The organism is Geodermatophilus sp. SYSU D00697 (assembly GCF_054050175.1).
In genome coordinates this window covers 1-55,299 of record NZ_JBJGYV010000002.1, presented here as the reverse complement: position 1 = coordinate 55,299, position 55,299 = coordinate 1, and the positions used below count along the sequence as shown (strand labels likewise).

Here is a 55,299-nt window from a genome sequence, read left to right as displayed (position 1 = left end):
TCCTCCACCAGCGGCTCGGCCACCTCGCCCGGGGCGGCGGCGTCCCACGAGGGACGGCGGCCCTTGCGGGTGTCGGCGTAGAGGGTGAACTGGCTGACGACGAGCACCGGCAGGCCCAGGTCGCCCACCGACCGGGCGCCGTCGTCGGTCGGGAACACCCGCAGCTCGTGCACCTTGCGGGCCAGCGCGCGCGCCCGGTCGGCGTCGTCGTCGCGGCCCACTCCCACCAGGGCCAGCAGCCCGGGGCCGATCGCGCCGACGACCTCGCCGTCCACCTCGACAGCGGCTGTACCGACCCTGCTCACCACGGCACGCACCGCGCCATCCTCCGTCATGGCGGGTGCGCACCCCGCCCGGACGTCGACCGGCCACCCCCACCCGGGACGCCCGGCGCGGGCGACGCCGGGGACGCCCGCGGCGACGCCGGCGCGTCCTACGATCCCGCCTGTGACCAGCGGCCCCGTCCTGGAGCACCACCTGGAGAACCTCGTGTGGTTGCGGCGCGTGCGCGACCGGATCGACCGGGAGTACGCGCAGCCGCTGGACGTCGAGGCGCTCGCCCGCGAGGTGCACATGTCGGCCGGGCACCTCAGCCGGGCGTTCCGCCGGGCCTACGGCGAGTCGCCGTACGCGTACCTCATGACGCGGCGCATCGAGCGCGCGATGACGTTGCTCCGGCGGGGCGACCTCAGCGTCACCGACATCTGCTTCGCGGTCGGCTACGGATCGCTGGGGACCTTCAGCACCCGTTTCACCGAGCTGGTCGGCATGCCCCCGAGCACCTACCGGGAGCGGTCCGCCCAGGCCACCGCGGGGATCCCACCGTGCCTGGCCAAGCAGGTGACCAGACCGGTCAGGAATCGAGAAGCCCAGGTCGCGGCGCCGTCACTACCGTGACCGGCATGAAGTTGATCATCCACTACACCTTCCTCCCGCACACCGATCCGGAGGCCTCGCTGGCCTTCTACCGGGACGTCCTCGGGTTCGAGGTCCGCAACGACGTCGGCTACGGGGACATGCGCTGGATCACGGTGGGTCCGCCCGACCAGCCGGAGACGTCCATCGTCCTGCACCCGCCGGCTGCCGACCCGACCATCACCGACGAGGAGCGCCGGACCATCCTCGAGCTGATCGCCAAGGGCAACTACACCGCCGTCACGCTGGCCAGCGACGACCTCGACGGCGTCTTCGCCAGGCTCGAGGCGGGCGGTGCCGAGGTGCTGCAGGAGCCCATGGACCAGGACTACGGCGTGCGCGACTGCGCCTTCCGCGACCCCGCGGGCAACCTGGTCCGCATCAACCAGCTGACCTGAGCCGTCCGGCGAGCCCTGCTCGAGGGGATCCTCGTGCCCCGTCGTTGGCGTGCTGCCTGGGAGTCACCGGAGGACCGGTCCGGCGTGCGGCACGCAGCGCGCGGGACGGTCCTGTCGGTCATGGCGGCCGAGGCTCAGTGCAGGGCGGCGTCGGCCGGTCCGGTGGCCCACCGGTGGAAGCGGACGACCAGGCCCGCCCGCGTGGGGGCGCAGCAGTACGGGCCCGCCGCGACCGCGACGCCTGCCGGGAAGGGCGCGACGCGCACCAGGCGGAACGGCTCGTCGTCGACCCGCGCGCGCACGGTCACCGCGTCCCCGGTACGGCTCGCGCGGACGGTCACCCGGCGCCCGGCCCACTCCGGCACCGGCGCCACCGACCAGTCGGAGCGACCCAGGGTGACGACGGCGCCGACCTGGAGTGCACCGTCGGAGACCTCGACGCCGGCCTTGAGCCACGTCTCCGCGTCGGCCCGCAGCACGAGCCCCGCCTGGTCGAACTGCTCGCCGAAGGCCGCGGCGAAGGTGACCTCGACCGCGCCTGGTCCGGTCAAGGTGGCGAGCAGCGCGTGCGCGTCGTCGTGCACGAAGCCGTAGGCGGTGTGCCGCCAGGCGTCGCTGCCCTCAGCTGCGGTGACGAGCAGGTCCGGCCCCTGCTCCGACACCGCGACCGGCGGGACGGTCCACGTCCCGGCGGACCAGGGCATCGACTCCGTCGTCATGGCGCCACGCTAGGTCACGTTCATCGGGGCTCGCACCGACAGCCGTGCGGCCCCGCCGTGGTTGCCGTGCCGTTCATCCGCCCGCCATCGAGTTCGTCGGTGCGAGGTGGATCCGCTGTGGCTCCCGATGGCGTCAGCGACCGTGTCGACCCGGTCCGGGGTGATCTCGGGTCAGTCGCTGACGCCGCGTTCCTGGCCGGGGTGGGAGTCGAGATCGGCGATGCTCGCCGAGCACCTCGAGCGGTCCGAGCCGCCGCGCCGGTGTGCCGACCCTCCGCATCAGCCCGGCCCCCGCGGCCGACGACCTGCTCGGCTGCGACCTGCTGGCGCTGCTGCTCGACCAGCACATGCGTCGACGAAGCAGCTGGACACGGGAGCGACCACGTCCACATCCGGCGCCCATCGTGGGCTCCCGTGTCACTTGCGCCAGAACAGGTGGTGGGTCACGCCGCTCGGGCTGGGCACGACGTCGAGGTGGTAGCGGTCGAGCAGCTCCTCGGGTGAGGTCCAGAGCCGTACGCCGGAACCGAGCTCCACCGGTGAGACCGCCACGTGCAGGGTGTCGACGAGGTCGGCGTCGAGGAACTGCCGGATGACGGTGGCCCCGCCGCCGAGCCGGACGTCCCGACCCTGGGCCGCCTCCCGTGCCTGGTCGAGGACCGTGGCCGGGTCGGCGCCGACGAAGTGGAAGGTGGTGTCGGAGAGCGTGAACGACGGGCGCGGATGGTGGGTCATCACGAACACCGGGGTGTGGAACGGCGGCTCGGCGCCCCACCAGCCCTGCCACTGGTGGTCCTCCCAGGGTCCACGCTGGGGACCGAACTTGTTGCGGCCCATGATCTCGGCGCCGATGTTGTGGGCGAAGTCCCGGGTGAAGTAGTCGTCGAGCCCGCGGCTGCCGCCGGGATCGGTGCGATTGGGCCAGCTCGCCGTGGCGCCGGCCCAGGCGAACAGGGCCCCGGGGTCGGCGTGGCCGAACGGTCTCTCCAGGCTCTGGTGTTCACCCGCTCCGAATCCGTCACTCGAGACGGTGAAGTTCTGGACTCTGAGCAGTTGGTCCACGTGGCTCCTCCTCGCGCGGTCGATGACAGGTGGACCGTCGGTCAGCGGGGAACTCATCGCCGCGCGGGAGTGCGGGTGCGCAGGGGGCACCGGCCGGCGGCCGGCGATGCCCGAGCCGAGAGCTCAAGAGGCGGCCCCTGCGCGGCGGGAGAGACGCCGTGTCGGCCGCTGGAACCGTCCAGCCGTCCGGCCTGCACTGCTGAGCCGCGACCCGCTGGCACTGCTGCTCGGGATGCTGCTGGACCAGCGCATGCGTCGAGCAAGCAGTCGACCGCTCCCGCGGGCAGCGTCTCGACGTCGCCACGACGGCGGCATGGCCGTACGACGCCGCCGGGGTCGACACTGACGGAGTGGCCACCGCGAGGCCGGTGCTGGGCATCGCACGGGCGGCCTACCGGGCGGGTGACTGGCCCGCCGCCCGGGAGGCGTACACCCGTGCGGCCCGGGACGCCCCGCTGAGGGCTCCCGACGACCTCGTGGCCGCGGCGAAGGCCAGCTGGTGGTGCGGACGGGCCGGGGAGTCCGTCCGTCTCGCCGCCCGGGCCCACCGTCAGCTGCTCGACGACGGCCGCATCGAGGACGCGGCGCTGACGGCCCTGGACGTGGCGATGTACCACCTTCTCATCGGGCAGCTGCCGCTCGGCTCCGGATGGATGAACCGGGTGGAGCGGCTGCTGGGCGACGTGCCCGAGTCCCCGACGCACGGGTACGTCGCGTTCTACCGCGACGTGGAGTACAACCTCCCGCAGGCGTCCCCCGAGGGCGTACTGGCCGCGGCCCGCGATCTCGCAGCGCTCTCGCGCCGGCAGCCGGACCGGACGCTCGACGTGGTCGCCCTGGTCGCCGAGGGCTATGCCTTGGCCGGCACGGGGAGGGTCGCGCCGGGGATGAGGCTGCTCGACGAGGCAATGGTGGGGCTGGACGCCGCGTCGATGGCGCCCGAGTGGGTGGGCAACACGTTCTGCCTCGCCATGGAGGTGGCCGAGCAGGTCGGCGATGTCGCCCGGATGCGGCTTTGGCTCGCCGACGCCGAGGAGTGGCTGGACTCGCTGCCCGCGGCGGTGCTCTTCAGCGGAGCGTGCCGAGTGCACCGGGCCCGCATCTGGCAGCTCGCCGGCGAGTGGGAGCGCGTGGAACCTGCGCTGGACCGGGCCTGCCGGGAACTGCGCGAGCTGTGCCAGGAGACCGTCGGGGCGGCGTGGTCGCTGCGCGGGGAGTTGCGGTTGCTCACCGGGGACCGGACCGGGGCCGAGATGGCCTTCGCGGAGGCGCACCGGCGCGGCGTCGACCCGCACCCCGGTCTGGCTCTTGTCCAGCTGGACCGCGGGGATGTCGCCGCGGCCGGCGCCGCAGTGCGCACGGCGATGATGGCGCAGCCGGACGGGCACCTGCACCACCGCGCCCGGTTGCTGGTGGCGGCCGTGCGCATCGCCTGCGCCGCAGACGACCTCGACGAGGCGCGGCAACGCTCGGCGGAACTGCAGGAGCTGGGCCGCACCTGGCCCGAGTCCCTGGTCGTCCCGCTGGCGGGCACCGCGGCAGGGGCGGTCGCGCTCGCGCGCGGTGCCCCCGCCGAGGCCCTGGCGCCGCTGCGGGCGGCTGTCCACCGGTGGCGGGAGCTGGACACGCCCTACGAGGCGGCCTGCACCGGGCAGCTGCTCGCCCGCTGCTACCGCGCCCTGGGCGACCGGGCCAGCGCCGACCTGGAGGAGCGTGCGGCGGTCGAGGTGCTGGACCGGTTGCGCGCACGTCCCGCCTGGCCCGTCCCGGACGACGGGTCACGCTCCCCCGGCCGCACCAGGTTGACCACCCGGGAGGAGGAGGTGTTGCGCCTTCTCGCCGACGGTCTGCACAACGCCGACATCGCAGCAACCCTGACCATCAGCCCCCGGACGGTGGAGCGACACCTGTCCAACCTCTACCCCAAGCTCGGCGTCACTTGTCGGGCCGCCGCCACCCGGTACGCGGTCGAGCACAGCCTGGTCTGAGCGTGTGCGTGGGACCACCCATCCCGTGCGCGGAGGAATGGGTGGTCGCACGGAAGCGTCAGGCTGCTGGGCCCTCTTAGTGTCGGCCCCTGGAGGGCACGGCGGCACGGGTCTCGAGGGACGGGAGCACACCATGACCACCCAGACGGAGCAGCACCCGGTGGACGAGCAGCGTGCGGCGGCCTTCGCCGATCGGATGGTCGGTGCCGTCGATGCGGCCAGTTTGGTGCTGCAGTGCAGCATCGGCGACCAGCTCGGGCTGTTCGACGTGCTCGCGGAACTGGACGACGCCACGTCGGAGCAGGTCGCGCAGGCCGCCGGGATGCAGGAGCGCTACGTGCGCGAGTGGCTCGCCGCGCTGACCGTGGCCGGCGTCGTGGAGCACGACGCTTCGTCCCGCACCTACCGGCTGCCGGCCGAGCACGCCGCCGCGCTCACCCGAGCCGCCGGACCGGACAACCTGGCCCGGCTGTGCCGGTACATCCCGATGCTGGCCGAGGCGGAGCACCTGGTGGTGGGGGCGTTCCGCTCGGGCGGGGGAGTGCCCTACTCGGCATTCAGCCGGTTCCACGAGGTGATGGCCGAGGACAGCGCCGCCGTCAACGACGCCTCGCTGCTCGACACGATCCTGCCCCTCGTCCCGGGGCTGCCGGAGCGGCTCACCGCCGGCATCGACGTCGCCGACTTCGGCTGCGGCTCCGGCCACGCGATAAACCTCATGGCCCGGGCTTTCCCGGCGAGCAGGTTCGTCGGCTACGACTTCTCGACGGAGGCGATCGACCGGGCTCGGGCCGAGGCGGCCGACTGGAACCTGACCAACGCCCGCTTCGAGCTGCAGGACGTGGCCGACCTCGACCGTGCCCACGCCTTCGACCTGATCACCGCCTTCGACACCATCCACGACCAGGCGCAGCCGGCGCAGGTGCTGGCGGCGATCGCGCACGCGCTGCGGGCGGACGGGGTGTTCCTCATGGTGGACATCACCGGGTCGAGTGAGGTCGCCGACAACGTCGACATGCCGCTGGCGACCCTCCTCTACACCTGTTCGCTGCTGCACTGCATGCCGGTCTCACTGGGCCTCGGCGGGATGGGACTGGGCACGATGTGGGGGCGGCAGACCGCGCTGCGCATGCTCGGTGAGGCGGGCTTCGCCGACGTCGCGGTCCGCGAGATCAACACCGACCCGCAGAACGCCTACTACGTCTGCACTCTCGGGTGAGGCGCGGTTCCCGCATCTCCCCGGGATTGCGTCCGGTGCGCGTCCAGGCACGATACGAGCGTGCCGACCCTCCGCATCACGCAGGACGCCGCCGCCGACGAGTTGCTCGGCCGTGACTCGCTCGCACTACTTCTTGGCATGCTGCTCGACCAGCAGTTCCCGATGGAGCGGGCGTTCTCCGGCCCCCGGCTGCTCGCCGACCGCATGGGGGTCGACACCCTCTCCGCGGCCGACATCGCCGACGCCGACCCCGAGCAGCTGACCGCGTGGTTCCAGGGGCCGCCGGCCATCCACCGTTATCCGGGGTCGATGGCCGGTCGGGCGCAGGCGGTCTGCCGGCTGCTGGTCGAGCGCTACGACGGCCGGGCCGAGGCGGTCTGGACCGACGCGCCGGACGGCCGCACCCTGCTCGAGCGGATCGGGGAGCTGCCCGGGTTCGGCGCGCAGAAGGCGAAGATCTTCCTCGCCCTGCTCGGCAAGCAGTACGGCGTCACCCCGTCCGGCTGGCGGGAGGCCGCCGGCGAGTACGGCGAGGAGGGTTCTCACCGCTCGGTCGCCGACATCACCGGCCCCGAGTCACTGGCCGAGGTCCGCCAGTTCAAGCAGGCGAGGAAGCAGGCCGCCAAGGCCGCCGCGGGCTCCTGAGGACGGCGCGCCGGAGGCGCCTGCACCGCCCCGGATCCGGTGGCACGATGGGCGACGACCCGGGGCCGTGCCGGGCCCGGACGCCGTCGGGACGCCGGGCGGCACGGTCACCGGAGGGGATCTGCCGAACGCCGGTGCGCCGGTCGGCGGAGGGAAGGACACCCGTGGCCTCGAGCCAGCAGCACGCGCGTTCCCGCCGGCCCGAGCCGGTCCTCATCACCGAGGCCCAGCTCAGCCGGGAGGAGCAGCACGCGGCACGGAAGAAGCGGTACGTGCTGACGATGGCCGTCCGCGGCGTCAGCCTGGTGCTCGCCGCGGTCTTCTACCAGACGCTGTGGCTGGCGCTGATCTTCGCGTTCCTCGGCACGGTGCTGCCGTGGATCGCGGTGATGATGGCCAACGACGCGCCACCGAAGAAGAAGCTCGACGTCAACCGCTACGCCCCGCCGCGCCCCGACCGGATCCTCGAGAACCCCGCGCGCCCGGGCCGGGTCATCGAGCACTGAGGCCTCAGCGGGCTCCCGGCCGGCCGACCACCGTCGCCGCCCGCGCCAGGCCGGCGTCCAGTGCCCGCGCCGGGTTCCCGCCCGGGTCGGCGAGCCACGCTGCCAGCAGGCCGGCGGTGAAGGCGTCCCCGGCGCCGGTCGTGTCCACGACGGTGGCCGGGTGTGCCGGCCGGTGCACCAGCACGTCGCCGGAGGCCCACAGCGCACCCCCGGCGCCCAGCGTGACGACGGCCACGGGGTGGCGGGTGGCGAGCGCGCGGGCAGCGGTCGCTACATCGGCGCAGCCGGAGAGCAGGAGCGCCTCGTCCTCGTTGGGCAGCACGAGCGTGGCCGCGGCGGTGTCGGCCAGCCACCGGTCGACGCCGTAGCGGGCCAGCGGACCGGTCGAGGCCGGGTCCACCGACACCGTGCACCCGGCCTCCGCCGCCGCCGCGAGCGCCGCCAGCCCCGCCGGTCGCGGCCGCGGGTCGAGCAGCGTGTAGCCGGACAGGTGCAGGTGCCCGCCCCGGGCGGGTGGCGGCACGTCCCCGGGCTGCAGAGCGAGGTTGGCGCCGCGGTCGGCGAGCATGCTGCGCTGGCCGCCGGGCTCCACCAGGCACACGACCGTCCCGGTGGCGACGCCCGGCACGGTCCGCACGGCCGGGGTGACCCCCGCGGCGGCGAGCTCGTCGACCAGCCCGCGCCCGGCGGGGTCGTCGCCCACGCAGCCGGCGAACACGACCGGGGTGCCCAGCCCCGCCAGGTGGACGGCGACGTTGGCCCCGGCGCCGCCGCCGCGGCTGCTGATGGACGCCGACCGGTCCGACCCGGGGGCCGGTTCTCCGTCGAGCACCACGACCACGTCGGTGACCAGGTCACCGACGACCACGACCGGCACCGGGCGGCTCAGCGGGGGACGGCGGCCAGCGCCACCGCGATCCGGCCGGCCAGCTCGGCGTTGCGCAGCACCAGCCGCACGTTGACCGCCAGGGTGGCGCCCTCGCTGGCCCGGTGCAGGTGGTCGAGGACGAACGGGGTCACGGCCTTCCCGCGCACCCCCGCCGTCTCGGCCGCGGCCAGTGCCCCGGCGATCACCCGGTCGTGCAGGTCGGGGTCGAGCTGCTCGTCGGCGGGCAGCGGGTTGGCCACGACGACCGCGCCCGGGGCCAGGTCGCGGCGGGCGGCGAAGACCGCGGCGGCCTGCTCGGCGTCGTCCACCGACCAGTCGACGGTCGCGCCGGAGTCGGCGACGTAGAAGCCCGGGAAGGTCGTCGTCCGGTAGCCGACCACGGTCACCGACAGCGACTCCAGCCGCTCGAGCGTGGCCGGGACGTCGAGGATCGACTTGACCCCCGCGCACACCACGACCAGCGACGTGCGGGCCAGGGCGACCAGGTCGGCGGACTCGTCGAACGTGTCGGCCGACTGGCGGTGCACCCCGCCGAGCCCCCCGGTCGCGAACACGCCGATACCGGCCCGCTGCGCCAGCAGCGCGGTGCTCGACACCGTGGTGGCGCCGCTGAGACCCAGGGCGGCGGCCACCGGCAGGTCGCGGACCCCGAGCTTGGCCAGGCCGGGGTCGTCGCACACCCGGTCGACCTGGTCCGCCGTCAGCCCCACGTGCGGCACGCCGTCGAGGACGGCGATGGTGGCCGGCACCGCGCCACCGGTCCGGACGGCGGCCTCCACCCGGTCCGCGGCGTCGCGGTTGTCCGGCCGCGGCAGTCCGTGGGCGAGCAGGGTGCTCTCGAGGGCCACCACCGGGCGGCCTGCGCCGAGCGCGTCGGCCACCTCGGGGGAGAGCTGGACGGGAAGCGGCAGGGTCGGGGCGGGCACCCTGCCATCATGGTGGGCGGGGGAGTCGTGCCCGACCCCGCCTCGGCGGTGCGGGCGCGCCCCGGCAGCCGTCCCCAGATCCTCCAGGGAGCACCGCGTGAGCAACACCGACCTCCTCGAGAAGCCCGACGTCCGCGAGGGCGACACCGGCAACGCCAACGAGGTCTTCCACTACGTCCGGAAGAACAAGATCGCTGAGAGTGCGGTCATGGGCACGCTCGTCGAGGCGCTCTGCGGCGAGGTGTTCCCGGTGACCAAGAGCCCGAAGCCCGGCAGCCCGGTGTGCCCGGCCTGCAAGGAGATCTACGAGCAGCTCCGCAAGGAGTAGGACCCCGTCCCACCCGCCGCTCGCGAGGTCGCGGTGTCGGCCGGCAGGCCGACGATGTCAGAGCAGGTCGAGCCGCCGGGCGCGGTCGAGCTTGGCCGCCCGGCGCTCCTGCCGGCGCTTCTGGTGGCGGCGCAGCGGTGCCGGCCAGCGGGCCTGGATGGTCGCGTTCAGCTCGGCGCCGAGCAGCACGGCCATGCCGAAGAAGAAGCAGAACAGCAGCGCGGCGATCGGGGTGGCCAGCGCTCCGTAGGGCAGCGTGGCGGTGAGGATGTCGGCCACGTAGGCGCGGGTCAGCAGCGCGGTCACGATGAAGAAGGCGACGGCGAGCACGGTGCCCGGCAGGTGCCGACGCCAGGGCAGCCGCCGCGGCAGCACCACGTGGTAGAAGCTGGTCAGGGCCAGGAGCAGCCCGATCAGCACGACGGGCCAGTAGACGGCGTTGACCAGCACCGTGGCGGTGTCGCGCCAGTCGGCGGGGAGCAGGGACACCAGCACCTCGCGGCCCAGCACGAGCAGCGGCAGGGTGAGGACCGCGAGCACCATGCCCACGACGAACAGCCACAGCGCCATGAGCCGGGTGCGGATCGGTCCGCGGACGTCGCGCTGGTCGTAGGCGATGACGATGGTGTTCATGAACGTCGCGGTGCCCGACGACCCGGCCCACAGGGCGAGCAGGAAGCCGACGCTGACCACGTCGAGGCGTCCGGAGCCGAGGATGTCGTTGAGCGTCGGCTGCACCAGGGAGTCGACGACGTCGGGCGTGAGGGCGCGGGCCGACGCCTCGACCAGTTGGTCCTCGATCCGGGCGACGGTCTCCTCGCCGATGAAGGTGCCGAGGTAGCCCAGCGAGCCCAGCAGCCCGATCAGCAGCGGCGGCACCGACAGGATCTGCCAGAACGCCGCCTCCGCCGAGAGGCCGAGGATGCGGTCACCCCACGCCTTGGCCAGGGTCCGGCCCAGCACCTGCAGCGGGACGCGGACCGGTGCCGGCCAGCGGGCCAGCCGTCCGCGTGCGGGAGCCGCGGCCGCGGGGAGCGCGGCCGGAGTGCCGGATGGGTCGGCGTCGGCACCGTCCGGGGTGCTGCCGGCGGCGGCCGGCGATCCACCGGGGAGGACGGTGCTCATCGCCCCAGTGTGCACGCCGCGGCACCGGGCGACCGGCGGCTGGGCCGGTCACCCGGCGCGCGGGTCGCCCGATGGGAGGAGCGTCAGTCGCCCGAGTCGGGGGACTCGGCCGTCTCGCCCTCGGGAGCCGGCTCGGCGTCGGCCTCGGGCTCCGGCTCGGGGGCCACGCAGCGGATGACCGCCTCGGCGGCGTAGGTGGTGTCGAACGTCTCGCGCCGGATCTCCGCGCCGCTCTGCAGGTCGCGGAACACCCGGGTCACGGTGATGTCGAACCCCTGGACGCCGGACTGGGGGATGCAGTCGCCGTCGTCGACCTTCTCCTGCACCGCCGGCTGCCGGAAGTTGGTCCGGGCGCCCTCGATGGCCTCGACCTCGTACCGCTTGGTGCCGTAGAAGGTCACCGTGATCGAGCCCCCACCGCCGCCCCGGGGCTCCCACCGCGTGTCGACGAAGACCCCGGTGTCGCCGTCGTTGCGCCACTGCAGGTCGATCTGGCCCTCGTACACCGTGGCCTCGCGGCCGGCCGGGTAGCGGCTGATGTAGAAGCTGTGCGGCTTGTGGTAGACGTCCTCGAGGCCGGCGAAGAAGACCGCGTTGAACATCGTCGTGGCGAACTGGCTGATCCCCCCGCCGACCGCCGTCGACAGCTCCCCGCCGCTGATCACGTTGGCGGGCACGTAGCCCTGCGCGCGGCCCCGCGGGCCGGTGAAGGTGTTGAGGCTGAAGGTCTCGCCGGGCATGACCAGCGCGCCGTCCACCTCCTCGGCGACCACACGGATGTTGGTGCCGCTGGCGCTGTTGGTCGTCGTGGTGGTGAAGGAGCTGATCTCCTCCCGGATGCCCAGCGCCTGGGCCTCCTCGGTGGTGAGGTCGGCCGGGACCGGGCCCAGCTGGGCGGTCACCGTGCGCGGCGCCGGCTGCGGCAGCACCGCGAGCAGCTGGCCGGCCAGCTCGGCGGGGTCGACCCCCTGGCCGTCGATCGACGGGACCACGGTGACCGAGCCGCCGGAGATCTCGAAGCGCGCGTCCTGGGCGGGGGTGCCGAACTCGGCGAGGTCGTCGCCCGTGGCCTCCTGCAGGTGGGCCGGGTCGACGGCGACGGCCAGCACGCCGTCCTCCTGCGGGGTGAAGGTGAGCGAGGCGGCGATCGCCTCGACGGGGATCTCGGCCGACGTGGCGCCGTCCTGGCTGGTCACCGTGACCGGGGCGGCGAGGGCCGGGGTCACCGTCTCGTCGAGGACCCGCTGCGCCTCCGCGGCGTCCACCGACACCTCCGCGACCTCGACGGGCAGCTCGATGGGGGTCGCCGGGTCCCCGCCCGAGGCCAGGGCGGCGGTGATCGCCTCGGCGGCACCCGCGCGGTCGAGGCTGCGCCCCTCCTCGGGCGTCACGACGGTCGGCGTCGTCCCGTCGAGGGTGATCGTCGCGTCGACGGGGGCGCGGTCGACCTGGGCGGCGATGGCCTCGACCTGGGCGCCCAGCGCGTCGTCCTGCACCGCGAGGACCGGTTCGACGGCCCGCTCGCTGAACAGCGTCACCAGGCGGGTCCAGGGGTTCAGCGGCTGGTCGTCGACGGCGTCGACGGTGCGCTCGACGTCGAGGGTGACCCCCGCGGCGGCGGGGGAGAGGGGCAGCTCCACGTCGTCGGCGACCACGACGTGGTCGGCGCCCACGCGCGGGGCCAGCTCGTTCTCGAGCCGCTCGGAAGCGGCGGCCGGGGAGAGTCCGCCGACGTCCACCCCGGCGATGACGGTGTTGCGGGGCACGTCCCCGCCGGCGACCAGCAGGTCTGCGCCGTACGCCGCACCGAGCACGACGACGGCCGCAGCGGGGGCGAGGACGGCCGGACGCCGCCACCAGGGCCGGCCGGTCGCGACGTCGTCCCCGCGGGGAGGGCCACCGGGGCCGCCCGGACCGGGGCCCTGGTCGCCGGGGCCCTGGTCGCCGGGGCCCCGGTCACCCGTGCCCTGGTCACCCGGGCCCGGGTCGCCGGGAGGCGCCGCGCCCGCGGCCGCCGGCACGGTGTCGTCCGGGCCGGGGGCGTCGCTGGGCAGGGCGCCCGGTGGCAGCACCGTGGTCGAGGAGGCGTCGGCGGGCGCCGGGTGGTCGCCGGGCGCCTCCCCGGGCGCGAAGCGGATGTCCTGGGTCTCGTGGTCCTCGTCGTCCGGGGGAACGGGACCCGATCCAGGGGTGGCCGTGCCGGCTGCGACCGGCTCGGCGGCCGCGGGGTCGGCGTCGGCCTGCCGGTCCGCGTCGGTCCCGGGGGCGGCGGCGTGCGGGTCCTCGGCGGGCGGAGCGGGGACCGGCGCCGGCGGGCCTCCGGGAGCGGCGCTCTCCGGGGTGACCGGGCCGCGGTCGCGGGGCACCGGCCGCGTGTCGTCGGACAGCACCGGCTGCCCCAGGCGGACGGTCTCGTCCGGCTCGGCGTGCTCGTCCGGTGCGGCCGAGGGCTGCGGCGCGGAGGAGGTGGTCTGTGGGGGCATCGAGGGATCTCCGGGTGGCCGTCGACCGGGGGACCCCGGGAACGACGGAGCCGCCGGTGTCCCGTCCGCATCGAGCGGGGAGGGGACACCGGCGGCGGCGTCGGGTGAGGGCTTCATCGCTGTCTGCGACGATAGCGCCTCGTTCAGTGGCTGAGGCGCTGCTCGCCGTCGGTCTCGATGATGTCGACGGCGATGTCGCGGAGCTTGCCCTCGTACTCACGGGCATGGTGCCCGCAGAAGACGAGGTCGCTGCCGCTGGCGAGGACCACCCGCACCTTGGCCAGCGCGCCGCAGCGGTCACAGTGGAAGGGGACGACCAGGTCGTCGGCGGGCGGGGTCGTCGTCAGCGTCTGGGTCATCTGGGTCATCACTCGCTCTCTACCGCACGGACCCGCGGCTGCGGATCGGCCTCCTGCACAGCGCCAGGATGGATCCCCGTGTTCCCGATCCTGCCGATCGAACGGTGTGACTCGCCGTGTCCGGTGAGGCTGGTGCCGTCTGATGCGGGTGGGGCGGGTCAGCAGGGACGTCACTGGATGGTGCCGGTCTGTCGTCGTGGTGCCTGTGCTCGTCGTCGTCTCGTGCGCCGGTTCAGTGTCCGGCTGGTGGGTCCGCTGCTGTCTTGACGTCCCCCACGCTACGCCGCTTACCCGGACGGTGACGGCGTACACCGCACTGCCAGCTCATCCGGGTGAGATCGTGACCATCCCGAGATGCGGCCGTTCCCCCGCCGGGGCGGGGGGCACGCCCCGAACGGCGACGGCCCCGACCCGAGGGGGTCGGGGCCGTCCCGGCCACGGAGAGGGTGGCCCCGTCCCGAGCCTCACCCCGAGCGTGCGAGAGGTGAGGAGGACGGCGGCCCTGCTGCAGGGTCCCGCCGCGAGCCTGCGAGCGGTGGGGGGCAGCGGGGTCCTTGCTCAGTCCAGGTAGTCGCGCAGCACCTGGGAGCGGCTGGGGTGGCGCAGCTTCGACATCGTCTTCGACTCGATCTGCCGGATCCGCTCACGGGTCACGCCGTAGACCTGGCCGATCTCGTCCAGCGTGCGCGGCTGGCCGTCGGTGAGGCCGAAGCGCAGCCGGACGACGCCGGCCTCCCGCTCGGAGAGGGTCTGCAGCACGCTGGTCAGCTGGTCCTGCATCAGCGTGAAGCTCACCGCGTCGACGGCCACCACGGCCTCGGAGTCCTCGATGAAGTCACCGAGCTGGCTGTCGCCCTCGTCACCGATGGTCTGGTCGAGGCTGATCGGCTCCCGGGCGTACTGCTGGATCTCCAGCACCTTGTCCGGGGTGATGTCCATCTCCTTGGCCAGCTCCTCCGGGGTGGGCTCGCGGCCCAGGTCCTGGAGCAGCTCGCGCTGGATGCGGCCGAGCTTGTTGATGACCTCGACCATGTGCACCGGGATGCGGATGGTGCGGGCCTGGTCGGCCATGGCGCGGGTGATCGCCTGCCGGATCCACCAGGTGGCATAGGTCGAGAACTTGTAGCCCTTGGTGTAGTCGAACTTCTCGACGGCGCGGATCAGGCCGAGGTTGCCCTCCTGGATGAGGTCCAGGAACGCCATGCCGCGGCCGGTGTAGCGCTTGGCGAGGGAGACCACCAGGCGGAGGTTGGCCTCCAGCAGGTGGTTCTTGGCCCGCTCACCGTCGCGGACGATCCAGTTGAGGTCCCGGCGCATCTGCGGGGAGAGCTTCTGACCCTCCTCCTCGGCCTGGCGCAGCCGCTCGGCGGCGTAGAGACCGGCCTCGATCCGCTTGGCGAGGTCGACCTCCTCCTCGGCGTTGAGCAGCGCGACCTTGCCGATCTGCTTGAGGTAGGCGCGGACGGAGTCGGCCGAGGCGGTCAGCTCGGCGTCCTTGCGCGCCTGGCGGAGCGCCTCGGACTCCTCCTCGTCGTCCCACTCGAAGTCGGCGCCCTCGGCGGCGACCTCCTCGGCGGCCGGCTCGGCGTCGGCCACGCCGTCGGGGCCGGCGACCACGGTCTCGTCGATCTTGAGACCCTCGCCGCCGTCGACGACCGCGACCGCGGAGCCGTCGGTGGCGACGGCGGTCAGCACGGCGCCCTCACCGGTGCCCGGCGACGGCGTGATGCTCGGCTTGCGGGAGCCCTTGGCGGCGGTGGTCTTCGCCGGTGCCTTCTTGCGGGCCGGGGCCTTGGCCGGGACGGCCGTGGCGTCGCCCGCGGATACCGGAGCGCTGGTCCGGGTGGCCCGGGGGGCGGCGGCGACCGTCCTGGAGCGACTCGAGGTGCTCGCTGCGGCTGCTTCCGGTGCTGGCTGGTCGGCGGGCACTCAGGTTCCTTCCCGTGCTGGGTGCGTTCCCCGGGGGGCCGTCTGGCCCCCGGGCAGCGGCCTCGGCCGGCGTCCGGAGCGGAAGAGGTCCCGCCGAACCGACCGGCGTTTGGCCGGTGCGTGAGCGGGGGATGGCTCTCGGCTGGGGAGCGACGGGGCGGGGCTCTCCCATTGTAACGACGGACTGGGCCGAAACCACCGTTGCGGCCTCCTCGTGCTCGCCCGCAGGGGGTGAGGTGCCCGGTCCAGGAGCGTTCTCACCCTCCGTGGCGACGGTGGAGCCGCTCGGCAGCCCGTGCCGCGGTCACTGCCCGATGCGCTCGTGGGCGGCGAGCGCCGCACCGACGATGCCGGCGTCGTTGAGCAGCTGCGCCGGGACGACGGGGGTGCGGGTGGACAGCAGCGGCACCCACTTGTGCGCCTTCTTGCTGACCCCGCCACCCACGATGATCAGGTCCGGCCACACGCCGGCCTCGAGGACGTCGAGGTAGCGGTCCACCCGCTTGGCCCACTGGGGGTAGCTGAGGTCCTCGCGCTCGCGGGCCGCCGCGGACGCCCGCCGCTCGCCGTCCTCGCCGTCGACCTGGATGTGGCCGAACTCGGTGTTGGGCACCAGGACGCCGTCGGTGAACAGGGCGCTGCCGATGCCGGTGCCGAAGGTGAGCATCAGCACCACGCCCTTCTTGTCCCGGCCGGCGCCGTAGCGCATCTCGGCCAGCCCCGCGGCGTCGGCGTCGTTGAGCGTCTGGACGCCGTCGGGCACGACCGCGGCCAGCCCCGCGGCGACGTCGGTGCCCAGCCACGTCTTGTCCACGTTGGCCGCGGTGTGAGCGACCCCGTGCTTGAGGACGCCGGGGAAGGTGACCCCGATCCGCTCCTGCCACTCGAAGTGCCGCACGATGCGCGCCACCACGTCGTAGACCGGCTGCGGCAGGGCCGGCTGCGGCGTCTCGATGCGCAGCCGCTCCCCGTGGAGCTCGCCCGTGTCGAGGTCGACCACGCACCCCTTGATCCCGCTGCCACCGATGTCCACCCCGAAGCCCAGCACGCGGTCAATCTAGTGACCGGCCACGCGGCCGGCAGATCCCCTCGTGCAGGATCGGGCCGTGATCCCCGACGCGGACCCCGCGGCCCTGCTGGACCTCGCCGTCGCCACCGCGCGGGAGGCCGCCGACCTGGTGGCCCGCGAGCGGGGTTCGGCGGCCGAGCAGGTCGACGTCAAGTCCAGCCCGACCGACGTCGTCACCGCCGTCGACAAGCAGTGCGAGGAGCTCATCACCGGGCGGCTGCTCGGCGCGCGGCCGGACGACGGCGTGCTGGGCGAGGAGGGTGCGTCCCGGGAGGGGCGCAGCGGGGTGCGCTGGGTGGTCGACCCCATCGACGGCACGGTCAACTTCCTCTACGGCCTGCCCGCGTACGCGGTCTCGATCGGAGCCGAGGTGGACGGCGCCGGCGTCGTCGCGGGCGTCGTCCTCAACGCGGCCACGGGGGAGACGTTCACCGCCACTGCCGGGGGAGGGGCGTTCGTCAGCTCCCCGGCGCACCCGGAGCCGGTGCGGCTGCGCGGCAGCCGGCCGGCGTCCCTGGGTCAGACACTGGTCGCCACCGGGTTCGGGTACCGCGAGGAGCAGCGGCGGGCGCAGGGCGCGGTCGTCGCCCGGTTGCTCCCCGAGATCCGCGACATCCGGCGCTTCGGGTGCGCCTCGCTGGACCTGTGCGCCGCCGCCGCGGGCCGGGTCGACGCGTACTACGAGGAGGGGCTCAACCCCTGGGACCACGCCGCCGGTGCCCTCGTCGCGGCCGAGGCGGGGCTGGTGGTCACCGGGCTGCCGGGGCGCCCGTTCGCCGACCCGCTGGGCATCGTGGCGGCCCCGTCGGTCGCCGAGGACCTCGTCGCCCTGCTCGACCGGCTGTACACCGCCGAGCCGTGACCAGGTGAGCCGATCCCGGCCGGGCCGGGAGCCGTGTCAGCAGGCGGCTGCGGCGCTGGAGACGGTGCTCAGGGCGGCGGCCACCTCTTCGGGGCCGGCCAGGCTGTCCGGGAAGACGAACTCCGGGCCGATGACCAGGTCGACCTGGGCGGTGGCCCGGGTGTCGAGGAAGTCACCGGCGCCCTGGAGGAACAGCCCGAGGTAGGCGGCCGCGTCGTTGCCGCGCGGGCCGTGCCGGATCTCGCCCACCCCGGTGACCTCGCGGTCGGTGGGGTCGTTGGCGACCTCGTCGACGACGAAGCCCCGCCCCTGCAGCTCGGCGGCGACCTGCTGGGCCAGCCCCGCGGTGTCGGTGGCGTTGAAGACCCGCACCGAGAGCGTGCCGGGGTCCAGGGACGGCGGGGCGGCCGCCGCGGTGGTGCACGCCGCCGCCTGGGCGGCGTCACGGTCCTGCTCGTCCTGGAGGACGTTCCACCACACGGCGAGCGCGGCCAGCGCCAGCACCAGCAGGAAGATCAGCGGGGGGATGGGCCGACGGCCGCTGCGGGGGCGCACCGCGGAACGGTCGGTCGGCGGCGCGCTCACGGGCTGTCTCCCCCTCGCTGACGGTGGTCGGCGGGAGTCTAGGGCCGGACGGTGACGCTAGATCGCACCGTCGTCCAGTGCGGCGCGTCCCCGCTCCACGCAGGGATCGATGCGCTCTGCGTAGCCGGAGGTGTCCTTGCCGGCCATCGCCCCCGCCTTCGACCGGGCGACGATGCCGGCGACGATCGCGGCGAACTTGAAGTAGGCGAACCCGACGTACCAGTTGAGGTCGGCGAGGTCCAGGCCGGTGCGGACGGCGTAGCGCTCGGCGACGTCCGCGCGCGTGGGGAAGCCGGGCAGCGCTGTCACGCTGCTCTGGCCCGCGACGCTCTCCTCGCCGGGCTGGGGCCAGTAGACGAACAGCATCCCCAGGTCGGCCAGCGGGTCCCCGAGGGTGGACATCTCCCAGTCGAGCACCGCTCGGATCCGACCGGGGGTGTCCGGGTCGAGCAGGCAGTTGTCCAGCCGGTAGTCGCCGTGGACGACGGCGTCCCGCTGGGTGGCCGGCACCGTCTCGGCCAGCCGGGCGGCCAGCGCGTCCAGGCCCGGGCGGTCGCGGTCGCGGGTGGCGTCCCACTGCTTGGTCCAGCGGCGGACCTGCCGGGCCATGAAGCCCTCCGGCCGGCCGAAGTCGCCCAGGCCCACGGCTCGGTGGTCGACCGAGTGCAGGTCGGCGAGGACGTCGACCAGGCCCTCGCCGATCTGCCGCCGCTGGGCGGGCTCGTCGGCGTAGCCGGGCGGGATGGTGTCCACGACGTGCAGCCCCACCACGCGTTCCATCACGTAGAAGGGGGCGCCCAGGACCTCCGGGTCGGTGCACAGGTGGAGGGTCCGGGGAACCGGGACGGGCGTCGGCCCCAGGGCGCTGATCACCTTGTGCTCGCGCGCCATGTCGTGCGCGGTGGCGAGCACGGCCCCGGTCGGGGGCCGGCGGAGGATCACCTCGTCGCCGGGCGCCCCGCCGTCGGGCGTCACGATGTACGTGAGGTTGGACATGCCCGCGGCGATGAGGTCGATGCGCACCTGGCGCCAGCGCTCGTCACCGAAGACGGAGGCCAGGTAGGGCCCCACCACGGACGGATCGGCACCCACGGGAGTCGACACGGCCGCAGGGTAACCTCTGGCGCTCCGCATCCCGTTCGACCCGATCCCATGCCGATGTGTTCGACCCGTCGCAGCGGGCACAAACGGGGACCGCGCGACGTTGGGGGGTCCGCCGGTCAGTCCGGAGCCGGAGTCCCCCGTCGCCGGGGGCCGACCGGCGCGGACTGCAGCACCCGGTCGGTGCCCGCTCCCGCGGGTGCCGGCCACCCGACCACCGGTCGCCCCCGGCGACCGGCCAGGACGGCGGCGTTCCGGCGCCGTCGTCAGACGATCCGGGCGCCGACGCCCGAGAGAACCCCGGAGGAGGGGCACACCCCATGGCCACCGACTACGACGCCCCGCGCCGCAACGAGGCCGACGAGCTCGGCGAGGACTCGCTCGAGGAGCTCAAGGCCCGCCGCGCCGAGGCCCAGTCCTCGTCGGTCGACGTCGACGAGACCGACTTCAACGAGAACCTGGAGCTCCCCGGCGCGGACCTGTCCAACGAGGAGCTCACCGTCCGCGTCCTCCCGAAGCAGGAGGACGAGTTCACCTGCTCCCGCTGCTTCCTGGTGCAGCACCGCAGCCGGCTGGCCGCCACCAAGGGCGACCAGCTGTACTGCCGCGACTGCGCCGCCTGAGAAGGACCCCCCGCCCCCGCAGCGAGGTGGGGATCGTGGGGGGCGCCCGTCCTCGCGACCGCGCAGACCGAGGACGGGCCGGGGAGCACTCGACGGAGGATGAGCCGATGACCGAGGACCGCGATCGCACCGCCGCGGTGCGGGACGTCCCGCCGCCGCGCCCCGTGGCGGCGGGCGCGGCCGACGCCCCGGCCGAGGAGGGGCCGCTGGCCCGGGCCGGCCGGCTGGTGGCCGACGCGGTCTCCGGCCTGCTCGGCGGCTCGGCCGGCACCGCCACGGAGGACGGGCGCCGGCCGGCCGCCACGATGCTGCGGGAGGTCGTGTCCGCGGTCGCCGCGGCGGCCGGGGCGCGGCTCGGGGCCGGCGCCGACCGGGCTCGCGACCGCACCGGCGCCGCCGCGGCTGCGGACGCCGACCCCGACCGGGCACCCGGTGCGGTCCTGGGCGACCTGCTCGCGGCCGCGGCTCCGCGGTTGCCCATCCGGGACCGCGCCCGGCTGCGGGCGGCCCACCCCGGGGCGACGGACGACGAGATCGCCGACGCCCTCGTCGCCCGCGCCGCCCGGCTGACCGCGGGCATCGGCGCCGCCACCGGCGGGGTCACCGCCGCCTCCTGGTTCGCACCCGCGTCCCTGCTGGCCCTGCCCCTCGAGCTGGGCGCCGAGACGGTGCTCACGGCCGCGGTGGAGGTCGTGCTGATCGGCGAGCTGCACGAGCTGTACGGGCGCCCTGCTCCCGGCGACGCCCGCGCCCGCGCGGGCGCCTACCTGTCGAGCTGGTCGGCGCAGCGCGCGGTCGACGACTCGGCCGCCGCGCCGGCCCTCGGCGTCCTGCTGACCGGTGCCACCCTGCGGACCCTGCGCCGCCGCATGACCCGCCGGCTGGCGCGCACCGTCCCCGCGGCCGCTCCGCTCCTGGTCGGGGCGGCACTGGGTGGGCGGGGCAACCGCAGGCTCACCGAGGCCCTGGCCCGCCGGGTGCTCGCCGACCTGCGGGCGCCCCGACCCTGAGGCGGGCGGACGCGGCCCGCGGTTAGGGTCGCCGACGTGCCCGACCCCGTCCTGCCCCGCCCTCCCGCGCCGGGACCACCCGAGCCCGCGGGCACCGTCCCGGACGTCGAGGTGCCGGTGCGGCTGACCTCCCCGGCGGACGTCGTCCCCGCCTACGCGCTGCCCGGTGACGTCGGTGCCGACCTCTCCGTCGCCGAGGACGTCGAGCTGGCCCCGCTGCAGCGCGCGCTCGTGGGCACCGGGGTGGCCGTCGCCATCCCCGAGGGCTACGCCGGGTTCGTGCACCCGCGGTCGGGCCTGGCCCACCGGCTGGGGCTGAGCCTGGTCAACGCGCCGGGCACGATCGACGCGGGCTACCGCGGCGAGATCAAGGTCAACCTGGTCAACCTCGACCCCACCACGCCGCTCACCCTCCGCCGGGGCGACCGGGTCGCCCAGCTGGTGGTGCAGCCGGTGGTGCGGGCCCGGTTCGTCCCCGTCGACCGGCTGCCGGACAGCTCGCGCGGCACCGGCGGGCACGGCTCGACCGGCGGGCACGCGAGCGCAGAGTCGAAGGGGCGCAGCTGACATGCCGTTCGGACGCCGTCGCAACCGGATCGACCGCAGCCTCCGCGAGCGGGGGGTGCCTCCGGAGCCGCAGCACCGGCCGCGCGAGGTCGAGGAGACCACCGGCCCGTGGGACGACGCCGACGCGCCCGACGACGGCCTCACCCGCATCGACCTGGGGTCGCTGCGCCTGCCCGCCATCCCGGGGACGGAGCTGCGGGTCGACGTCAACCCGCAGCAGAAGGTGGTCGGCGCGACCCTGCGGATGGGGGAGTCCCTGCTGCAGGTGTCGGCGTTCGCGGCGCCGCGCGCGGCCGGCATCTGGGACGACGTCCGGGCCGACCTCGCCCGCAGCGCCTCCGGGCAGGGCGGGCGACTGCAGGAGGTGGAGGGGCCGTTCGGACCGGAGCTGGCCGGCACGGTCCTGGCTGCCGCGCCGGCGCAACCGGGCCAACCCGCTCCCAAGCCGGTGCGCCGCGCGGCCCGGTTCCTCGGCGTCGACGGTCCGCGGTGGTTCCTGCGCGGCATGATGAGCGGGCCGGCCGCCGAGAGCCCCGAGGCGGCCGCCGAGCTCGAGGAGGCGTTCCGGCAGATCGTCGTCGTCCGGGGGAACGAACCGATGCCGGTCCGCGAGCAGCTGCCGCTCACCCTGCCTCCGCAGGCGGCGGCCCAGGTCGCCGCGCAGCAGGCGGCCCGGCGGCAGGCCCCCGGGGGCACGCCGCCGAAGGCCCCCGGCGCGTGAGCACCACCACCGCCGCCTACGGGCCGCACCCCGACCAGTTCCTCGAGCTGACCGTGCCGGAGGGCGCCGGCCCCGTGCCGGTGGTCGTGGTGCTGCACGGCGGGTTCTGGCGGTCGGCGTACGGGGTCGAGCTGGCCCGTCCCCTGGCCGACGACCTGGCCCGCGCCGGCTTCGCCGCCGTCGCCGTCGAGTACCGCCGGGTGGGTGCCGGCGGCGGCTGGCCGGCGACGCTGGACGACGTCGCCGCCGCCGTCGACCTGCTGCCCGACCTGGACGACGCCGGCCGGCTCGACCTGGACGACGTCGCCGTCGTCGGCCACTCCGCCGGTGGGCACCTGGCCGCGTGGGTCGCCGGCCGCGGCCGGCTGCCCGAGGGGGCACCCGGCGCGCGGCCGCGGGTGCGGGTGAGCGCCGCCGTGCTGCAGGCCGGGGTGCTCGACCTCGAGCGCGCTGCCCTGCAGCGGCTGGGGGACGGGGCGGTCCAGGCGCTGCTCGGCGCCGAGCCCGAGGACGACCCGGAGCGGTACGCCGCCGCCGACCCGGTGCGGCTGGTCCCGGCCGGCGCCGACCTGCTGTGCGTGCACGGCACCGCGGACGACGTCGTCCCGCCGGAGCAGAGCGAGCGGTACGCGCGGGCCGCGGAGACGGCGGGGGAGCGGGTCGACGTGCGCCTCGTGGACGGCGACCACATGGTGCTCATCGACCCCGCGGGAGCGCCGTGGGCCCTGGTCCGCGACTGGCTGCGGGAGCGCGCCACGGCCCGGCGGTCCCGATCTACGCTTTCCCCGTGACAGAGACACGTTCGGGCGGCTGGCTCGCGCGGACCTTCCAGCGGCTGACCGCGGACGACCACACCATCGACGCCGAGCGGCTGCGCGCCGGGTCGGCCATGTCCGGCTGCGAGCCGGTGAGCTCCTGTCGCAAGGGCGAGGTCGTCACGGTCACCGGGCGGCTCAAGTCCGTGGTCTACACCCCGCGCGAGACCGTCCCCACCCTCGAAGCCGAGCTGTTCGACGGCTCGGGCTCGGTCACGCTCGTCTGGCTGGGCCGGCGCCGGATCCCCGGCATCGAGCCGGGCCGCACCCTCAGCGCCCACGGCCGGTTCGCCTCCTTCGACGGCCGGCAGGTCATCTACAACCCCCGGTACGAGCTGAGCGCCGGGTGACGGCTGCGCCCGAGGGGGACGGGCGGCCCGGTCCCGGCGGCCCCGAGCCGGCCGGCGGCGGGGCGACGCCCGGCCCCGTGGTCTTCGACCGGCACCTCGTCCTGGACCAGCTCGGCGGCTGGCGGGGCATGCTCGACGCGTCCCTGCCCACCGTGGCGTTCATCGTGGGCAACTCCCTCGGCGGGCTGCGGGCCGGGATCTGGTCCGCGATCGGCGCCGCCGTCCTGGTGTTCGGGCTCCGGCTGGTGCGCCGGGAGAGCGTGCAGCAGGCGTTCAGCGGCCTGTTCGGGGTCGCGATCGCCGTCGCCATCGCCGCCGTCTCCGGCCAGGCCCGGGACTTCTTCGTGCCGGGGCTGATCCGCAACGCCGCGCTGGGCGTCGTGCTGATCGGGTCGATCCTGGTGCGCTGGCCCCTGGTCGGGGTGATCGCCGAGTTCCTGGCACCGAGCCACCTGGGCGCGATGGCGTCGCACTCCCTGCCGGGGCTGCGGCGGCGGATCGGCCAGGTGAACGCCTCGCTGCACCACCGGCCCCAGCCCGACCCGACCACCGGGCAGCGGCCGCCCGAACCGCGCCCGGAGCAGCACTGGCGCGACGACCCGCGGATGTACCGGGCCTACGCCTGGCTGACGGTCCTGTGGGGCGTCACGTTCCTCGTGCGGGTCCTCGTGCAGTGGGTGCTCTACCGCGCCGACGAGGTCGAGCTGCTCGGCACCGCGTCACTGCTGCTCGGCCTGCCGGTCACCGCCGTGGAGGTCCTGGTGACCCTGTGGGTGGTGGCCCGGCTGCACCGGCACCGCGCCGAACCGGCCGGCCCGGAGCAGGAGCCCGGTGGGGAGCAGCGAAGCGCCGCCTGACGACGGCCCCGGGAGCATCGCAGCGAGCGCCAGCGAGCGAGGAGCGGACCGGGGCGCGGAGTCGGGCCGTGGACCCCGCCTGACGACGGCCCCGGGAGCATCGCAGCGAGCGCCAGCGAGCGAGGAGCGGACCGGGGCGCGGAGTCGGGCCGTGGACCCCGCCTGACGACGGCCCCGGGAGCATCGCAGCGAGCGCCAGCGAGCGAGGAGCGGACCGGGGCGCGGAGTCAGGTCAGGGACCCCACCTGAGGACAGCCCCGGGACGCGGCCCTTCCCGGCGTCCCCTCAGGCGACCGGCGCGGGGGAGAGCACCTCTTGCAGCTGCTCCTCGACGTCGGCGTGCGTGACGAACAGCAGCTCGTCGCCGACCTCGAGCGGCTCGTCGGGGCTGGGGGTGATGACCCGCTCGCCGCGCAGGATCGCGGTGAGCACCGTCTCCCGCGGCAGCGGCACCTCGCGCAGCGGCTTGCCCGCCCACGGGGTGTCCTCGGCGAGGGTGATCTCCACGAGGTTGGCCGCGCCCTTGCGGAAGCTCATCAGCCGGACGACGTCGCCGACGGTGACCGCCTCCTCGACGAGCGCGGCGAGCACGCGGGGCGTGGAGACGGCGACGTCCACGCCCCAGGCCTCGGTGTAGAGCCACTCGTTACGGGGGTCCTTGACCCGGGCGACGACGCGGTTCACCGCGAACTCGGTCTTGGCCAGCAGGGAGACGACCAGGTTGGCCTTGTCGTCACCGGTGGCCGCGACCACCACGTCGCAGGTCGCCAGCTGCGCCTCCTCCAGCGAGGAGACCTCGCAGGCGTCGGCCTGGACCCACTCGGCGCCGGGCACCGCCCGGGTGCGCACCTTGCGGCCGTCCTTCTCGATGAGCATCACGGTGTGCCCGTTGGACAGCAGCTCACCGGCGATGGAGCGGCCGACCGCGCCGGCGCCCACGATGGCAACGCGCATCAGTGTTCCCCTCTCTCGGGGCCGCGCTCGACCACCTCGTGCACCCGCGGGGTGATCGCGTCGGTCGAGGCGACCACCAGCTGGTCGCCGTCCTGCAGGACCGTGGCGGGCGTCGGCAGCTGGGCCTCGCCGTAACGGACGAGCCAGGCGGCGCGGGCGCCGGAGGCGGCCTCCAGCTCGGCCAGCCGGCGGCCCACCCAGCCCTCGGTGACGGTCACCCGCATGAGCAGCACCTGGCCGGTGGGCTCCCGCCACAGCTCGCTGACCTTGACCGACAGCAGCTCGCGGAGCAGACGGTTCACCGTCCACGGGACGGTGGCCACGCTCGGGATGCCCATCCGCTCGTAGACCTCGGCGCGCTTGGAGTCGTAGATCCGCGCGACGACGTGCTGGACGCCGAACGTCTCCCGCGCCACGCGGGCGCTGATGATGTTGGAGTTGTCCCCGCTGCTGACCGCGGCGAAGGCCCCGGCGGAGTCGATGCCGGCGTCCAGCAGCGTCTGCCGGTCGAAGCCGAGGCCGGTCACCTGGCGGCCGGTGAACTCGGGACCGAGCCGGCGGAAGGCCTCCGGGTCCTGGTCGATGACGGCCACGCTGTGGCCGATCTCCTCCAGCCGGCGGGCGATCGCCGACCCGACGCGGCCGCAGCCCATCACGACCACGTGCACTGGGTTCTCCCCGCTCGTGCGCCGGCGCCGTCCGCCCGCGCTGTCGGGCGCGAAGCTACACCCGGCCAGGCGGGGGACCGCCGTCCGCAGCGCCGCACGTCACCCTCGCGGCGGGGGCACAGGAGCTCCTCCCGTCCGTACCATCGCCGCCGTGCCAACCCTGTCCGACCTCGGACACCTCCCGAAACGGCTGCTGCTCGGCCGTGCCGTCCGCAGTGACCGTGCCGGGGAGTCCCTGCTGCCCAAGCGGCTGGCCCTCCCCATCTTCGCCAGCGACCCGCTCTCCTCCGTGGCCTACGCCACGCAGGAGATCCTCATCGTCCTGACGCTGGCCGGCACCGCGTTCCTGTACCTCGCGCCGTGGCTGGCGATCGCGGTCGTCCTGCTGCTGGGGACCGTGGTGCTCTCCTACCGGCAGGTGGTCCGGGCCTACCCGTCCGGGGGCGGGGACTACGAGGTCGCGTTCAAGAACCACGGGCAGTTCGCCGGGCTCACCGTGGCCAGCGCGCTGCTCGTCGACTACGTGCTCACCGTGGCGGTGTCGGTCGCCTCCGGCACCGACAACATCATCTCGGCGTTCCCCACGCTCGACGAGCACCGCGTGACCATCGCCGTCGGGCTGGTGGCGCTGCTGGCCGCGGCGAACCTGCGCGGGTTGCGGGAGTCGGGCCGCACCTTCGCCGTCCCGACCTACCTGTTCATCACGGGGATCCTCGTGATGGTCGGGACCGGGCTGGTCCGCGACCTGTTCACCGACTCCCCGGTGGTGGCCGAGACGGCCGGCTACTCGGTCACCCCCGAGCCCGGGTACGAGAACCTGGCGGGCCTGGCGCTGCTGTTCTTCGCGCTGCGCGCGTTCGCCTCCGGCTGCACCGCGCTCACCGGCGTCGAGGCGATCGCCAACGGCGTCCCGGCGTTCAAGCCGCCGAAGAGCCGGAACGCCGCCACCACGCTGGCGCTCATGGGCGGGATCGCCGCGACCATGTTCGCCGGCGTCACCGCGCTCGCGCTGGCCGCCGACGTCAAGTACGTGGAGCACCCCTGCGACCTCGTGGGTTTCGCCGACTGCGAGACCGAGCCGCAGCGGACGGTCATCGCCCAGGTGGCCGCGGCGACGTTCGGCGGGGACACGTCGGTGGGCTTCTTCTACATCCAGGCGGCCACCGCGCTGGTCCTCATCCTGGCCGCCAACACCGCGTTCAACGGCTTCCCCCTGCTGGGCTCGGTGCTGGCCCAGGACCGGTTCATGCCGCGGCAGCTGCACACCCGCGGCGACAAGCTCGTCTACAGCAACGGCATCCTGCTGCTGGCCGGCTTCGCCGCGCTGCTGATGGTCGCGTTCGACGCCGACGTCAACCGGCTGATCCAGATGTACATCGTCGGCGTCTTCACCAGCTTCTCCATCGGCCAGTGGGGGATGGTGCGGCACTGGAACCGGGAGCTGCGCACCGAGACCGACGCCCTGGCCCGCCGCCGGATCCGCCGGTCGCAGGCGATCAACGCCGTGGGCGGGTCGCTGACCAGCGTCGTGCTGGTGATCATCGTCATCACCAAGTTCACCCGGGGCGCGTGGCTGGTCATCCTGGTGATGCCGCTGCTGTTCCTGCTCATGAAGGCGATCAACCGGCACTACTCGCACGTCGCCGAGCAGCTGGTGCCCGACCCCGAGTCCCGGATGCTGCCCAGCAAGGTGCACGCCATCGTGCTGGTCTCCAAGGTGCACAAGCCGACGCTGCGCGCCCTCGCCTTCGCGCGGGCCACCCGCCCGGACGCGCTGACCGCCCTCACGGTCAACGTCGACCCCGCCGAGACGCGGGCGCTGCAGGCGCAGTGGGAGAAGTACGACATCCCCGTGCCGCTGACCGTGCTCGAGTCGCCGTACCGGGAGATCACCCGGCCGGTCCTCGACTTCGTCAAGGGCATCCGCCGCGACAGCCCCCGCGAGCTGGTGGTCGTCTTCGTCCCCCAGTACGTGGTCGGGCACTGGTGGGAGAACGTGCTGCACAACCAGAGCGCGCTGCGGCTGCGGGCGCGGCTGCAGTTCATGCCCGGCGTCATGATCACCACGGTCCCGTGGCAGCTGGAGAGCTCGGTCGGCCGGGACGACGACGGCCGTGGCAACGGGCCGGCACCCGGTGACCTGCGGCGGGGGCTCACCGAGCCGACCGAGGCGACCCCGTATGGCTGAGCACCCTCGGTCGACGAGGCCCGCCGGAGACCGCCGTGGCTGAGCGGCGCCGGCGTCCCGGGCGGCGTCCGCCCCGTCCGGCCCGTCCCGACCGCGGCGGTGGCTGGACCGGCTCGGAGTTCGAGGTCACCGTCGGCCGGGTCGCCCACGGCGGGCACTGCGTGGCCCGGCACGAGGGCCGGGTCGTGTTCGTGCGGCACGCCCTGCCGGGGGAGCGGGTCGTCGTCCGGGTGACCGAGGACCGCCAGCCCGGCTTCTGCCGGGCTGACGCGGTCCGTGTCCTGGAGGCCTCGCCCGAGCGGGTCGAGCGGCCCTGCCCCTACAGCGGGCCGGGCCGGTGCGGGGGCTGCGACTGGCAGCACGTCAGGCCGGCCGAGCAGCGGCGGCTCAAGGCGGCGGTGGTCCGCGAGCAGCTGAGTCGCCTGGCCGGGCTGCCGGACGTCGAGGTCGTCGTCGAGGAGCTGCCAGGCGGCCCGCTGCGCTGGCGGTCGCGGGCGCGGTTCGCCGTCGACCGGACCGGCGCGCCCGGCCTGCGCAGGCACCGCTCGCACGACCTGGTGCTGCTGGAGGACTGCCCGATCACCGTCGAGGCGGCCGCGCGCGCGGTGCTGGGCCGGCGCTGGCCCGGTGCCGGGGCCGTGGACGTCGCGGTCGACACGACCGGGACGATCACGACGACCCGGCTCGACCGGCAGGGCCGGGCGCAGTCCACCCGGGTGTCCCGCCCCGGTGAGGAGACCGGTGGCGACGGCGCCGAGCCGGCCGGCCGCGCCGCGCGCACCGCGGCGGGACGGGACTGGGAGGTCGAGGGCACCGGCTTCTGGCAGGTGCACCCGGCCGCGGCCGACGCCCTGGTCGGCGCGGTCGAGGAGTTCGCGGCCGTCCGGCCGGGGGACATCGTGCTGGACCTCTACGCCGGCGCCGGCCTGTTCGGTGGCGCGCTGGCGCCCGCGGTCGGCTCGGGCGGCCGGGTGGTGTGCGTGGAGGCCGACCCCGGGGCCTGTGCGGCGGCCGACGCCAACCTGGCCGACCTGCCGCAGGCGGAGGTGTGGCAGGGCGAGGTGGACGCCGAGGGGCTGGCCGACCTGCTCGACGAGCTCGGCGCCCCGCCGGACGTCGTCGTCCTCGACCCGCCCCGGGCCGGCGCGGGCCCGGCGGTGAGCCGGGTGCTGGCAGGGGCGGGCCCGCGCGCCGTCGTCTACGTCGCCTGCGACCCGGCGTCCCTGGCCCGTGACGTCGCGGCGTTCGCCGCCGCGGGCTACCGGCTCGCGGCGATCCGCGGGTTCGACGCCTTTCCCATGACGCACCACGTGGAGTGCGTCGCGCTGCTGGTCAGGGGCGGCGAGTCGTGAGCGGTGCCGGTGTGCGGACCGGGGTCCGGGACCCACGGTGATCCGCGCCGCCGTGGGGCTGGTCCTGCTCGGGGTCCTGGTGGCCTCCACCGGCGTCGCGGTGGCCGCCCCCGAGCCCTCCGTGCCGTGACGGAGGTGCTGCGGCCGGGGTGAGCGCCCCCGCCGGCGTCGTCGCCGTCGCACGGCGCGGGTCGACGATCAGGACGCCCGCCCCGCCCTGGCCGTGGAGCCCCCGGGCGGGGCGGAGCCCCATGGCACCACGGCGACTCGGTCGCCGGCAGCCGGTGCTGGCGGGTCGCCGCCCGACTCGCCCGGGACGACGTCCCGCACGGACCGAGCAGCCACCTGCCGCGTCCGCGCAGCCGTCCTGGACCACGCCGCCCGGTGAGGGCTCAGAGAGCGCAGCCGCCGCCGGAGGCGATCGGGGCAGCCGTGACCGGCAGGCCGGGGGCGGGGTCGACGACGACCGGGTGCACGCCGGTCAGCCGGCCCATGCAGTTGTCGGCGGACGACGAGTTGCCGTCGCGCCCGTCGACCCACACGTCCAGCCAGGTGGACGCCGACGACGGGTAGCCGGTGTGGCAGGCGCCGTCCTGCGGGGAGTCGCCGTCGCCGCAGGTGTCCTCGACGATCAGGTAGCGCTGCATCGAGGGGACGTAGAACCGCGTCCCGGCGGCCCAGTCCAGGGTGTGCTGCCCGCCGGCCTTGGAGTGGCCCACCGCGACGGTGATCGGGTCGTCGTAGGTGCCGGTCCCGCCCGCGGTCCGGTGCACCTGGGGGTGGGAGATGCTCGGGCTGCCGGCGGGGGTGTTGTCGAAGTAGGAGTACCCGGTCAGGTAGGCCTGGATCTGCCGCCCCCCGGATGCCGCGGCGGCCGCGGGCTCGGGCGCCGGCGCGGGGGCCCGGGTGGTGCGGCGCGGTGCCGGGGCGGGTTCGGGGGCGTCGTCCGCGACGACCGGCTCGGGCTCCGGCTCGGGCTCCGGGGTCTCGGCCGGCTCGGGCTCAGGCTCGGCTTCCGGGGTCTCGGCCGGGGCGGGGGGCGTCTCGACCGGGGGCGTCGTGGTCGGCGCGGTCGGGCTGGGGGTGGCCGGCGCGGTGGCCCGGGAGGCGTGCCCGATCGCGCTCTCGCGGTCCGCCGCCTGACCGGCCACTGCGTCCCCGGGCGCCTCCGCCGCGGCCGCCACCTCGGTCGCGGTGAACGAGGCCGGGCGGGAGGCGTCGAGGGCGATCGCGCCGAGCCCCGCGGCGATGCCGACCAGGGACAGGGCGCCGAGGACGGCCGTCGCCGTCCGGGATCCGCGCCGGTTCCCCGGGAGGACGGCAGGGCGGTGCGACGACGGCATGGGTGTCCCCTCGGGGCGGGTCCGGCAACAGGCAGCGCCGCGGCCACGTGGCCGGGGGACGGAACTCCTTGGAGTCGGTCCAGCGCTGTGCGTCACCGTAGCCTGACCAGGGGAGGTGACGGAAGGGTTCTGCTCGCTTTCTCTCCGTGATCGGGGTCGCGGTCGCCGTCGGGCGGCTCGGAGGGCTCGACTACCGTGCGACGGGTGACCACCTGGGAGTACGCCTCGGTCATCACGGCCAACGACGCCGAGTCGCAGCGAGCCGGGGTGAGCGTGAAGCTCCCCGGCGGCCAGCTCGAGCGGCAGGCCGGTGACACCAGCTCGGTGCTCAACCGGCTGGGCAGCGAGGGGTGGGAGCTGGTCAGCTACCACTCCAGCGGCGCCGGGACCTGGGGCTTCGAGCAGTTCTGGCTGAAGCGGCCCACGTCCGGCTGAGCGAGGACGCCGGCACGGCGTCCTGTGCCGTGTCGTCGAACGCCTGTTCGACACGTGCGGCAGGATGGTGGGGTGGACGGGACGCTGCCGCCGGGCTGGCCGGACGCGGTGCGGCCGCCGGGTGCCCCCGACTGGGAGCAGAGCGCGGTCGCCTGGCTGTTCGACCTGGTCCCGCCGGACTACCGGGCACACGAGGTGCTGCGCCGCTACCCCGTGTTGCTGGCCCGCTTCGCGCGCGACCACGTGCAGGCGGGCCTCGAGGCGGCGCGGGCCGGCTGGCGCACCGTGCGCGTGGAGCTCGCCGACGACCTGCCGGCCGACGCGATGGAGGCGGCGATCAGCGCCTACGAGCGCGAGGGCGCCCGGCTGGGAGCCGCCGCGCGCGGGGTCGAGGTGGTCGCCGGGGCGCTGCGCGGCGAGCGCTGGGTGCCCCGGTTGTGACGCCGGTCCCGGTCGGTCCCGGGAGGTGACCGAGGGCACCTCGAGCCCGCATCCGGCTCCGGTGCTCGACCGGAAGAGCCGGGTGAACGCGGCTACAGTTGATCGGCGGCCGTTGCCGAGCCGTGCACCTGCCGCCGATGGAGAGGACGCTTCCCCCTCGTGTCGCTCCTGCGATCGCTCCGCACCCCCGCCGACCTCAAGGCGCTGACCCCCGAGCAGATGCCGGCCCTCGCCGCCGAGATCCGCGACGCCCTCGTCACCAGCGTCGCCCGCACCGGCGGCCACCTCGGTCCCAACCTCGGTGCGGTCGAGCTGACCATCGCCCTGCACCGCGTCTTCGACTCCCCGCGCGAGCCGATCGTCTTCGACACCGGCCACCAGAGCTACGTGCACAAGATGCTCACCGGCCGCGTCGAGGGCTTCGAGCGGCTGCGCCAGCGCGGCGGCCTCTCCGGCTACCCCAGCCGCGGCGAGAGCGAGCACGACTGGGTCGAGAACAGCCACGCCTCCACCTCGCTGTCCTACGCCGACGGGCTGGCCAAGGCCTTCGCCGTGCGGGGGGAGCGGCGGCCGGTGGTGGCGGTGATCGGCGACGGCGCGCTCACCGGCGGCATGGCCTGGGAGGCGCTGAACAACATCGCCGCGGCGAAGGACCGCCCGGTCGTGATCGTGGTCAACGACAACGGCCGCTCCTACTCGCCGACGATCGGCGGCGTCGCCGACGCGCTGGCCACCCTGCGCCTGCGGCCCGGCTACGAGCAGGCGCTGCTGCAGGTGCGCCAGGCGCTGCACCGGGCACCGGTGCTCGGCTCGGCGCTCTACGACGCGCTGCACGCGATCAAGAAGGGGCTCAAGGACGTCCTCTCGCCGCAGGGCATGTTCGAGGACCTCGGCCTCAAGTACCTGGGCCCGGTCGACGGCCACGACGTCCGGGCGATGGAGTCCGCGCTGCGCCGGGCGCGCTCGTTCGGCGGGCCGGTCATCGTGCACGCCGTCACGACCAAGGGCTTCGGCTACCCGCCGGCCGAGACCGACCAGATCGACGCCTGGCACGCCACCGGCGTCTTCGACCCTGACAGCGGGGCCTGCGCCGCCACGGCGCGGGACTGGACGGCCACCTTCTCCGACGAGCTGGTCCGGATCGGCACCGAGCGGTCCGACGTCGTCGCGATCACCGCGGCGATGTTGCACCCGACCGGGCTGGCGCCGTTCGCCGAGCGCTTCCCGGAGCGCACGTACGACGTGGGCATCGCCGAGCAGCACGCACTGACCTCCGCCGCCGGCCTGGCGATGGCCGGGCTGCACCCGGTCGTCGCCGTCTACTCGACGTTCCTCAACCGCGCGTTCGACCAGCTGCTGATGGACGTCGCGCTGCACCGCCAGGCGGTGACCGTCGTCCTGGACCGGGCCGGGGTGACCGGCACGGACGGCGCCTCGCACAACGGCATGTGGGACATGTCGATCCTGTCGGTGGTCCCCGGTCTGCGGCTGGCCGCCCCGCGCGACGAGCCGACCCTCCGCGAGGCGCTGCGCGAGGCCGTGGCGGTGACCGACGGGCCGACCGTCGTCCGCTTCCCGAAGGGCGCACCGCCGGTCGACATCCCCGCCCTGGAGCGGCGCGGCCCGGTCGACGTCCTCCGCCGGGGCGCGGCTCCGGAGGTGCTGCTGGTCGCGGTCGGGTCGATGGTGCCGACGTGCCTGGCCGCCGCAGAGCGCGCGGCCGACCACGGCATCGAGGTCACCGTCGTCGACCCGCGCTGGGTCCTCCCGGTCCCCGATGAGCTCGTGGCGCTGGCGTCCGGTGTCCGGCTGGTCGTCACCGTGGAGGACGGCGGACGCGCCGGCGGCGTCGGCTCCACGCTGACCCGGGCGCTGCAGGACCGCGGCTGCGACGTCCCGGTGCGGACGATGGGCCTGCCGCAGGAGTTCCTCCAGCACGGCAGCCGCGGTCAGGTGCTGGCCGACGCCGGGCTCACCGAGCAGGACGTCGCCCGCCGGATCACCGAGTGGACCGCGGTCCTCGCCGAGCGCAGCGAGGGCAGCGTCGCCGAGGCGGTGGAGGAGACCCCGTGACCGACGGGGCCACGGTGATCGCCGAGATCCAGGTCGCGCCGTCGCCGCCCGGTACGCCGGAGGACCCCCACGCGCACGTGGAGGCCGCCATCGCCGTCATCCGGGCGTCGGGGCTGCACCACGAGGTCGGCGCCCTCGGCACGACCCTGGAGGGCGAGGCCGACGCGGTGTGGGCGACCCTGCGGGCGGCGCACGAGGCGATGCTGGCAGCCGGGGCGACGAGCGGGATCTCGCACGTCAAGGTCGCCACGGTCGACCGGACGATGGAGAGCCTCACCCGCAAGTTCCGCTGAGAGTGCCGGATCGGGTCCGGTGACCGCGGCCCGTCCACCCGCACCGCAGCGCGTCCTCCCGCACGGCGTACCGCGAGGGAGGACGCGCGGGGATCAGGTCCCCTGATCGTCGCCGACCCGCTGGCGGCCCCGGGACGGCGGGGTCAGGCGCGGTCGAGCGCGTCGGTCAGCAGGTCGCGGGTGAGCTCGACCTGCCACTCACGCGCACCGCCGGCGCGCAGGGTCGCCGCCACGCTGTCGGCGTCCCGCGACGGCGGCGGGCTCCACATCAACCGGCGGACCAGGTCGGGGGAGAGCAGGTTCTCGACCGGCACCCGGTGCTTCTCCGACAGCTCCGCCAGGCCGGCCCGGGCCACCTGCAGCCGGATCGCCGCGGCGGGGTCGCGGTCGGCCCACCGGCTGACCGGTGGCGGGCCGTCACCCGGCTTGCTGTGCTGCGGCAGGTCCGACTCCGGCAGCTCCCGGCCGCGGGCGAGCGCACCGAACCAGGTGCCCACCAGCTTGCGGTTGGCCCGGCCGCGGAAGACCGGCAGCTCGAGCAGGGCCGCCTCCGACCGGGGATCGGCCTGCACGGCGGAGACCATCGCGGCGTCGGGCAGCACCCGGCCCGGTGCGACGTCGCGGCGCCGGGCCAGGTCGTCGCGGGCCTGCCACAGCGAGCGCAGCATGCCCAGCTGCCGGCGGTTGCGCAGACCGTGGACGCCGGAGGTGCGCCGCCACGGGTCGGCCTTGGGCGCCGGCGGGCCAGCGGAGAGGATCGCCTCGAACTCCTGGCGGGCCCACTCGGTCTTGCCCTGCTCCTCGAGGATCGCGGCGAGCGCGTCGCGCAGGTCGACGAGCACCTCGACGTCCAGGGCGGCGTAGACCAGCCACTCCTCGGGCAGCGGCCGGGTGCTCCAGTCGGCGGCCGAGTGGCCCTTCTGCAGCGAGTACCCGAGCAGCGACTCGACGACGGCACCCAGGCCCACCCGCGGCAGCCCGGCCAGCCGCGCGGCCAGCTCGGTGTCGAAGACACGGGTCGGCACCAGGCCGATCTCGGCCAGGCACGGGAGGTCCTGGTTGGCCGCGTGCAGTACCCACTCGGAGTCGGCGATCGCGTCCTGCACCACCGACAGGTCCGGCAGCGGCACCGGGTCGATGAGCCCGGTCCCCGCACCGGCACGGCGCAGCTGCACCAGGTAGGCGCGCTGCCCGTAGCGGTAGCCGGAGGCGCGCTCGGCGTCGACGGCGACCGGGCCGGTGCCGGCGCGCAGCGCCTCGGCGTACTCCACCAGCGCGGTCGAGGTCTCGACCACCGGTGGCAACCCGTCGCGAGGAGCGAGCAGCGGGATGGCCGGAGGAGACGCCGGCTCCTCGTCCGGTGCCGGGATGGGCTCGGTGCTCAGCGCTCGTCCACCTTCTCGCCCGTGTCGTCGACCAGTGCAGTGCCGGGAGCACGCAGCCTGCGCGGAACGGGACCGCAGGAGGCCGGGGAGGGCAGCCGGCGCGGGGCCTGGCGCCCCTGTCGGACACCGATGTTACGGAGTCCCGCTCGCGGGGGGATCGGAGGGACCCAGCAGCCGCACGCCGGGCGGGGGGAGGCCGGCCGCGTTGCCGAGGACGTCGAGCCAGGCGGTGAGGTGGCGGTCCAAGCGGGAGTCCTCGGCCGTCCACGACGCGCGGATCTCGACGTCCACGGAGTGCTCGGGGCCGGCCAGCGCACCGAACCGGGTCGACGCGGTGCGGGTGACCGTGCCGCCGACGGCGTGGTGCGCGGCGCCGGCCTCGGTCAGGGCCTCGGTGAGCCAGCTCCACGCCACCTCGGAGAACATCGCGTCATCCACCATGTGCTCGTCGGTGGCAGCCGACAGGTAGCCGACGCAGCGGGTCGTGCCGGCCCAGGACTCGTGGCCCGCGGGGTCGTGCAGCACGATGAACCGCCCGCTGGCGACCTCGACCTCCTCGTCGCCGTCCTGCTCGGTCACCAGCGCCCCGATGGCGTGGGCGTAGGGCGCCAGCCGCTGGGGCGCGGGGATGTGCTCGAGCTGGATCTCCGGGCGGACGGTGACGCCGGCCAGCGCCTGCAGGGCAGCGCGGAACTCCTCCGGGGGGTCGTCGCCGGGGCGGTCCCCGGGGCCGCGCCCGGCGCCGGCCAGGCTGGAAGGCTCCACGCTCGCAGGGTAGGACCGAAACCGGGCCCGCGCCGCAGACGCGCCGCACCGTTCTGGGAGGATGGACGGTCGTGACCCGCGCTGGCGACCCCCGGACCCTCCCCGCCGACTCGGACCTGGTCAGGGCCGCCCGCGGCCTGCCGGTGTCCCGGACCCCGGTCTGGTTCATGCGCCAGGCGGGGCGGTCACTGCCGGAGTACCGGGCGCTGCGGGCCGGCACCCGCATGCTCGAGGCCTGCCAGGACCCCGAGCTGGTCACCGAGATCACCCTGCAGCCGGTGCGCCGGCACGGGGTGGACGCCGCCATCCTGTTCTCCGACATCGTGCTGCCGCTGGTGGTGGCCGGCATCGACATCGAGATCAAGCCCGGGGTCGGCCCGGTCGTCGCCTCCCCGGTGCGCACCGTCGCCGACGTCGACGCGCTGCCGCCGCTGGAGCCCGAGCGGCTGGCGTTCCTCGAGACGGCGGTGCGCCGCCTGGTCGCCGAGCTCGGGTCGACCCCGCTCATCGGGTTCGCCGGCGCGCCGTTCACCCTGGCGACCTACCTGATCGAGGGCGGGCCGTCGAAGGAGCACGCCCGCACCAAGGCGTTCATGTACGCCGAGCCGGAGGCCTGGACCCGCCTGCTGGACCGGCTGGCGGTCTCGGCGGCGACGTTCCTCCGCGCCCAGGTCGACGCCGGTGCCTCCGCCGTCCAGCTGTTCGACTCCTGGGCCGGCGTGCTCTCGGCCGCCGACTACGCCGAGCGGGTCCTGCCGCACTCCCGCGCCGTGTTCGACGGGCTCGGCGACCGGGACGTCCCGCGGGTCCACTTCGGCGTCGGCACCGGGGAGCTGCTGGCGCTCATCGGGGACGCCGGGGCCGACGTCGTGGGCGTCGACTGGCGGGTGCCGCTGGACGAGGCGGCCCGCCGGGTGGGGCCGCAGCGCTCCCTGCAGGGCAACCTCGACCCTGCCGTCCTGCTGGCCGACCGGGAGACCGTCGACCGTGAGGTGCGCCGGGTCGTCGAGCAGGGCCGGGCCGCCCGCGGCCACGTGTTCAACCTCGGCCACGGCGTCCTGCCGGAGACCGACCCGGGCGTGCTCACCCACGTCGTCGAGCTGGTCCACGAGCTGACCCGGCGATGAGCCGGCGCCTGGTCGTCGTCGGGGCCGGGATCACCGGCCTGGCCGCCGCGTTCGAGTGGCGCCGGCGGCGTCCCGACGACGAGATCGTCGTCCTGGAGGCCGGCGACCGCGTCGGCGGCAAGCTGGGCCGCGTCGAGCTGGCCGGGCACTGGTACGACACCGGCCCCGAGGCGATGCTCGCGCGGGTGCCGGAGGCGGTGCAGCTGGTGGAGCGCCTCGGTCTGTCCGACCGGCTGGTCGCCCCGGCCACCACGCAGGCCGCCGTCGTCCTGCCCGACGGGCGCTTCCCCCTGCCGGCCGGGACGGTCCTCGGCGTGCCCGCCTCGGTCGACGGGCTCGAGGGTGTGCTGACGCCGGACGGCGTGGCGCGGGTGGCCGCCGAGGCGCAGCTGCCGCCGCTGACCCTGGACGGCGACGTCGCGGTGGGGGCGCTGCTGCGCGAGCGGCTCGGCGACGAGGTGGTCGACCGGCTGGTCGAGCCGCTGCTCGGCGGGGTGTACGCCGGGCGGGCCGACGAGCTGTCCCTGACCGCCACGATGCCCGCCCTCGCCGCGCACCTGCCGCGCGAAGGCTCGGTGCTGGCCGCGGCCGCCGCCGCCCGGGACGCCGGCGCGCGCAGCCGGTTCGACGCCGACGGGCCGGTGTTCGTGACCGTCTCCGACGGCATCGGCGGGCTCCCCGACGCGCTGGTGGCCGCCGCGCGGGCCGACGTCCGGCTGCGGACCCCTGCGCACGCGCTCACGCGGACCGCCACCGGGTTCGAGCTGTCGATCGGCCCGGTCGCGGCCCCCCAGCGGCTGACCGCCGACGCCGTGCTCGTCACCGCCCCGGCGCCCAAGGCCGCGCGGCTGCTCGCGCAGGTCGCGCCGGCCGCGGTCGAGCCGCTGCAGGGCATCCCGTACGCGTCGATGGCCGTGGTCGCGATGGCCTTCCCCGCGCAGGAGGTCGCGGCCGGGTCGGGCCTGCTCGTGCCGCCGGTGACCGGGCGGCTGGTCAAGGGCGTCACGGTGTCGTCGGCCAAGTGGCCGCACCTGGCCGGCGAGCACCTGCTCGTCCGCTCGTCGGTCGGCCGCTTCCGCGACGAGTCGGAGCTGCAGCGCACCGACGAGGACCTCACCGCGGCCGTGGTGGCCGACGTCGCCGACCTGCTGGGTCTGTCCCGCCCGGAGCCGGTGGCCACGCGCCTGGTGCGCTGGGGCGGGGGGCTGCCGCAGTACCTCGTCGGGCACGCCGACCGGGTGGACGCCGTCCGGGCCGCGGTGACCGAGGTGCCGGGGCTGGGGATCGCGGGCGCGGCGTTCCGCGGCGTGGGCGTGCCCGCGTGCATCCGCGACGCGTACCACGCCCTCGACGCGCTGGGCTGACCCTCAGGGTCCGCGCCGCTCGGCGACCGGCCGCTCGTCGCCGTCCTCCCGGTACAGGACGACGACGTCGTGTCCCAGCGCGTCGAGCTCGTGCTGGAGCGCGGAGGCCAGGTTCAGCCCGTCGCGGGTCCACGCCGCCCACTCGGCCTCGTCGCCGGCGCGGTGCTCGGGCGGGGGCGGGCCCCAGTCCCACCGGGCGGCGTGCTCCGCGTACCGCTCGTTCCAGGCGGTCAGCCGGGCGGTCAGCTCCGCCGAGACGCCCAGCGTCCCCGGCTCGATGTCGCCGACGCCGCCGGGGGAGCGGTCCCAGAGGAAGGCCCCGCCGTGCTCGGCCATGAGCAGGACGACGGGAGGCGGCCGGGCGTCCGGGTCCATGCGCGCAGTCTCCCCACCCGCGCAACCGGCGTCCGACGCCCGCGCGCGAGAATGGGCGCATGAGCGAGCAGACCGACCAGCGCAGCATCGGCAAGCGGGCCAACGACCTCAACGCGACCATCCGCTACACGATGTGGTCGGTGTTCCGGCTGGCCCGCCCGCTCGGCGACGAGGGGCGGCAGCGCGTCGCCGACGAGGTGGCCGAGCTGGTCGCGGAGCTGGCCGGCAAGGACGTCGTCGTCCGCGGGACCTACGACGTGAGCGGCCTGCGGGCCGACGCCGACCTGATGGTCTGGTGGCACGCGCCGTCGGCGGAGGCGCTGCAGGAGGCCTACACCCGGCTGCGCCGCACGGCGCTGGGCCGGCACCTGGAGCCGGTGTGGTCGCAGCTGGCGCTGCACCGGCCGGCGGAGTTCAACCGCAGCCACATCCCGGCGTTCCTCGCCGACGAGGAGCCGCGCCGCTACGTCTGCGTCTACCCGTTCGTCCGGTCCTACGAGTGGTACCTGCTGCCCGACGAGGAGCGCCGGGCGATGCTCGCCGAGCACGGGCAGATGGCCCGCGGCTTCCCGGACGTGCGCGCCAACACCGTCGCCTCGTTCGCGCTGGGTGACTACGAGTGGATGCTCGCCTTCGAGGCCGACGAGCTGCACCGCATCGTGGACCTCATGCGCGAGCTGCGGGCCTCGACGGCGCGGCGGCACGTCCGCGAGGAGGTGCCGTTCTACACCGGCGTCCGCAAGCCGGTCGCCGAGCTCGTCGCCGACCTGCCCTGACCCCTCCCGCGACGATCATGGAGTTCGGGAAGGGACACCCCGTCGACGCGGGGCGGGTCGCTTCCCGGACTTCATGATCGCGGGTCAGGACCGGGCCGGCTCCAGGCGGATCGACACGCTGTTGATGCAGTAGCGGTCGCCGGTGGGGGTCTGCGGGGCGTCCTCGAAGACGTGGCCCAGGTGGCTGTGGCAGGTGCCGCAGAGGACCTCGGTGCGGACCATGCCGTGGCTGCGGTCCTCGCGCAGGACCACGTTGTCGGCCGACGTCGGCTCGTAGAACGACGGCCAGCCGCAGTGCGAGTCGAACTTCGTCTCGGAGCGGAACAGCTCCGCCCCGCACGCCCTGCAGGTGTAGACGCCCTGCGTCTTGGTGTCGACGTACTCACCGGTCCAGGGCCGCTCGGTGCCGGCCTGGCGGAGGACGGCGTACTCCTCCGGGGACAGCTGCGCCCGCCACTCCTCGTCGCTCTTGGTGACCTTCGGCTGGTTCTGCGCGGACGTCGTCATGCGGTCCACGGTACGACGCCTGGAAGCGCCGGATGATCACGGTCGGGGCCTGCCGGTCAGCGGCCCAGCCCGGCCTCCCGCGCCCGCACGATCGCCTGCGCCCGGTCGGTGACCTGCAGCTTGGTCAGCACGTTGGAGACGTTGTTGCGGACCGTCTTCGGCGACAGGTACAGCGCCGCGGCGATCTGCGCGTTGGACCGCCCGGCCGCGACCAGGTCGAGCACCTCCCGCTCGCGCGCGGTCAGCTGCGGGAACGCCGTCTCCGGGCCGGCCGGCCCCGCCGAGAAGAACTCCGCGATCCGGCGGGCCAGCGCCGCGCCGAACACCGCCCCGCCGCCGGCCACCGTGGTGATCGCGCGGACCACCTCCTCCTGGTCGGCGCCCTTGAGCAGGTAGCCGCGGGCCCCGGCGCGGACCGCGGCGAAGACGGTGCCGTCGTCCTCGCTCATGGTCAGCACCACGACCCCGACGGACGGCGACTCGGCGGTGATCCGCCGGGTGGCCTCGATCCCGTCGAGGACCGGCATCTGCACGTCCATCACCACCACGTCGGGCTGCTCCTCGCGGGCCAGCTCCACCGCCGCGGCGCCGTCGGCGGCGGTGCCCACGACGGTCAGCCCGGGCACCGAGCCGAGCAGCACCGCCAGCCCGTCGCGGTAGACCGGGTGGTCGTCCACCACGGCGATCCGCAGCGGTTCCTCCTCGACCGGTTCAGCCACGGTGTCCCCCATCGCTCCTGCGGGCCGCTGCGCTGATCGCTCGTTCCTCGCTGCGGTGCTCGCGGCCCTGTCCGCTCACCGAACCCCCTCCGTCCGCGGGCAGCACCGCCCGCACCACCGTGCCGCCCTCCGGCGGGCAGCTCACCGAACCGCGGCCGCCGAGCTCCGCGGCGCGCTCCCGCAACGACACCAGCCCCACGCCGGCGGGCGCGGCCGGGTCGATGCCGACACCGTCGTCGGCGACGGTGACGACCAGGGCGCCGTCGCCGTCGCAGGCCAGCGACACCCGCACCGCGGTCGCCGACGCGTGCTTGGCGACGTTGGCCAGCGCCTCGGAGGCGATCCGGTAGGCGGCCACCTCGACCGCCGCGGGCAGGTCGGCGAGCTCCCCGGCGTCCACGGTGACGTCGACCCGCGGGGCGAGCAGCCGCTCGGCCTGCTGGCGCACCGCGCCGGCCAGGCCCAGGTCGTCGAGTGCGGGCGGGCGCAGGTCGTGCACCAGCCGGCGGACGTCGCCCAGCGCCGCGGAGACGTCGTCCCGGGCCTGGCGCAGCAGCCGGTCGGCGTCCTCGGGGCGGGATGCGGCCAGGTTGCGCGCGGTGTCGATGCGCAGGACCACGGCACCCAGCGAGGGCCCCAGCCCGTCGTGCAGGTCGCGGCGCAGCCGGCGGCGCTCCTCCTCCCGCGCGGCGACCAGCTGCTCGCGGCTGGCCTGCAGCTCGGCGGCCAGCGCGCTGGCCCGCGCCGCCGCCGCGGCCTGCCGGACGACGTCGGCGAGCAACCGCTCGTCCCGGTTGACCAGCTGCGCGCGGACGCCGTCCCGCGGGAGCAGCAGCCGGCCCACCTCCTCGCCGCGGTAGGCGATCGGCAGCGACTGGACCGCGGTCGGGCGCCGGCCGGACTCCGCGAGCAGCTGCTGCCCGCCGGGCTGGTCGACCTCGACCCCCACGTAGGGCGAGCGGAAGGCCTCGGCGATGCCGGCCGCGACCGCCATGAGCTGCTCCTCGGCGCCGTCGGTGCGCTCGAGCCGCTCGGCCAGGCCCGAGACGACGCGGTAGGGGTCCTCCCGCTCGCCGAGCACCCAGCGCCGCACCAGGCGCCACGCCTGGGCACGCAGCGGCACGTAGAGCCCGGTGACCACGAGCAGGGCCAGCAGGGTGGCGTCCCGGTCGCCGAGCCGGTCGCCGAGCAGCGCGCCGGCGGCGGCGATCACCGCCAGGTCGAGCAGGACGACGGCGATCGCGAGGCCGCCGTAGACGAGGGTGCCGCCGAGCAGCCGGTCGATGTCGACCGCCCGCGGGCGGAGGATGCCGACGGCGATCGCGGCGCCGGTCAGCGTGACCGCCACGGAGAGGGCGAACGACGCCTCGTCTCCGGGGACGAACATCGTCGTCACCATCACCAGCAGGTCGACGACGGCGGCCCACAGCAGCCACCGCATCCGCCGCCGCTCCTCGCCGCCGGCCCGCCGGTAGCGGGCGACGACGGCCGCGACCGGGACGACCACGCCCAGCAGCGCCGCGGGGAAGGCCAGCCGCAGCAGCGGCAGGGCGACGGCCTCGGGCAGCGGCAGGCTGGTCGGGTCCAGGTCCAGCGAGCGGTAGATCGCGGGGGTCTCCGAGCCGGCGCGGGCGTCGGCGATCTCCGACGGCACCACCAGCAGCAGCGTCGGCAGCAGCGCGGTGGACGCCAGGCTCAGCACGGCCACGGGGCGCCAGCGCCCGGCCGGCAGCCTCCCGTCGGGGTAGAGCAGGAGCAGCAGGGGCAGCCCGAGCAGCAGCCAGGCACCGAAGCGGTTCACGAACCAGAAGGACGCCGTGGCACCGGGCAGCGGCGGGTCGTACTGCAGTGCGAACGTCAGCCAGGACTGCGCGACGCCGTCCAGGGCCCACAGCAGGCCGGTGCCCCCGACCACCCAGGAGACGGCGTTGCCCGGCACGCGCCGCAGCAGCAGGGCGGCGGGCACCGCGAGCCCGACGGCGGGCAGCCCGATGATCCAGCCGGGTGTGGCATGGGCCGCCTCACGCGCGGCGGCCGGGGTGAGCACGTCGAGGACGGTGGCCCCGACCGCGGCCGTCACCGTGACGGTGACGAGCAGCCAGCCGAGCAGTCGCAGCCTCGCCGTCGGGCCCTCGTGCGGGCGCTCCGGTCGCGGCGCGGGAGGGGGCTCCGGCGCCATGGGGGTCGACCCGGCGACCGGGACTGCTGCCTGCACGCGCGAGATCCTCGCCTGCCGGTGTCCCGGCCGTCACGAGGCAGCCGTCCCGTGTCGCCCGGGACGGCGACGGGGACCGGATCGAGGGCGCCGCGCCCTGGCTGCCCGGGACGCCGCCCCGAGACGGTTCCGGCAGGCGGTGCACAGGGCACCGCGACCACGACCAGGGAGACCCGATGTCCCTCAGCACCACGCCTGCACCGGCCCGCACCGACACCGCGGCGGTCCCGAGCCGCCCCACGCCCCGGACGGCGTCCACCCGGGCGGTCCGCCGGGCCGGCATCGCGGTCGCCGTGGGGTCGTCCGCCTGGGCCGGCTGCATCCTGGCCTTCGGCTTCAACGGCGAACCCGGCTGGCAGAACGTCGTCTACGAGATGTCGAGCCTGCTGTTCCAGATCGGTCTCGTGGCCCTCGTGACGGTGCAGCTGCGCACCGGCGCCATCGGCACCGGCAAGCTCGCCCGCTTCTTCCTCCACACCGAACACGTGCTGCTCGCCCTGGCGATGGTCTCCACCGTGCTCTACGCGGTCATCCCGCAGTACTACGAGGAGCCCTGGTTCCTGGCGCTCGACGCCTTCTGGCCCATCTCGATGATCGGCATGTTCCTCATCGGCATCCGGATCGCGATCGCCGGCCGCTGGACGGGCGCCGCCCGGTTCTGGCCGCTCGGTGCCGAGAGCTGGGCGCCGGTGAACATCCCGATCGCCCAGGCCCTCCCGACCCTGTCGCCCTACGTCGCCGCCGGTCACCTGCTCGTCGGCTACGCCGCGCTCGGCGTCGTCCTGGCCCTGCGCCCCGAACTGACGGGTGCCCGCGACTGAGGAAGGGCCGGCGCCCCGTCACCCCGTGACCCCGGGTGGCGGGGCGCCGCCGTGTCCGGCGGAGACTGGGCCGGTGAGCTCGCTGGACACGCCCCTGCCCGACGTCTGGTTCACCCGCGACCTGCCGGTGCTGCGGGCGATCGCCCGGCTGGTGGACGAGCCCCGGTACGGCGGCGCTCCGTACCTGGGGCAGGTGGTGCCGGCCAGTGGGCTGCCCAAGCCGGAGGTCGTCGCGGCGGCGCGGGCGCTGGTCTCGTCGGGCTACGTCGAGGCGCTGACCAACTACGCCGGCGAGATCGTGCGCTTCACCGGCATCTCCCCGGAGGCCCGCCGGCTGGCCGGGCTGTGGCCGACGCCGCAGGGGGAGTGGGAGCGGCTGCGCGAGCAGCTCGCCGCGCGGGCGGAGCACGCGCCCAGCGAGGTCGAGCGGGCCCGCTGGCGGGCGTTCGCCGACGCCGCGGCCGCCGTCGGGCCGGACGACGGGGCGCTGCTGATGTCGGCGCTCATCGGCGGCTACGTGCCCCGGGCACGGTGACCCCGGACGCGACAGCGCCCCCGCCCGGCGAACCGGACGGGGGCGCTGCGACTGATCAGGAGATCAGAGCGGGTTGACGTTCGCCGCCTGCGGGCCCTTCTGGCCCTGCTCGATGTCGAACGAGATCCGCTGGCCTTCGTCGAGCGAGCGGTACCCGCTGGTCTGGATGGCCGAGTAGTGGACGAACACATCCGGTCCGCCGCCGTCAGGGGTGGCGAAGCCGAACCCCTTCTCCGCGTTGAACCACTTGACAGTTCCTTCGGGCATTGCTCGCTCCTAGCTGAGGTGGTGCATCGGGGTCCTGCCATAGCGCAGGGCCTTCCCGACGCCGACGACCATAGCCGCCGGAGGGCGCGTGCGGGGGAGGGGGCAGCCGCCGGAGAGTCCCAGCCGGGTCTTGCGGGAATCCTGCGACTTCCTCGTGAGCAGCCTGCGGCGCGCCCCGGAGAGTCCTCGGTGCCGGGACGGACCCGGCGTCGACCACGAGGAACGGACTCCCGCCATGACCGCCGCCCTGCTGCCCACCACCGCCTTCGCCCTCCGCGACATCGAGGACCTCGCCGAGGCCGACCTCGAGGCCGACCTGGCCGAGCGCATGGCGGCGGCCGGCTGGGTGCTGAGCGCTCCGGCCGACGTGCAGGGGCTGGCGCAGTCGATCGGCGAGGCCGCCGCGGAGGCGGTCGCCGCCCACACCCTCGACCCGTCGGCGGTCGCCCTGCTCGCCTGAGCCCGACGGCCGGGGACCGCCCCGAGCACCATCCGCGCCGTGGGAGCGCCGCCCCCGCGATGTGCGGCGAGGTCGGCGACGACACCACGCAGCCGGCTCAGAGCAGGCGGCCGGGGTCCTCCGGGAAGGCACGGCCGGAGGACGGTGCCCCCGAGTAGTCCGGGCCGCGGACCGGGGACGACAGGGTGCCCGCGGGCAGCGCCAGGGGCTCGGCACGCCAGGACGGGACCTCGATCGGCGGCTGCTCGGCCCAGAACTGCTCGGCCGCCCGCTCCCGCTCCTCGCGCGACTCCCGGACGGCGCGCCGCCAGCGCCGGCCGCCGACGTCGACCCCGACGAGGACCGCGATGCCGACGGCCACGGTCAGGCAGGCGTTGGCCACCGCGGTGGCGACATCCAGCGGGGTCAGCTGCGGCCACCCGATGGTCTCGAGCTGGTGCCCGACGATCTCGACGAGGACGTAGAGCACGCCGTACACCAGGAACGACACCCGCACCGCGCTCACCTCCGCCCGAAGGAACCGACGCCCTCCCAACGGCAGGTCCGCTACCCGGGTGCAGGCTGGACGGCGCCTGCACGGGCGGCGTTCACCCTCCGGGGTGAGGGCTCAGGGCTGCAGGACCTCGTTCCACGGCCGCACCGTCCAGCTCGCGACCACCCCGCCCCGGACGAACGGGTCGCCGGCGATGAACTCCTCGGCCGCCTCGCGCGTGGTGAACACCCCCATCGCCTCGCCGTTCATCGGCTCCTCGAAGGTCCCGACCATGAGCAGCACGCCGCGGTCACGGAACTCGTGCAGCCGGGCCACGTGCGCCGGGCCGTGCTGCTGGGCCAGGGGCAGGAAGTCCTCGACCGCGCGGTAGGTCATCACGTACTTCATGGCCGGCATCCTGGCCCCTCGCGCCAACCGTCCGGGCGGTCCTCGGTCTCGGCCCGTCACCCGGACCGGCGGCGGGACGAGCGGATCGACGCCGGTCAGCCGGCCGCGGTCCTCGGCCGGTCGCCGGGCGGCAGTCGCATCGGCTCGACCGTGCAGCTCCGGGGGAGCGGGATCCGGGAGCGTCGTCCACGACGGCGGCATCGCTCGCGGTCACCGCGCGGGGCACCGTGCCGCGGCCGGCTCGTTCACGGTCAGCGGCGTCGACGTCGTGGCAGGAGGTGACGAGACCCTGTGCGCACTGGTCCTGGTGACGGCGCCGGTCTCCGGTTCCGCGGTGCGGTGGACCTCGCTCCCCGGGCGGGACAGTCCGAGGTCGTCCATGGCCTCCTCGTAGCACGCGTGCAGCAGGTGGACGCGGTCGACCAGCCGGCGCACGTACTCCTCGGACCGCCGGGCCGCTGTGGGTTCGGTCATCAGGTCCCAGAACAGCCACGCGACCTCCTCGCCCCACCCCGACCACACGGTGTCGAGGTGTGTGGACGGGATCCCGAGCGCCCGGGTGAAGCGGACGGCGACCTCGCGCCGCAGCCGCGAGGTGCACGCGCGATGGCGGAGCGCCGCCTGACGGTGCCGCGTCCACTCCGCGGCGGAGACACGCCACCGGCTGAGTACCGGCGGAGGTTCCACCACCAGGCCGATCGCCCGACCCAGCAGCGGCACGAGCAGGTGTCGCTGGCCGTCGGAGAGCTGGTCGTTGGCACCACGCAGCACGGTGGCCAGCTCGTCGTCCACGCAGCGGGGATGGTCGGTGAAGGCCTCACCGGCCAGCAGCGAGGAGTACTCCATGAAGCAGGCACCCCGGGCCGGGTGGCGGTGCCTGCCTCGGCCGAGGACCGGCATCCCGGTCGGCGGCGCCGGCGCGAGATAGTGGTCGGACATGGCTCTCTCCAGCTCCTGGGCGGTCAGGACAGATGGTCCCCTCACCGCGGCGTGCTGGTGTCCCACTCGATACGGCTGGGCCTGGCGATCGGGACGGACGAGGGCACGTGCACCGCGCTCCCTCTGATCCCCGCGACGCCGGTGCCCTTCGCCGCGGAGCTGGGGCCGGTCCGCGAGGGGATGCGCGAGGCCGTGACGAGCGGCACCGCGGTCCGGCTCGCCGACCTGCCCGCGCCAGTCGGTGCGAAGACCGGTACGGCTCAGGACGGCGGCCTCCCCGAGGGGGAGTACGACAACTGCGGTCGACCCGACGGGTACACCGATCACGGCACGGACGGGGAGGTTCCACACGCGCAGACCCGCTTTGTGCAGCACTGCGCGCAGGTAGATGCGGGCCGTCTCCAGGTCCGTGACCACTCCGTCCTGCAGCGGCCGGACCGCGGTGAACCTGGAGGCGCGCGGCCCAGGAGATCGGCTGCTTCCCGCCCGACGGCGAGGACCCGCTCCCGGCGAGTGCCGCCGCGGCTGACCAGCATGACGGTCGGTTCGTCGAAGACGATGCCGCGGCGGACGTCACTCACAACGGTGTTGGCGGTGCCCAGATCGATGCCGAGCTCCACCCATGGCCGCCTGACGCGCGGCCGCACCAGTCTGGGGCGGCGCCGGGGCCCGGTCCAGATCCACCGTCGCCGTCCGAGATCGAACCGACTCCGGCCGGCGCGACCGGGTGGCCTGCGCGCTACGGTTCGCGTACGGGGAGGACGGAGGTCCCCTGCGCGGTGGCAGGTGGGGCTGGGTCAGCACCGATGGTGGGCGCGGCGGGCGCGGCGCCCGCCGTGGAGGAGCTGCGCGTCCAGCTGGCCCACTACCAGGCGCTGGTGGAGTACGCCCCGGACGCGATCGTCATCCTGGACCTGGCCGCCGGGCGCTTCGTGTCGGTGAACGCCGCCGCCGAGCAGCTCTTCGGCATGGCCCGCGCCGACCTGCTGCGGGTCGGTCCGGAGGAGGTGAGCCCGCCGGTGCAGCCGGACGGGCGGCCCTCGGCGACCGCCTCGACGGCCTACCTCGCCCGGGCGCTGGTGGGGGAGCGGCCCCGGTTCGAGTGGACCCACCGGCGCGCCGACGGCACCGACGTACCGTGCGAGATCACCCTGCTGATGCTGCCCGACCCCGAACGGCAGCTGGTCCGGGGCAGCATCCTCGACATCACCGGCCGGCGGGAGGCCGAGGCCGCCCGCGCCACCGCGGTCGCCGAGCAGGCGGCCCGGCGGGCCGCGGAGGTCAGCGTCGCCCGGCTGCAGGCGACCGTCGCCGGGCTGAACGCGATCGTGTGGGAGCGCGATCCGACCACGTTGCGGCTGACGTTCGTCAACGAGCGCGCCGAGGAGCTGCTGGGCTATCCGGCGTCGCAGTGGCTGGCCGACGAGGGGCTGTGGGTGCGGATCCTGCACCCCGACGACCGCGAGGGGGTGCTGGCACGGGCGCGCGCCGAGGTCGACTCCGGCGCGGTCGACTTCACCCTGACCTACCGGGTGCGCGCCGCCGACGGCCGGTGGGTGTGGCTGCAGCACCTCGGCCACGTCGCCCGGGACGAGGACGGCGCCCCGCGGACGCTGCACGCGGTGCTCTTCGACGTCACCGAGGCCCGCCGTCGCGAGCAGGCCGCCGGTCTGCTGGCCGCCGCGGGTCGAGCGCTGACCGAACCCGGTGGCGTGGAGCAACGGCTGGCCGCGGTCGCCGAGCTGCTGGCCGGCGAGCTGGGCGACTGGGCGGCGGTGTGGCTGCGCGGCAATGACGAGCGCTACCGGCCCGTGGCCGCCGCACCCGCCGCCGTGGCCGACCGGGTGCTGGCGGTCGGGCCGCTGCGGGTGCCGTCCGAGTTCGCCGAGCTGGTCGACGCCGGCCGGGCCTTCGTCGTCCCCGAGGTCACCGAGCAGGTCCTGCGCGAGGCCGCTGCGGACGAGGACCGGTACACCGCGCTGGCCGGGTTGGGCGGCCGGTCCTGGCTGGCCGCGTCGCTGAGCGCCGCAGGGGAGTCGGCCGGGCTGCTCACCGTCGCCGCCGACACCCGGACCGGCTACGACGACGCGGACGTCACCTTCGCCGCCGACCTCGGCCAACGGATCGCCACCATGGTCACCACCGAGCGGCTGGCCGCCAGACAGCGGCAGCTGCAGGCACTCACCGCTGCGCTGGCCGCGGCGGGCACCGCCGCCGAGGCCGCGGCCGCCCTGACCGCCAACTTGCGCGAGGCCCTCGACGCATCCGTCGTGGCCGTCTGCACCCTGGGGGAGGACGGCCAGCTGCACACCATCGACCTGCAGGGTCACTCGCCCCGGTGGGCACCCCGGTTCACCACCATCCCGTTGTCCGCGTCCCTGCCGTTGGCCGACGCCGCCCGCACCCGCCACCCGGTGTGGCTGCCCGACCGGGAGACCCTGCTCGAGCGCTATCCGGACGTCGCGCCCTTCCTCCAGGCGCAGACCCAGGCGACAGCGGCGTTGCCTCTCCTGGCCGGGCACCGTCTCGTCGGCGCAGTCGGTGTGGTGTTCAGCCAGCCACGACGCTTCGCCGCCGCCGAGCGGACCTTCCTGCTCACGGTCGCCGGGCAGGCGGCCGCCGCGCTGGAGCGGGCCGCGCTGGCCGACGTGCGCCGGGAGATGGCCGACACCCTGCAGCGCAGCCTGCTGCCTGCCGCGTTGCCCCAGCCGGAGCGGCTGGCGGTCACCGCCCGCTACCTGCCCGCCGTCGCCGGGACCTCGGCCGGCGGGGACTGGTACGACGTGCTCGCCCTGCCCGATGGTCGGGTCGCCGTTGCGGTCGGGGACGTCGTCGGCCACGGCGCGCCGGCCGCCGCGGTGATGGGGCAGCTGCGCAGTTCGCTGGCCACTCTGCTGCTCGCCGGGTTCTCCCCGGGCCGGGCGCTGGAGTTCCTCGACATCTTCGCCGCGCCGATCACCGGCTCCCGGGTGAGCACCGCCGCCTGCCTGCTCCTGGACCCCGTCACCGGCGAGCTCACCTACAGCCGCGCCGGGCACCCGCCACCGCTGGTGGCCCACCCCACCGGTCCCCGGTTCCTCGACGACGGACTGGGACCGGCGCTCGGCCTGCTGCCGCACACCAGTGCCCGTCCCGAGGCGGTCACCACCGTGGCAGCGGGGACCAGCCTGGTGCTGTTCACCGACGGGCTCGTCGAGGTGCGGGGCGCCGACCTCGACGACGGCCTCCAGCGCCTGGCCGACGCCGTCACCGCCCGAGCGTCCGCGCCCCTGGACAGCCTCGTCGACGGTGCGCTGGCCGAGCTGGTCGGCCCCGCCGGCGCCGACGACGACATCGCCGTGGTCGCCGTCCGCCCGCTGCCCGCCCCGCTGCGCCTGGAGCTGCCCGCCGACCCCGCGCGGCTGGCGAGCGTCCGGCAGGCGGTGGCGGCGTGGGCCGCCGACGCCGCGGTCGGGCAGCCAGCCACCGAGGACCTGCAGCTGGCGGTCGGCGAGGCGGTGGCCAACGCCGTCGAGCACGCCTATCGCGACACCGGCCGAGCCGGCCGGGTGGACGTGGAACTCGCGGCCGACCGTGACGGCGGCGTGCGCGTGGCCGTCCGCGACGGTGGTGTCTGGCGCCCCCCGGCCGACCCCGGCTTCCGCGGCCGGGGCCTGCAGCTGATCCACGCGCTCACCGGTGACGTGGACGTCCACCACGGCCCGGGCGGAACGGTGCTGCGCTTCCGGCTGCCGCCGACCACGGCGCTCACCGAGGCGACACCGCTGGTCCCCGACGTGACGCGGACATCGCCGACGCTGGCGGTCACCGAGGCGGACGGCCGGCGTTGCCTGGAGCTCACCGGCGACCTGGACCTGGCCGGGGTCGAGGGGGTGCGCGCGGCACTGCTGACCCAGCTCACCGCTCACCGGCCGGCCACCCTGGACCTGACCCGCCTCGGGTTCGTGGCCAGCGTCGGCGTCGGTCTCCTGCTCGAGGCCGCCCAGGTGGCCGGCGACGGCATGGACGTCGTGTTGCCCACCGGTGGGCCGGCGCGGCGAGTGCTGGACCTGGCCGGCCTCACCAGCGTTCTACGGGGAAGGGAGCGGCGGGATCCGCGCTGACCGGGTCCGCATCCGCTCGATCCCGACCAGTGAGGCGATGGCACTCCTCTGCTCCTCGTCCGGAGTCACTCCTCCTGAGCTCCCCCTCGCTACGTCCGTCCTCTCACGGGTCCGGCCCACGTCTCCGGCCAGTACGCCGGGCGGCTCTGACAGGTCGGTGACGGAGCGGTGACGTGGTCGGGCTGCACTGGAGGAGTGGAAGCCCGCGGAAGTCGCGCGTCCGCGCATCGCCACGAGCAGGTGCTCGGGCGTTCGCCGACGAGGTCTGGCGTGCCCAGCCGCGCATCCGGATCGCCAGCGGGGCATCCCGGACCGCACAGCCGGTGGCGACCCGCACGAGTACCGGGAGTACCTGCCGGCTGCCGGTCTGGGCGAGGCGATCTCCCTCGGCACCGTCATGCGCGACGCCATCCAGGCTGCACACGGTCGGCGGTACAGCGTGACCAGCGCCGTCGGGCTCTATCCCACGTCCGGGACGTCCGACGACTGGCATACTCACGCGGCTTCCTGGAGTCCACGAACAGCAGGGCGCTGGGCTTCACGATCGACTGGGGACCGCAGCGGGCGTCGATCTCCAAGGGCTTCCACCCCGACTACTCGGACATGGTGCCCATCATCGAGGAGATCACGGCGGCGCTGCTGGCCTTCTGCCCCGCGGTCGCGAGTCGCAGCCTCGAGCTCCAGCGGGTCGACGCGGGCGCAGCCGTGCCCGATCCGAGGTCGCGAGCAGACACCGTGGCGGACGTCGCAGACCGGCGCGGGCAGCCTCGTCTCCGAGCGACCTCCCGGAGTCGCGTGCCCTCGAGGTGCGCGGCTCCGCGACTGTTCCATGCTGGTGGCCGAGGACGTTCCGGCGGCGACGACTGTCGAGCCGCGGGTCACCGGTCCCAGCCGACGAGGGCTCCGCCGCTGGCGCGCCGGGCTGGACGACGGCAGGACGACGCGGGCGGGCGACGACACCGCCTCGCTCGCCACCCGCCTCTCCGTGACGCCGCGGTGACGCCGTGGCTGCTACACCGGCACGTGCTGATCGGGCTCGATCACGGGCGCGGACGGCCGGACCCAGGGGATGAGGATGACGCCCACGGACGAGGGGGACGACGCCCGGCGGGTGCAGCGCGGACGCAGGGCGGGCCGTTCGGTGAGCGGTGCTCCGTTCCCGCCCGGGCGGTCACAGCGCGACGGTCCGGAACGGCCGACCCGGCAGGTACCCACGGCACCGGACACAGGGTCCCCGGGGGAGACGGACGCTCCGCCACCGACGACGGCGAAGGAGGAGGACGACGATGGCGCGTGAGCTCGCGCTGGAGCGCGGTGTCCGGGAAGCACTGCGCATCGAGGGCGCACCCTTCCCCCCGGTCGAGCACGCACCCGGGGCGGACCGGCAGCCCCGTCCTCAGGAGCCGGCCCTGGTCCGCACGGATCCGGAACCGCTGGACCTGACGGAGCTCAGCCCGGCCGCCGAGACGACCCGCGCGGACGACCCGGATCCGTCCGGCAACCCCGATCCGGTCGTCTTCCACGGGTACGCCCCCGCCGGCCCGCTCGACAAGACGCTGACCAACGCGGCCGACACGAGCGGCGCGGACACCGAGCCGGACGTGATCATGATGTCGGGCAACTGGTTCTGCGACGTGTCCGACGACGCCGGCGCGACGTGGCGGCGGCTGGACCCGACGACGATCTTCTCGGAGACCTTCGCCGGCGGCTTCTGCTGCGACCAGGTGATCACCTACGTCGACTCGATCGACCGGTTCGTGTGGTTCCTGCAGTACAACGCCGACGCCGGCGGGCAGGGCGCCTTCCGCATCGCGGTGGCGTCGTCGGACTCGGTGCGCAGCGATCCGACAGCCTGGACCTACTGGGACTTCGTGGCGGGCGATTTCGGCTCTGCCACCAGCGACATGGACTACCCCGACCTGGCGTTCTCCTCGACCTTCCTCTTCGCCAGCACCGATGTCTTCGCAGCAGGCGGGCGGCTGGTCGTCCGCATCCCGCTCGCGGACCTGCAGGCCGGCGGCACCGTCAACTTCGAGTACACCGACCCGGCGCAGTCGACGAGCGCCTGGGGCGCGCATCTGGTGCAGGAGACCCGGTCGCGGGCTGTCTGGGCGGGGCATGTGTCGAACTCGACGCTCGAGGTCTTCGTGATGCCCGACGGCGGAAACACCTACTCGTCGTTCACCGTGCCGGTGGCAGCGTGGCCGAACGGTGCCCACAGTTCCGTCGGTCCCGACGGCAACGACTGGCTGACCAAGCTGGCCAACTTCCCGAACTTCGCGGTCACTGGGGGCGTGGAGCGGGACAGTGGGCACGTGATGCTGGCCTGGAGCGCCAGCGCCGGGAAGGGCACGAGCAGTGGTTTCGACTTCCCCAACACACACGCGCGGCTGGTCGAGGTCGACCTGGCCGCCCAGACGGTGGTCAGCGAACTCCAGATCTGGAACCCCGACTATGCCTTCGCCTATCCCAGCCTCGGGGTGAACGCGCGCGACGACGTCGGCGTGATCCTGGGGTGGGGCGGCTCGAACGACCATGCGAACTGTGCCATGGGCATCATCGGCGACTTCGTCGTGTGGTTCCGCGACGGCAGCACCCGGACCGTCCAGCGGTTCGGCGACTACCTGACCACGCGCCGGGGACGGCGCAACGGCCGTCTCTTCGGAGCCTGGGGCTACTTCGTCACCGAGGTCCCCGGAGATCCGAACGCGTGCACGTACAACCCCTTCTACGCCCGCTACGGCCGAGCCTCGGCGTGAATGGTGGTGTGCGGCCATGACCAGGAGAAGTCGGCGCTCGCAGGCGACGGTGCGTCACCGGTTCTGGGTGGAGGTCGTGTTGGCGGTCACCGCCGCCGCCCTCGCGGTCGTCTCGCTGATCTGGCACGACTGGATCGAGATCCTCTTCGAGGTCGAGCCGGACGGCGGCAGTGGCGAGTTGGAATGGCTGCTGACCGCCGCCCTGGCCGTCCTGGCGGTGGGTTTCGCGCTGGCGGCGCGGGTGGAGTTCCGTCGCGCCGCGGCGAGCCTGCCTCCAGCGTGACCGGCTTCTCAACGGTCCCAGTCGGGGCAGCAGTCGTCGAGGACCGTTGACGACTGGACGTGAATGCCAGCGTCAGTCGCTCTCATCGCCGGCCGGGGTGCCGGTCCGGTGACGCCGATCAAGCGATGATCACGGCTCGATCGTCCACATCGCGACCAGACGTGCCCGAGACATCTCGCGTGACCTGAACTGCCAGCAACCCGGCGAAGAGGCCGTCCCATGACCGATCGCGCTCTCCTCAGGAGCGCCGTCGCACCCGAAGCCGTACGGGCGGCGCTGGCTGCGCGGGCCGATGAACTGTTGACGGCCGCCCACCCGCACCAGACAGGGGCCATGGCCGATGTCCGGGAGGTCGAGTACCGCGGCCATCGAATCGAGGTGCGCACCAGTTACGCCATCAGCGTGGACGGCCGTCCGTTCGACATCCACATCGTCGTCGACAACGAGGGTCGCGTCTTCTACCACGGCATGCCCACACGCGACTTCCCCTCGGTGATCCACCTGGTGGAGAAGGCCATCGACCAGTTCCCCGACGACTTCGGGCCGGGAGCGGAGCCGGGTGAGACGGGCGGGGGGCGGGATCGGCGGCACCGGCAGCCCGGTCACCGACGGCCCGTTCACACCGGACGAGTACCGGGTGAGGATCGAGTCCGCCTCGCTCGTCGAGCTGCGGGCCACCGACCGCGGCTTGCGGCGCGATCTCGGCGGATTCGCCGACGCGCCCGCGCTGCCCACCTCGGATGACGTGAAGACGACGGTCAGCGACGACCCGTCTGACGACGAGCCCTGAAACCGCCGGCCCGACAGCATGCGCAACCGACTCGAGGGCTGGCGGCCCTACGGCATGCACAACAAGGTGCACGTGTGGGTCGGCGGCGACATGGCTCTGCGAGCTCACCCAATGACCCGGTCTTCTACCTCAACCACTGCAACGTCGACCGCATCTGGGAGGGGTGGATGTCCCGTCACGGCCGGACATACGAGCCGCCCCAGTCCGCGTCGGCGGACCTGGCCGGTCACCGGATCGACGACCCGCTCTACTCCATCCTGATCCAGACGCCGGTGACCCCGGCGCAGGTGCTCGACGCGTCGGTGTACTTCACCTACGACGCCCTGCCATAGCCGCGGGCGTACTCCAGCTGCGTTCGGCGTCCTCGCTGACGCGATGACCGACACGTCCCCAGAGGAGATGTCCCGCGGCCGGCCCCGGGCGCCGGGGCC

At 74.9% G+C, this 55,299-nt stretch carries 59 protein-coding genes and 1 pseudogene (1 of these 60 only partly in view); 33 read left to right on the top strand and 27 right to left on the bottom strand.

Features of this window, described 5'->3' with window-relative positions; all coding sequences use genetic code 11:
• Positions 1 to 317 carry the 5' portion of a D-aminoacyl-tRNA deacylase gene (gene dtd, locus ACI79C_RS02230; RefSeq protein WP_456943973.1) on the bottom strand. It extends 115 nt beyond the left edge of the window, so the window shows 317 of its 432 coding nt (coding positions 1-317); its start codon is at positions 315 to 317; its stop codon lies beyond the left edge, outside the window.
• Positions 318 to 447: 130 nt separating this feature from the next.
• On the opposite strand from dtd, the gene ACI79C_RS02225 reads away from it, so the two are divergent.
• A complete protein-coding gene (locus tag ACI79C_RS02225) occupies positions 448 to 897 on the top strand; it encodes a helix-turn-helix transcriptional regulator (RefSeq protein WP_456943972.1) in 450 nt (149 codons plus the stop codon).
• A 5-nt stretch (positions 898 to 902) separates the two neighbouring features.
• Entirely contained in the window at positions 903 to 1,313 is a 411-nt protein-coding gene (locus tag ACI79C_RS02220; RefSeq protein ID WP_456943971.1) for a VOC family protein, read from the top strand.
• A gap of 134 nt (positions 1,314 to 1,447) precedes the next feature.
• On the opposite strand, the gene ACI79C_RS02215 is transcribed toward ACI79C_RS02220, so the two are convergent.
• Together ACI79C_RS02215 and ACI79C_RS02210 are read right to left on the bottom strand one after the other, a co-directional pair.
• Positions 1,448 to 2,032: a DUF1349 domain-containing protein gene (locus tag ACI79C_RS02215; protein WP_456943970.1), complete on the bottom strand. Its 585-nt coding sequence runs from the start codon at positions 2,030 to 2,032 to the stop codon at positions 1,448 to 1,450.
• 417 nt (positions 2,033 to 2,449) lie between these two features.
• Entirely contained in the window at positions 2,450 to 3,094 is a 645-nt protein-coding gene (locus ACI79C_RS02210; RefSeq protein WP_456943969.1) for a dihydrofolate reductase family protein, read from the bottom strand.
• Between the two features lie 350 nt (positions 3,095 to 3,444).
• Between ACI79C_RS02210 and ACI79C_RS02205 the strand changes: the two genes are divergently transcribed.
• From ACI79C_RS02205 to ACI79C_RS02190, 4 genes are all read left to right on the top strand, one after another.
• On the top strand, positions 3,445 to 5,082 hold the full coding sequence (locus ACI79C_RS02205; RefSeq protein ID WP_456943968.1) for a LuxR C-terminal-related transcriptional regulator: 1,638 nt from the start codon (positions 3,445 to 3,447) through the stop codon (positions 5,080 to 5,082).
• A 133-nt stretch (positions 5,083 to 5,215) separates the two neighbouring features.
• Positions 5,216 to 6,301: a class I SAM-dependent methyltransferase gene (locus ACI79C_RS02200; RefSeq protein WP_456943967.1), complete on the top strand. Its 1,086-nt coding sequence runs from the start codon at positions 5,216 to 5,218 to the stop codon at positions 6,299 to 6,301.
• Positions 6,302 to 6,361: 60 nt separating this feature from the next.
• Positions 6,362 to 6,946 (top strand): HhH-GPD-type base excision DNA repair protein, encoded by a 585-nt coding sequence (locus tag ACI79C_RS02195; protein WP_456943966.1) that lies wholly within the window; start codon positions 6,362 to 6,364, stop codon positions 6,944 to 6,946.
• Positions 6,947 to 7,110: 164 nt separating this feature from the next.
• Positions 7,111 to 7,452 (top strand): DUF3099 domain-containing protein, encoded by a 342-nt coding sequence (locus ACI79C_RS02190; protein ID WP_456943965.1) that lies wholly within the window; start codon positions 7,111 to 7,113, stop codon positions 7,450 to 7,452.
• A 4-nt stretch (positions 7,453 to 7,456) separates the two neighbouring features.
• Here the strand turns inward: ACI79C_RS02190 and ACI79C_RS02185 are convergent, their stop codons facing one another.
• Together ACI79C_RS02185 and ACI79C_RS02180 are read right to left on the bottom strand one after the other, a co-directional pair.
• Entirely contained in the window at positions 7,457 to 8,329 is an 873-nt protein-coding gene (locus tag ACI79C_RS02185; protein ID WP_456943964.1) for a carbohydrate kinase family protein, read from the bottom strand.
• An 8-nt stretch (positions 8,330 to 8,337) separates the two neighbouring features.
• Positions 8,338 to 9,267, bottom strand: coding sequence for a pseudouridine-5'-phosphate glycosidase (locus tag ACI79C_RS02180; protein ID WP_456943963.1), 930 nt, complete (start codon positions 9,265 to 9,267; stop codon positions 8,338 to 8,340).
• 97 nt (positions 9,268 to 9,364) lie between these two features.
• Between ACI79C_RS02180 and ACI79C_RS02175 the strand changes: the two genes are divergently transcribed.
• A complete protein-coding gene (locus tag ACI79C_RS02175) occupies positions 9,365 to 9,595 on the top strand; it encodes a DUF3039 domain-containing protein (RefSeq protein WP_456943962.1) in 231 nt (76 codons plus the stop codon).
• A gap of 57 nt (positions 9,596 to 9,652) precedes the next feature.
• Here the strand turns inward: ACI79C_RS02175 and ACI79C_RS02170 are convergent, their stop codons facing one another.
• The 5 genes from ACI79C_RS02170 to ppgK form a co-directional block, all read right to left on the bottom strand.
• Positions 9,653 to 10,720: a YihY/virulence factor BrkB family protein gene (locus tag ACI79C_RS02170; protein WP_456943961.1), complete on the bottom strand. Its 1,068-nt coding sequence runs from the start codon at positions 10,718 to 10,720 to the stop codon at positions 9,653 to 9,655.
• Positions 10,721 to 10,803: 83 nt separating this feature from the next.
• A complete protein-coding gene (locus ACI79C_RS02165) occupies positions 10,804 to 13,203 on the bottom strand; it encodes a VanW family protein (RefSeq protein WP_456943960.1) in 2,400 nt (799 codons plus the stop codon).
• A gap of 143 nt (positions 13,204 to 13,346) precedes the next feature.
• Positions 13,347 to 13,571: a DUF7455 domain-containing protein gene (locus ACI79C_RS02160; RefSeq protein ID WP_012949566.1), complete on the bottom strand. Its 225-nt coding sequence runs from the start codon at positions 13,569 to 13,571 to the stop codon at positions 13,347 to 13,349.
• A 549-nt stretch (positions 13,572 to 14,120) separates the two neighbouring features.
• Positions 14,121 to 15,491 (bottom strand): RNA polymerase sigma factor, encoded by a 1,371-nt coding sequence (locus ACI79C_RS02155; protein WP_456943959.1) that lies wholly within the window; start codon positions 15,489 to 15,491, stop codon positions 14,121 to 14,123.
• A gap of 304 nt (positions 15,492 to 15,795) precedes the next feature.
• Complete coding sequence (gene ppgK / locus ACI79C_RS02150; protein WP_456943958.1) at positions 15,796 to 16,539, bottom strand: polyphosphate--glucose phosphotransferase; 744 nt, start codon at positions 16,537 to 16,539, stop codon at positions 15,796 to 15,798.
• Between the two features lie 58 nt (positions 16,540 to 16,597).
• On the opposite strand from ppgK, the gene ACI79C_RS02145 reads away from it, so the two are divergent.
• Positions 16,598 to 17,422, top strand: a complete 825-nt coding sequence (locus ACI79C_RS02145; RefSeq protein ID WP_456943957.1) for an inositol monophosphatase family protein — start codon at positions 16,598 to 16,600, stop codon at positions 17,420 to 17,422.
• A 36-nt stretch (positions 17,423 to 17,458) separates the two neighbouring features.
• On the opposite strand, the gene ACI79C_RS02140 is transcribed toward ACI79C_RS02145, so the two are convergent.
• Positions 17,459 to 18,007: a LytR C-terminal domain-containing protein gene (locus ACI79C_RS02140; protein ID WP_456943956.1), complete on the bottom strand. Its 549-nt coding sequence runs from the start codon at positions 18,005 to 18,007 to the stop codon at positions 17,459 to 17,461.
• A gap of 57 nt (positions 18,008 to 18,064) precedes the next feature.
• Positions 18,065 to 19,111 carry a phosphotransferase family protein gene (locus tag ACI79C_RS02135; protein ID WP_456943955.1) on the bottom strand — a complete coding sequence of 349 codons (1,047 nt, stop codon included), beginning with the start codon at positions 19,109 to 19,111 and terminating at the stop codon, positions 18,065 to 18,067.
• A 317-nt stretch (positions 19,112 to 19,428) separates the two neighbouring features.
• Here ACI79C_RS02135 and ACI79C_RS02130 point away from each other — a divergent pair, with 317 nt between their 5' ends.
• The 7 genes from ACI79C_RS02130 to ACI79C_RS02100 all read left to right on the top strand — a co-directional run bounded on the left by ACI79C_RS02130 (position 19,429) and on the right by ACI79C_RS02100 (position 24,051).
• Positions 19,429 to 19,731: a DUF4193 domain-containing protein gene (locus ACI79C_RS02130; RefSeq protein ID WP_089306675.1), complete on the top strand. Its 303-nt coding sequence runs from the start codon at positions 19,429 to 19,431 to the stop codon at positions 19,729 to 19,731.
• A gap of 107 nt (positions 19,732 to 19,838) precedes the next feature.
• Positions 19,839 to 20,741: a hypothetical protein gene (locus ACI79C_RS02125; RefSeq protein WP_456943954.1), complete on the top strand. Its 903-nt coding sequence runs from the start codon at positions 19,839 to 19,841 to the stop codon at positions 20,739 to 20,741.
• A gap of 36 nt (positions 20,742 to 20,777) precedes the next feature.
• Positions 20,778 to 21,308 carry a dUTP diphosphatase gene (gene dut, locus ACI79C_RS02120; protein WP_456943953.1) on the top strand — a complete coding sequence of 177 codons (531 nt, stop codon included), beginning with the start codon at positions 20,778 to 20,780 and terminating at the stop codon, positions 21,306 to 21,308.
• Between the two features lies 1 nt (position 21,309).
• The gene (locus ACI79C_RS02115; RefSeq protein ID WP_456943952.1) at positions 21,310 to 22,029 is read left to right on the top strand and encodes a DUF3710 domain-containing protein; all 720 of its coding nucleotides are present in this window, start codon (positions 21,310 to 21,312) and stop codon (positions 22,027 to 22,029) included.
• Positions 22,026 to 22,820 (top strand): alpha/beta hydrolase family protein, encoded by a 795-nt coding sequence (locus ACI79C_RS02110; protein WP_456943951.1) that lies wholly within the window; start codon positions 22,026 to 22,028, stop codon positions 22,818 to 22,820. The genes ACI79C_RS02115 and ACI79C_RS02110 overlap by 4 nt, the downstream gene beginning before the upstream one ends.
• Entirely contained in the window at positions 22,817 to 23,194 is a 378-nt protein-coding gene (locus ACI79C_RS02105; protein WP_456943950.1) for an OB-fold nucleic acid binding domain-containing protein, read from the top strand. Before ACI79C_RS02110 ends, ACI79C_RS02105 begins: the two co-directional genes overlap by 4 nt.
• Positions 23,191 to 24,051 carry a DUF3159 domain-containing protein gene (locus tag ACI79C_RS02100; protein WP_456943949.1) on the top strand — a complete coding sequence of 287 codons (861 nt, stop codon included), beginning with the start codon at positions 23,191 to 23,193 and terminating at the stop codon, positions 24,049 to 24,051. Before ACI79C_RS02105 ends, ACI79C_RS02100 begins: the two co-directional genes overlap by 4 nt.
• 285 nt (positions 24,052 to 24,336) lie before the next feature.
• On the opposite strand, the gene ACI79C_RS02095 is transcribed toward ACI79C_RS02100, so the two are convergent.
• Both ACI79C_RS02095 and ACI79C_RS02090 read right to left on the bottom strand, forming a co-directional pair.
• Positions 24,337 to 25,005, bottom strand: a complete 669-nt coding sequence (locus ACI79C_RS02095) for a potassium channel family protein (protein WP_456943948.1) — start codon at positions 25,003 to 25,005, stop codon at positions 24,337 to 24,339.
• Positions 25,005 to 25,673: a potassium channel family protein gene (locus ACI79C_RS02090; RefSeq protein ID WP_456943947.1), complete on the bottom strand. Its 669-nt coding sequence runs from the start codon at positions 25,671 to 25,673 to the stop codon at positions 25,005 to 25,007. Before ACI79C_RS02090 ends, ACI79C_RS02095 begins: the two co-directional genes overlap by 1 nt.
• 151 nt (positions 25,674 to 25,824) lie before the next feature.
• Here ACI79C_RS02090 and ACI79C_RS02085 point away from each other — a divergent pair, with 151 nt between their 5' ends.
• Positions 25,825 to 27,861 (top strand): APC family permease, encoded by a 2,037-nt coding sequence (locus ACI79C_RS02085; RefSeq protein WP_456943946.1) that lies wholly within the window; start codon positions 25,825 to 25,827, stop codon positions 27,859 to 27,861.
• A 35-nt stretch (positions 27,862 to 27,896) separates the two neighbouring features.
• Positions 27,897 to 29,213, top strand: coding sequence for a class I SAM-dependent RNA methyltransferase (locus tag ACI79C_RS02080; RefSeq protein ID WP_456943945.1), 1,317 nt, complete (start codon positions 27,897 to 27,899; stop codon positions 29,211 to 29,213).
• A 392-nt stretch (positions 29,214 to 29,605) separates the two neighbouring features.
• Here the strand turns inward: ACI79C_RS02080 and ACI79C_RS02075 are convergent, their stop codons facing one another.
• Entirely contained in the window at positions 29,606 to 30,556 is a 951-nt protein-coding gene (locus ACI79C_RS02075; protein WP_456943944.1) for a hypothetical protein, read from the bottom strand.
• Positions 30,557 to 30,760: 204 nt separating this feature from the next.
• Here ACI79C_RS02075 and ACI79C_RS02070 point away from each other — a divergent pair, with 204 nt between their 5' ends.
• From ACI79C_RS02070 to ACI79C_RS02055, 4 genes are all read left to right on the top strand, one after another.
• Complete coding sequence (locus ACI79C_RS02070) at positions 30,761 to 30,991, top strand: DUF4177 domain-containing protein (protein WP_456943943.1); 231 nt, start codon at positions 30,761 to 30,763, stop codon at positions 30,989 to 30,991.
• Positions 30,992 to 31,063: 72 nt separating this feature from the next.
• Positions 31,064 to 31,432, top strand: a complete 369-nt coding sequence (locus ACI79C_RS02065; protein WP_456943942.1) for a hypothetical protein — start codon at positions 31,064 to 31,066, stop codon at positions 31,430 to 31,432.
• A 159-nt stretch (positions 31,433 to 31,591) separates the two neighbouring features.
• Positions 31,592 to 33,505 (top strand): 1-deoxy-D-xylulose-5-phosphate synthase, encoded by a 1,914-nt coding sequence (dxs, locus tag ACI79C_RS02060; protein WP_456943941.1) that lies wholly within the window; start codon positions 31,592 to 31,594, stop codon positions 33,503 to 33,505.
• Entirely contained in the window at positions 33,502 to 33,798 is a 297-nt protein-coding gene (locus ACI79C_RS02055; protein WP_456943940.1) for a thiamine-binding protein, read from the top strand. The genes dxs and ACI79C_RS02055 overlap by 4 nt, the downstream gene beginning before the upstream one ends.
• Positions 33,799 to 33,941: 143 nt before the next feature.
• Here ACI79C_RS02055 and ACI79C_RS02050 read toward each other — a convergent pair whose 3' ends face one another.
• The gene (locus ACI79C_RS02050) at positions 33,942 to 35,093 is read right to left on the bottom strand and encodes an HRDC domain-containing protein (protein WP_456943939.1); all 1,152 of its coding nucleotides are present in this window, start codon (positions 35,091 to 35,093) and stop codon (positions 33,942 to 33,944) included.
• A gap of 222 nt (positions 35,094 to 35,315) precedes the next feature.
• Complete coding sequence (locus tag ACI79C_RS02045; RefSeq protein WP_456943938.1) at positions 35,316 to 35,948, bottom strand: DUF3000 domain-containing protein; 633 nt, start codon at positions 35,946 to 35,948, stop codon at positions 35,316 to 35,318.
• Positions 35,949 to 36,019: 71 nt separating this feature from the next.
• On the opposite strand from ACI79C_RS02045, the gene hemE reads away from it, so the two are divergent.
• Together hemE and hemG are read left to right on the top strand one after the other, a co-directional pair.
• Positions 36,020 to 37,075 (top strand): uroporphyrinogen decarboxylase, encoded by a 1,056-nt coding sequence (gene hemE / locus ACI79C_RS02040; RefSeq protein ID WP_456943937.1) that lies wholly within the window; start codon positions 36,020 to 36,022, stop codon positions 37,073 to 37,075.
• Positions 37,072 to 38,439 carry a protoporphyrinogen oxidase gene (hemG, locus tag ACI79C_RS02035; protein WP_456943936.1) on the top strand — a complete coding sequence of 456 codons (1,368 nt, stop codon included), beginning with the start codon at positions 37,072 to 37,074 and terminating at the stop codon, positions 38,437 to 38,439. The genes hemE and hemG overlap by 4 nt, the downstream gene beginning before the upstream one ends.
• Before the next feature lie 3 nt (positions 38,440 to 38,442).
• Here hemG and ACI79C_RS02030 read toward each other — a convergent pair whose 3' ends face one another.
• Positions 38,443 to 38,814 carry a hypothetical protein gene (locus ACI79C_RS02030; RefSeq protein ID WP_456943935.1) on the bottom strand — a complete coding sequence of 124 codons (372 nt, stop codon included), beginning with the start codon at positions 38,812 to 38,814 and terminating at the stop codon, positions 38,443 to 38,445.
• 59 nt (positions 38,815 to 38,873) lie between these two features.
• Here ACI79C_RS02030 and hemQ point away from each other — a divergent pair, with 59 nt between their 5' ends.
• Complete coding sequence (gene hemQ / locus ACI79C_RS02025; RefSeq protein WP_456943934.1) at positions 38,874 to 39,590, top strand: hydrogen peroxide-dependent heme synthase; 717 nt, start codon at positions 38,874 to 38,876, stop codon at positions 39,588 to 39,590.
• An 84-nt stretch (positions 39,591 to 39,674) separates the two neighbouring features.
• Here the strand turns inward: hemQ and msrB are convergent, their stop codons facing one another.
• The 3 genes from msrB to ACI79C_RS02010 are packed head-to-tail and all read right to left on the bottom strand — an operon-like array spanning position 39,675 to position 43,031.
• Positions 39,675 to 40,097 (bottom strand): peptide-methionine (R)-S-oxide reductase MsrB, encoded by a 423-nt coding sequence (gene msrB / locus ACI79C_RS02020; RefSeq protein ID WP_456943933.1) that lies wholly within the window; start codon positions 40,095 to 40,097, stop codon positions 39,675 to 39,677.
• Positions 40,098 to 40,153: 56 nt separating this feature from the next.
• Entirely contained in the window at positions 40,154 to 40,816 is a 663-nt protein-coding gene (locus ACI79C_RS02015; RefSeq protein WP_456943932.1) for a response regulator, read from the bottom strand.
• Entirely contained in the window at positions 40,809 to 43,031 is a 2,223-nt protein-coding gene (locus ACI79C_RS02010) for a histidine kinase (protein WP_456943931.1), read from the bottom strand. Before ACI79C_RS02010 ends, ACI79C_RS02015 begins: the two co-directional genes overlap by 8 nt.
• A gap of 176 nt (positions 43,032 to 43,207) precedes the next feature.
• On the opposite strand from ACI79C_RS02010, the gene ACI79C_RS02005 reads away from it, so the two are divergent.
• Both ACI79C_RS02005 and ACI79C_RS02000 read left to right on the top strand, forming a co-directional pair.
• A complete protein-coding gene (locus tag ACI79C_RS02005; protein WP_456943930.1) occupies positions 43,208 to 43,852 on the top strand; it encodes a hypothetical protein in 645 nt (214 codons plus the stop codon).
• Between the two features lie 73 nt (positions 43,853 to 43,925).
• On the top strand, positions 43,926 to 44,387 hold the full coding sequence (locus tag ACI79C_RS02000; RefSeq protein WP_456943929.1) for a hypothetical protein: 462 nt from the start codon (positions 43,926 to 43,928) through the stop codon (positions 44,385 to 44,387).
• Positions 44,388 to 44,450: 63 nt separating this feature from the next.
• Here the strand turns inward: ACI79C_RS02000 and ACI79C_RS01995 are convergent, their stop codons facing one another.
• Positions 44,451 to 44,654 (bottom strand): cold-shock protein, encoded by a 204-nt coding sequence (locus ACI79C_RS01995; protein ID WP_012948038.1) that lies wholly within the window; start codon positions 44,652 to 44,654, stop codon positions 44,451 to 44,453.
• A gap of 235 nt (positions 44,655 to 44,889) precedes the next feature.
• Here ACI79C_RS01995 and ACI79C_RS01990 point away from each other — a divergent pair, with 235 nt between their 5' ends.
• Positions 44,890 to 45,114 (top strand): hypothetical protein, encoded by a 225-nt coding sequence (locus ACI79C_RS01990; protein ID WP_456943928.1) that lies wholly within the window; start codon positions 44,890 to 44,892, stop codon positions 45,112 to 45,114.
• Between the two features lie 97 nt (positions 45,115 to 45,211).
• On the opposite strand, the gene ACI79C_RS01985 is transcribed toward ACI79C_RS01990, so the two are convergent.
• The 4 genes from ACI79C_RS01985 to ACI79C_RS01970 all read right to left on the bottom strand — a co-directional run bounded on the left by ACI79C_RS01985 (position 45,212) and on the right by ACI79C_RS01970 (position 47,514).
• Positions 45,212 to 45,610, bottom strand: coding sequence for a hypothetical protein (locus ACI79C_RS01985; RefSeq protein ID WP_456943927.1), 399 nt, complete (start codon positions 45,608 to 45,610; stop codon positions 45,212 to 45,214).
• 111 nt (positions 45,611 to 45,721) lie between these two features.
• Positions 45,722 to 45,994 (bottom strand): YciI family protein, encoded by a 273-nt coding sequence (locus ACI79C_RS01980; protein ID WP_456943926.1) that lies wholly within the window; start codon positions 45,992 to 45,994, stop codon positions 45,722 to 45,724.
• Between the two features lie 210 nt (positions 45,995 to 46,204).
• Positions 46,205 to 46,933 carry a hypothetical protein gene (locus ACI79C_RS01975; RefSeq protein ID WP_456943925.1) on the bottom strand — a complete coding sequence of 243 codons (729 nt, stop codon included), beginning with the start codon at positions 46,931 to 46,933 and terminating at the stop codon, positions 46,205 to 46,207.
• A gap of 323 nt (positions 46,934 to 47,256) precedes the next feature.
• Positions 47,257 to 47,514 carry a hypothetical protein gene (locus ACI79C_RS01970; RefSeq protein WP_456944237.1) on the bottom strand — a complete coding sequence of 86 codons (258 nt, stop codon included), beginning with the start codon at positions 47,512 to 47,514 and terminating at the stop codon, positions 47,257 to 47,259.
• Between the two features lie 225 nt (positions 47,515 to 47,739).
• On the opposite strand from ACI79C_RS01970, the gene ACI79C_RS01965 reads away from it, so the two are divergent.
• From ACI79C_RS01965 to ACI79C_RS01955, 3 genes are all read left to right on the top strand, one after another.
• Positions 47,740 to 51,036 carry a SpoIIE family protein phosphatase gene (locus ACI79C_RS01965; protein ID WP_456943924.1) on the top strand — a complete coding sequence of 1,099 codons (3,297 nt, stop codon included), beginning with the start codon at positions 47,740 to 47,742 and terminating at the stop codon, positions 51,034 to 51,036.
• 1,286 nt (positions 51,037 to 52,322) lie between these two features.
• A complete protein-coding gene (locus ACI79C_RS01960) occupies positions 52,323 to 53,795 on the top strand; it encodes a hypothetical protein (protein ID WP_456943923.1) in 1,473 nt (490 codons plus the stop codon).
• A 16-nt stretch (positions 53,796 to 53,811) separates the two neighbouring features.
• Positions 53,812 to 54,078, top strand: coding sequence for a hypothetical protein (locus ACI79C_RS01955; protein WP_456943922.1), 267 nt, complete (start codon positions 53,812 to 53,814; stop codon positions 54,076 to 54,078).
• Between the two features lie 129 nt (positions 54,079 to 54,207).
• Here ACI79C_RS01955 and ACI79C_RS01950 read toward each other — a convergent pair whose 3' ends face one another.
• Positions 54,208 to 54,684 carry a hypothetical protein gene (locus tag ACI79C_RS01950; protein WP_456943921.1) on the bottom strand — a complete coding sequence of 159 codons (477 nt, stop codon included), beginning with the start codon at positions 54,682 to 54,684 and terminating at the stop codon, positions 54,208 to 54,210.
• A gap of 31 nt (positions 54,685 to 54,715) precedes the next feature.
• Here ACI79C_RS01950 and ACI79C_RS01945 point away from each other — a divergent pair, with 31 nt between their 5' ends.
• The 3 genes and pseudogenes from ACI79C_RS01945 to ACI79C_RS01935 all read left to right on the top strand — a co-directional run bounded on the left by ACI79C_RS01945 (position 54,716) and on the right by ACI79C_RS01935 (position 55,200).
• On the top strand, positions 54,716 to 54,868 hold the full coding sequence (locus ACI79C_RS01945) for a hypothetical protein (RefSeq protein WP_456943920.1): 153 nt from the start codon (positions 54,716 to 54,718) through the stop codon (positions 54,866 to 54,868).
• 74 nt (positions 54,869 to 54,942) lie between these two features.
• Positions 54,943 to 55,029 (top strand): annotated as a pseudogene (locus tag ACI79C_RS01940) (tyrosinase family protein); the annotation flags it as partial.
• Between the two features lie 6 nt (positions 55,030 to 55,035).
• Positions 55,036 to 55,200: a hypothetical protein gene (locus ACI79C_RS01935; RefSeq protein ID WP_456944242.1), complete on the top strand. Its 165-nt coding sequence runs from the start codon at positions 55,036 to 55,038 to the stop codon at positions 55,198 to 55,200.
• The last annotated feature ends 99 nt before the right edge of the window (positions 55,201 to 55,299 follow it).

Coding starts and splice junctions, on each gene's coding strand:
- ACI79C_RS02220 (WP_456943971.1), top strand. CDS start 903: ATGAAGTTGATCATCCACTACACCTTCCTCCCGCACACCGATCCGGAG.
- ACI79C_RS02215 (WP_456943970.1), bottom strand. CDS start 2,032: ATGACGACGGAGTCGATGCCCTGGTCCGCCGGGACGTGGACCGTCCCG.
- ACI79C_RS02200 (WP_456943967.1), top strand. CDS start 5,216: ATGACCACCCAGACGGAGCAGCACCCGGTGGACGAGCAGCGTGCGGCG.
- ACI79C_RS02170 (WP_456943961.1), bottom strand. CDS start 10,720: ATGAGCACCGTCCTCCCCGGTGGATCGCCGGCCGCCGCCGGCAGCACC.
- ACI79C_RS02165 (WP_456943960.1), bottom strand. CDS start 13,203: ATGCCCCCACAGACCACCTCCTCCGCGCCGCAGCCCTCGGCCGCACCG.
- ACI79C_RS02160 (WP_012949566.1), bottom strand. CDS start 13,571: ATGACCCAGATGACCCAGACGCTGACGACGACCCCGCCCGCCGACGAC.
- ACI79C_RS02130 (WP_089306675.1), top strand. CDS start 19,429: ATGGCCACCGACTACGACGCCCCGCGCCGCAACGAGGCCGACGAGCTC.
- ACI79C_RS02125 (WP_456943954.1), top strand. CDS start 19,839: ATGACCGAGGACCGCGATCGCACCGCCGCGGTGCGGGACGTCCCGCCG.
- ACI79C_RS02115 (WP_456943952.1), top strand. CDS start 21,310: ATGCCGTTCGGACGCCGTCGCAACCGGATCGACCGCAGCCTCCGCGAG.
- ACI79C_RS02095 (WP_456943948.1), bottom strand. CDS start 25,005: ATGCGCGTTGCCATCGTGGGCGCCGGCGCGGTCGGCCGCTCCATCGCC.
- ACI79C_RS02075 (WP_456943944.1), bottom strand. CDS start 30,556: ATGCCGTCGTCGCACCGCCCTGCCGTCCTCCCGGGGAACCGGCGCGGA.
- hemG (WP_456943936.1), top strand. CDS start 37,072: ATGAGCCGGCGCCTGGTCGTCGTCGGGGCCGGGATCACCGGCCTGGCC.
- ACI79C_RS02030 (WP_456943935.1), bottom strand. CDS start 38,814: ATGGACCCGGACGCCCGGCCGCCTCCCGTCGTCCTGCTCATGGCCGAG.
- hemQ (WP_456943934.1), top strand. CDS start 38,874: ATGAGCGAGCAGACCGACCAGCGCAGCATCGGCAAGCGGGCCAACGAC.
- msrB (WP_456943933.1), bottom strand. CDS start 40,097: ATGACGACGTCCGCGCAGAACCAGCCGAAGGTCACCAAGAGCGACGAG.
- ACI79C_RS02005 (WP_456943930.1), top strand. CDS start 43,208: ATGTCCCTCAGCACCACGCCTGCACCGGCCCGCACCGACACCGCGGCG.
- ACI79C_RS01995 (WP_012948038.1), bottom strand. CDS start 44,654: ATGCCCGAAGGAACTGTCAAGTGGTTCAACGCGGAGAAGGGGTTCGGC.
- ACI79C_RS01990 (WP_456943928.1), top strand. CDS start 44,890: ATGACCGCCGCCCTGCTGCCCACCACCGCCTTCGCCCTCCGCGACATC.
- ACI79C_RS01980 (WP_456943926.1), bottom strand. CDS start 45,994: ATGAAGTACGTGATGACCTACCGCGCGGTCGAGGACTTCCTGCCCCTG.
- ACI79C_RS01975 (WP_456943925.1), bottom strand. CDS start 46,933: ATGTCCGACCACTATCTCGCGCCGGCGCCGCCGACCGGGATGCCGGTC.
- ACI79C_RS01965 (WP_456943924.1), top strand. CDS start 47,740: ATGGTGGGCGCGGCGGGCGCGGCGCCCGCCGTGGAGGAGCTGCGCGTC.
- ACI79C_RS01960 (WP_456943923.1), top strand. CDS start 52,323: ATGGCGCGTGAGCTCGCGCTGGAGCGCGGTGTCCGGGAAGCACTGCGC.
- ACI79C_RS01955 (WP_456943922.1), top strand. CDS start 53,812: ATGACCAGGAGAAGTCGGCGCTCGCAGGCGACGGTGCGTCACCGGTTC.
- ACI79C_RS01935 (WP_456944242.1), top strand. CDS start 55,036: ATGTCCCGTCACGGCCGGACATACGAGCCGCCCCAGTCCGCGTCGGCG.